Origin of the sequence: Geovibrio ferrireducens (genome assembly GCF_026226615.1) — a bacterium.
Classification (GTDB): domain Bacteria; phylum Chrysiogenota; class Deferribacteres; order Deferribacterales; family Geovibrionaceae; genus Geovibrio; species Geovibrio ferrireducens.
The window spans coordinates 1-55703 of the sequence record NZ_JAJAPB010000015.1; the positions used below are offsets into that span (position 1 = coordinate 1).

General features: G+C 48.8%; 62 protein-coding genes and 4 tRNA genes (1 of these 66 running past the window's edge). 27 read left to right on the forward strand and 39 right to left on the reverse strand.

Translation table 11 applies throughout. The features are described from left to right. From OSQ85_RS12290 to OSQ85_RS12300, 3 genes are all read left to right on the forward strand, one after another. A partial coding sequence (locus tag OSQ85_RS12290) for a molybdopterin-dependent oxidoreductase (protein WP_265823488.1) occupies positions 1-2792 on the forward strand: 2792 nt, incomplete at its 5' end. 13 nt (positions 2793-2805) lie between these two features. Then, complete coding sequence (locus OSQ85_RS12295; protein ID WP_265823489.1) at positions 2806-3423, forward strand: 4Fe-4S dicluster domain-containing protein; 618 nt, start codon at positions 2806-2808, stop codon at positions 3421-3423. Between the two features lie 196 nt (positions 3424-3619). After that, positions 3620-4510 carry an alpha/beta hydrolase gene (locus OSQ85_RS12300; RefSeq protein ID WP_265823491.1) on the forward strand — a complete coding sequence of 297 codons (891 nt, stop codon included), beginning with the start codon at positions 3620-3622 and terminating at the stop codon, positions 4508-4510. On the opposite strand, the gene OSQ85_RS12305 is transcribed toward OSQ85_RS12300, so the two are convergent. The 5 genes from OSQ85_RS12305 to ilvA form a co-directional block, all read right to left on the reverse strand. Continuing rightward, the gene (locus tag OSQ85_RS12305; RefSeq protein WP_265823493.1) at positions 4507-5226 is read right to left on the reverse strand and encodes an SIMPL domain-containing protein; all 720 of its coding nucleotides are present in this window, start codon (positions 5224-5226) and stop codon (positions 4507-4509) included. The two genes, OSQ85_RS12300 and OSQ85_RS12305, sit on opposite strands and share 4 nt — an antisense overlap. Before the next feature lie 43 nt (positions 5227-5269). Beyond that, a complete protein-coding gene (locus OSQ85_RS12310; protein WP_265823494.1) occupies positions 5270-6112 on the reverse strand; it encodes an HAD family hydrolase in 843 nt (280 codons plus the stop codon). A 76-nt stretch (positions 6113-6188) separates the two neighbouring features. After that, a complete protein-coding gene (locus OSQ85_RS12315; protein WP_265823495.1) occupies positions 6189-7034 on the reverse strand; it encodes a DMT family transporter in 846 nt (281 codons plus the stop codon). A gap of 31 nt (positions 7035-7065) precedes the next feature. Beyond that, positions 7066-7902 carry an AraC family transcriptional regulator gene (locus OSQ85_RS12320; protein WP_265823497.1) on the reverse strand — a complete coding sequence of 279 codons (837 nt, stop codon included), beginning with the start codon at positions 7900-7902 and terminating at the stop codon, positions 7066-7068. Positions 7903-7961: 59 nt separating this feature from the next. Continuing rightward, positions 7962-9158: a threonine ammonia-lyase gene (ilvA, locus tag OSQ85_RS12325; RefSeq protein WP_265823498.1), complete on the reverse strand. Its 1197-nt coding sequence runs from the start codon at positions 9156-9158 to the stop codon at positions 7962-7964. A 227-nt stretch (positions 9159-9385) separates the two neighbouring features. On the opposite strand from ilvA, the gene OSQ85_RS12330 reads away from it, so the two are divergent. After that, the gene (locus tag OSQ85_RS12330; RefSeq protein ID WP_265823499.1) at positions 9386-9649 is read left to right on the forward strand and encodes a hypothetical protein; all 264 of its coding nucleotides are present in this window, start codon (positions 9386-9388) and stop codon (positions 9647-9649) included. Continuing rightward, complete coding sequence (locus tag OSQ85_RS12335) at positions 9649-9945, forward strand: hypothetical protein (RefSeq protein WP_265823501.1); 297 nt, start codon at positions 9649-9651, stop codon at positions 9943-9945. The genes OSQ85_RS12330 and OSQ85_RS12335 overlap by 1 nt, the downstream gene beginning before the upstream one ends. A 106-nt stretch (positions 9946-10051) precedes the next feature. Here the strand turns inward: OSQ85_RS12335 and OSQ85_RS12340 are convergent. The 7 genes from OSQ85_RS12340 to OSQ85_RS12370 form a co-directional block, all read right to left on the reverse strand. After that, positions 10052-10125: transfer RNA gene (locus tag OSQ85_RS12340), tRNA-Asp, on the reverse strand. A gap of 13 nt (positions 10126-10138) precedes the next feature. Further along, positions 10139-10211: transfer RNA gene (locus tag OSQ85_RS12345), tRNA-Val, on the reverse strand. A gap of 22 nt (positions 10212-10233) precedes the next feature. Further along, positions 10234-10308, reverse strand: a tRNA-Glu gene (locus OSQ85_RS12350). 4 nt (positions 10309-10312) lie between these two features. Then, positions 10313-10385, reverse strand: a tRNA-Lys gene (locus OSQ85_RS12355). Positions 10386-10671: 286 nt separating this feature from the next. Next, on the reverse strand, positions 10672-11958 hold the full coding sequence (locus OSQ85_RS12360; protein ID WP_265823503.1) for an adenylosuccinate synthase: 1287 nt from the start codon (positions 11956-11958) through the stop codon (positions 10672-10674). Between the two features lie 13 nt (positions 11959-11971). Continuing rightward, complete coding sequence (locus tag OSQ85_RS12365) at positions 11972-13099, reverse strand: ATP phosphoribosyltransferase regulatory subunit (protein ID WP_265823504.1); 1128 nt, start codon at positions 13097-13099, stop codon at positions 11972-11974. A 2-nt stretch (positions 13100-13101) separates the two neighbouring features. Next, complete coding sequence (locus OSQ85_RS12370; RefSeq protein WP_265823506.1) at positions 13102-14253, reverse strand: pyridoxal-phosphate-dependent aminotransferase family protein; 1152 nt, start codon at positions 14251-14253, stop codon at positions 13102-13104. A 515-nt stretch (positions 14254-14768) separates the two neighbouring features. On the opposite strand from OSQ85_RS12370, the gene OSQ85_RS12375 reads away from it, so the two are divergent. Then, positions 14769-15008: a hypothetical protein gene (locus OSQ85_RS12375; RefSeq protein WP_128465415.1), complete on the forward strand. Its 240-nt coding sequence runs from the start codon at positions 14769-14771 to the stop codon at positions 15006-15008. Between the two features lie 66 nt (positions 15009-15074). After that, on the forward strand, positions 15075-16061 hold the full coding sequence (locus OSQ85_RS12380; protein ID WP_265823507.1) for a hypothetical protein: 987 nt from the start codon (positions 15075-15077) through the stop codon (positions 16059-16061). 335 nt (positions 16062-16396) lie between these two features. Here the strand turns inward: OSQ85_RS12380 and OSQ85_RS12385 are convergent, their stop codons facing one another. From OSQ85_RS12385 to OSQ85_RS12395, 3 genes are read right to left on the reverse strand one after another with little or no spacing between them, the layout of a single operon-like run. Further along, positions 16397-16735, reverse strand: a complete 339-nt coding sequence (locus OSQ85_RS12385; protein ID WP_265823508.1) for a nucleotidyltransferase family protein — start codon at positions 16733-16735, stop codon at positions 16397-16399. Between the two features lie 7 nt (positions 16736-16742). Further along, positions 16743-18095: an NAD(P)/FAD-dependent oxidoreductase gene (locus OSQ85_RS12390; RefSeq protein ID WP_265823509.1), complete on the reverse strand. Its 1353-nt coding sequence runs from the start codon at positions 18093-18095 to the stop codon at positions 16743-16745. A gap of 4 nt (positions 18096-18099) precedes the next feature. Continuing rightward, entirely contained in the window at positions 18100-18588 is a 489-nt protein-coding gene (locus tag OSQ85_RS12395; RefSeq protein ID WP_265823510.1) for a metallophosphoesterase family protein, read from the reverse strand. 74 nt (positions 18589-18662) lie between these two features. On the opposite strand from OSQ85_RS12395, the gene OSQ85_RS12400 reads away from it, so the two are divergent. From OSQ85_RS12400 to coaE, 4 genes are read left to right on the forward strand one after another with little or no spacing between them, the layout of a single operon-like run. Next, positions 18663-19847, forward strand: coding sequence for a tRNA nucleotidyltransferase/poly(A) polymerase family protein (locus OSQ85_RS12400; protein WP_265823512.1), 1185 nt, complete (start codon positions 18663-18665; stop codon positions 19845-19847). Next, positions 19813-20571: a fumarylacetoacetate hydrolase family protein gene (locus tag OSQ85_RS12405; RefSeq protein ID WP_265823514.1), complete on the forward strand. Its 759-nt coding sequence runs from the start codon at positions 19813-19815 to the stop codon at positions 20569-20571. The genes OSQ85_RS12400 and OSQ85_RS12405 overlap by 35 nt, the downstream gene beginning before the upstream one ends. After that, complete coding sequence (locus tag OSQ85_RS12410; protein ID WP_265823515.1) at positions 20555-20806, forward strand: YkgJ family cysteine cluster protein; 252 nt, start codon at positions 20555-20557, stop codon at positions 20804-20806. Before OSQ85_RS12405 ends, OSQ85_RS12410 begins: the two co-directional genes overlap by 17 nt. Before the next feature lie 2 nt (positions 20807-20808). Next, positions 20809-21429 (forward strand): dephospho-CoA kinase, encoded by a 621-nt coding sequence (gene coaE, locus OSQ85_RS12415; protein WP_265823516.1) that lies wholly within the window; start codon positions 20809-20811, stop codon positions 21427-21429. A gap of 120 nt (positions 21430-21549) precedes the next feature. On the opposite strand, the gene OSQ85_RS12420 is transcribed toward coaE, so the two are convergent. The 10 genes from OSQ85_RS12420 to OSQ85_RS12465 all read right to left on the reverse strand — a co-directional run bounded on the left by OSQ85_RS12420 (position 21550) and on the right by OSQ85_RS12465 (position 29093). Continuing rightward, complete coding sequence (locus OSQ85_RS12420; RefSeq protein ID WP_265823518.1) at positions 21550-23175, reverse strand: LysM peptidoglycan-binding domain-containing protein; 1626 nt, start codon at positions 23173-23175, stop codon at positions 21550-21552. Positions 23176-23272: 97 nt separating this feature from the next. Then, on the reverse strand, positions 23273-24046 hold the full coding sequence (locus tag OSQ85_RS12425) for a glycosyltransferase family 2 protein (protein ID WP_265823520.1): 774 nt from the start codon (positions 24044-24046) through the stop codon (positions 23273-23275). After that, positions 24043-24498 carry an Lrp/AsnC family transcriptional regulator gene (locus OSQ85_RS12430; protein ID WP_265823521.1) on the reverse strand — a complete coding sequence of 152 codons (456 nt, stop codon included), beginning with the start codon at positions 24496-24498 and terminating at the stop codon, positions 24043-24045. The genes OSQ85_RS12425 and OSQ85_RS12430 overlap by 4 nt, the downstream gene beginning before the upstream one ends. A gap of 3 nt (positions 24499-24501) precedes the next feature. Beyond that, complete coding sequence (locus tag OSQ85_RS12435; RefSeq protein WP_265823523.1) at positions 24502-25164, reverse strand: endonuclease III domain-containing protein; 663 nt, start codon at positions 25162-25164, stop codon at positions 24502-24504. 8 nt (positions 25165-25172) lie between these two features. Next, positions 25173-25424: a hypothetical protein gene (locus tag OSQ85_RS12440; protein ID WP_265823525.1), complete on the reverse strand. Its 252-nt coding sequence runs from the start codon at positions 25422-25424 to the stop codon at positions 25173-25175. A gap of 52 nt (positions 25425-25476) precedes the next feature. After that, positions 25477-26628, reverse strand: a complete 1152-nt coding sequence (locus tag OSQ85_RS12445) for an MFS transporter (RefSeq protein WP_265823526.1) — start codon at positions 26626-26628, stop codon at positions 25477-25479. Positions 26629-26632: 4 nt separating this feature from the next. Further along, positions 26633-27784 (reverse strand): cysteine desulfurase family protein, encoded by a 1152-nt coding sequence (locus OSQ85_RS12450; protein WP_265823527.1) that lies wholly within the window; start codon positions 27782-27784, stop codon positions 26633-26635. Next, positions 27762-28199 (reverse strand): RrF2 family transcriptional regulator, encoded by a 438-nt coding sequence (locus tag OSQ85_RS12455; protein ID WP_265823528.1) that lies wholly within the window; start codon positions 28197-28199, stop codon positions 27762-27764. Before OSQ85_RS12455 ends, OSQ85_RS12450 begins: the two co-directional genes overlap by 23 nt. Further along, complete coding sequence (cysE, locus tag OSQ85_RS12460; RefSeq protein ID WP_265823529.1) at positions 28183-28851, reverse strand: serine O-acetyltransferase; 669 nt, start codon at positions 28849-28851, stop codon at positions 28183-28185. The genes OSQ85_RS12455 and cysE overlap by 17 nt, the downstream gene beginning before the upstream one ends. A gap of 74 nt (positions 28852-28925) precedes the next feature. Continuing rightward, positions 28926-29093, reverse strand: a complete 168-nt coding sequence (locus OSQ85_RS12465; RefSeq protein ID WP_265823530.1) for a DUF362 domain-containing protein — start codon at positions 29091-29093, stop codon at positions 28926-28928. A 195-nt stretch (positions 29094-29288) separates the two neighbouring features. On the opposite strand from OSQ85_RS12465, the gene OSQ85_RS12470 reads away from it, so the two are divergent. Both OSQ85_RS12470 and OSQ85_RS12475 read left to right on the forward strand, forming a co-directional pair. After that, positions 29289-29630: a hypothetical protein gene (locus OSQ85_RS12470; RefSeq protein WP_265823531.1), complete on the forward strand. Its 342-nt coding sequence runs from the start codon at positions 29289-29291 to the stop codon at positions 29628-29630. Beyond that, on the forward strand, positions 29631-30170 hold the full coding sequence (locus OSQ85_RS12475) for an NUDIX hydrolase (RefSeq protein ID WP_265823532.1): 540 nt from the start codon (positions 29631-29633) through the stop codon (positions 30168-30170). Here OSQ85_RS12475 and OSQ85_RS12480 read toward each other — a convergent pair. From OSQ85_RS12480 to pap, 7 genes are all read right to left on the reverse strand, one after another. Next, positions 30161-31177 carry an ankyrin repeat domain-containing protein gene (locus OSQ85_RS12480; RefSeq protein WP_265823534.1) on the reverse strand — a complete coding sequence of 339 codons (1017 nt, stop codon included), beginning with the start codon at positions 31175-31177 and terminating at the stop codon, positions 30161-30163. The genes OSQ85_RS12475 and OSQ85_RS12480 overlap by 10 nt on opposite strands. Then, complete coding sequence (locus OSQ85_RS12485) at positions 31174-32283, reverse strand: ankyrin repeat domain-containing protein (RefSeq protein ID WP_265823535.1); 1110 nt, start codon at positions 32281-32283, stop codon at positions 31174-31176. The genes OSQ85_RS12480 and OSQ85_RS12485 overlap by 4 nt, the downstream gene beginning before the upstream one ends. An 82-nt stretch (positions 32284-32365) precedes the next feature. Then, positions 32366-32659, reverse strand: coding sequence for a hypothetical protein (locus OSQ85_RS12490; protein WP_265823536.1), 294 nt, complete (start codon positions 32657-32659; stop codon positions 32366-32368). After that, positions 32653-33732, reverse strand: a complete 1080-nt coding sequence (hemW, locus tag OSQ85_RS12495; protein WP_265823538.1) for a radical SAM family heme chaperone HemW — start codon at positions 33730-33732, stop codon at positions 32653-32655. The genes OSQ85_RS12490 and hemW overlap by 7 nt, the downstream gene beginning before the upstream one ends. Further along, a complete protein-coding gene (locus tag OSQ85_RS12500) occupies positions 33729-34793 on the reverse strand; it encodes a glycosyltransferase (RefSeq protein ID WP_265823539.1) in 1065 nt (354 codons plus the stop codon). The genes hemW and OSQ85_RS12500 overlap by 4 nt, the downstream gene beginning before the upstream one ends. Further along, on the reverse strand, positions 34790-35617 hold the full coding sequence (locus OSQ85_RS12505) for a mechanosensitive ion channel family protein (protein ID WP_265823540.1): 828 nt from the start codon (positions 35615-35617) through the stop codon (positions 34790-34792). The genes OSQ85_RS12500 and OSQ85_RS12505 overlap by 4 nt, the downstream gene beginning before the upstream one ends. Then, a complete protein-coding gene (gene pap / locus OSQ85_RS12510; RefSeq protein ID WP_265823542.1) occupies positions 35614-37074 on the reverse strand; it encodes a polyphosphate:AMP phosphotransferase in 1461 nt (486 codons plus the stop codon). Before pap ends, OSQ85_RS12505 begins: the two co-directional genes overlap by 4 nt. An 83-nt stretch (positions 37075-37157) precedes the next feature. Here pap and OSQ85_RS12515 point away from each other — a divergent pair, with 83 nt between their 5' ends. From OSQ85_RS12515 to OSQ85_RS12525, 3 genes are read left to right on the forward strand one after another with little or no spacing between them, the layout of a single operon-like run. Beyond that, entirely contained in the window at positions 37158-37847 is a 690-nt protein-coding gene (locus OSQ85_RS12515; RefSeq protein ID WP_265823543.1) for an aspartate/glutamate racemase family protein, read from the forward strand. A gap of 58 nt (positions 37848-37905) precedes the next feature. Beyond that, entirely contained in the window at positions 37906-39036 is a 1131-nt protein-coding gene (gene tcmP / locus OSQ85_RS12520) for a three-Cys-motif partner protein TcmP (protein WP_265823544.1), read from the forward strand. A 13-nt stretch (positions 39037-39049) separates the two neighbouring features. Then, entirely contained in the window at positions 39050-39760 is a 711-nt protein-coding gene (locus tag OSQ85_RS12525) for a DUF5131 family protein (protein ID WP_265823545.1), read from the forward strand. 41 nt (positions 39761-39801) lie between these two features. Here OSQ85_RS12525 and OSQ85_RS12530 read toward each other — a convergent pair whose 3' ends face one another. The 3 genes from OSQ85_RS12530 to OSQ85_RS12540 are packed head-to-tail and all read right to left on the reverse strand — an operon-like array spanning position 39802 to position 42872. Then, positions 39802-41031, reverse strand: coding sequence for an LL-diaminopimelate aminotransferase (locus OSQ85_RS12530; protein ID WP_265823546.1), 1230 nt, complete (start codon positions 41029-41031; stop codon positions 39802-39804). 13 nt (positions 41032-41044) lie between these two features. Continuing rightward, on the reverse strand, positions 41045-41980 hold the full coding sequence (locus OSQ85_RS12535) for a cation diffusion facilitator family transporter (protein ID WP_265823547.1): 936 nt from the start codon (positions 41978-41980) through the stop codon (positions 41045-41047). A 1-nt stretch (position 41981) separates the two neighbouring features. Continuing rightward, positions 41982-42872: a DUF2232 domain-containing protein gene (locus OSQ85_RS12540; RefSeq protein ID WP_265823548.1), complete on the reverse strand. Its 891-nt coding sequence runs from the start codon at positions 42870-42872 to the stop codon at positions 41982-41984. Positions 42873-43094: 222 nt separating this feature from the next. Here OSQ85_RS12540 and OSQ85_RS12545 point away from each other — a divergent pair, with 222 nt between their 5' ends. Genes OSQ85_RS12545 through OSQ85_RS12555 form a run of 3 tightly spaced genes read left to right on the forward strand, consistent with a single transcriptional unit; the run spans position 43095 to position 47085 of the window. Then, a complete protein-coding gene (locus OSQ85_RS12545) occupies positions 43095-45290 on the forward strand; it encodes a TonB-dependent receptor plug domain-containing protein (RefSeq protein ID WP_265823549.1) in 2196 nt (731 codons plus the stop codon). Continuing rightward, on the forward strand, positions 45278-46039 hold the full coding sequence (locus OSQ85_RS12550; protein WP_265823550.1) for a class I SAM-dependent methyltransferase: 762 nt from the start codon (positions 45278-45280) through the stop codon (positions 46037-46039). The genes OSQ85_RS12545 and OSQ85_RS12550 overlap by 13 nt, the downstream gene beginning before the upstream one ends. Further along, positions 46027-47085 (forward strand): ABC transporter substrate-binding protein, encoded by a 1059-nt coding sequence (locus OSQ85_RS12555; protein WP_265823551.1) that lies wholly within the window; start codon positions 46027-46029, stop codon positions 47083-47085. The genes OSQ85_RS12550 and OSQ85_RS12555 overlap by 13 nt, the downstream gene beginning before the upstream one ends. A gap of 49 nt (positions 47086-47134) precedes the next feature. Here OSQ85_RS12555 and OSQ85_RS12560 read toward each other — a convergent pair whose 3' ends face one another. From OSQ85_RS12560 to rpsF, 4 genes are all read right to left on the reverse strand, one after another. Then, positions 47135-48271 (reverse strand): MFS transporter, encoded by a 1137-nt coding sequence (locus tag OSQ85_RS12560; RefSeq protein ID WP_265823552.1) that lies wholly within the window; start codon positions 48269-48271, stop codon positions 47135-47137. A 325-nt stretch (positions 48272-48596) separates the two neighbouring features. Further along, positions 48597-48827 (reverse strand): 30S ribosomal protein S18, encoded by a 231-nt coding sequence (gene rpsR, locus OSQ85_RS12565; RefSeq protein ID WP_265823554.1) that lies wholly within the window; start codon positions 48825-48827, stop codon positions 48597-48599. A 28-nt stretch (positions 48828-48855) separates the two neighbouring features. Beyond that, positions 48856-49242: a single-stranded DNA-binding protein gene (locus OSQ85_RS12570; RefSeq protein ID WP_407649369.1), complete on the reverse strand. Its 387-nt coding sequence runs from the start codon at positions 49240-49242 to the stop codon at positions 48856-48858. Positions 49243-49302: 60 nt separating this feature from the next. After that, a complete protein-coding gene (gene rpsF, locus OSQ85_RS12575) occupies positions 49303-49743 on the reverse strand; it encodes a 30S ribosomal protein S6 (protein WP_265823556.1) in 441 nt (146 codons plus the stop codon). Between the two features lie 203 nt (positions 49744-49946). On the opposite strand from rpsF, the gene OSQ85_RS12580 reads away from it, so the two are divergent. The 8 genes from OSQ85_RS12580 to nuoF form a co-directional block, all read left to right on the forward strand. Beyond that, entirely contained in the window at positions 49947-50675 is a 729-nt protein-coding gene (locus OSQ85_RS12580) for a dienelactone hydrolase family protein (RefSeq protein WP_265823558.1), read from the forward strand. 9 nt (positions 50676-50684) lie between these two features. Next, positions 50685-51608, forward strand: a complete 924-nt coding sequence (locus OSQ85_RS12585; protein ID WP_265823560.1) for an RluA family pseudouridine synthase — start codon at positions 50685-50687, stop codon at positions 51606-51608. A 204-nt stretch (positions 51609-51812) separates the two neighbouring features. Further along, positions 51813-52106: an NADH-quinone oxidoreductase subunit A gene (locus OSQ85_RS12590; RefSeq protein WP_407649372.1), complete on the forward strand. Its 294-nt coding sequence runs from the start codon at positions 51813-51815 to the stop codon at positions 52104-52106. Continuing rightward, the gene (locus OSQ85_RS12595) at positions 52097-52573 is read left to right on the forward strand and encodes a NuoB/complex I 20 kDa subunit family protein (protein ID WP_265823563.1); all 477 of its coding nucleotides are present in this window, start codon (positions 52097-52099) and stop codon (positions 52571-52573) included. The genes OSQ85_RS12590 and OSQ85_RS12595 overlap by 10 nt, the downstream gene beginning before the upstream one ends. Positions 52574-52582: 9 nt before the next feature. After that, on the forward strand, positions 52583-53080 hold the full coding sequence (locus tag OSQ85_RS12600; RefSeq protein ID WP_265823564.1) for an NADH-quinone oxidoreductase subunit C: 498 nt from the start codon (positions 52583-52585) through the stop codon (positions 53078-53080). A 16-nt stretch (positions 53081-53096) separates the two neighbouring features. Next, positions 53097-54284 (forward strand): NADH dehydrogenase (quinone) subunit D, encoded by a 1188-nt coding sequence (gene nuoD, locus OSQ85_RS12605; RefSeq protein WP_265823566.1) that lies wholly within the window; start codon positions 53097-53099, stop codon positions 54282-54284. 11 nt (positions 54285-54295) lie between these two features. Continuing rightward, complete coding sequence (gene nuoE / locus OSQ85_RS12610) at positions 54296-54820, forward strand: NADH-quinone oxidoreductase subunit NuoE (RefSeq protein ID WP_265823568.1); 525 nt, start codon at positions 54296-54298, stop codon at positions 54818-54820. A 9-nt stretch (positions 54821-54829) separates the two neighbouring features. Further along, positions 54830-55703, forward strand: partial view of an NADH-quinone oxidoreductase subunit NuoF gene (gene nuoF / locus OSQ85_RS12615; RefSeq protein ID WP_265823570.1) — the start only. The gene runs 917 nt beyond the window's last position; the window shows 874 of its 1791 coding nt (coding positions 1-874); it begins with the start codon at positions 54830-54832; its stop codon lies off the right edge, out of view.

Sequence of the window (55703 nt, forward strand, 5' to 3'; positions counted from 1 at the left end):
ACGGCTGCGGCGGTTCAGGAAGCGGCGGCAAAACTTATATGGAAGAGGATGAGGATAATCGTCCGACACCTCCTTCCATTACTGAAACCACAATCATGGGCGGAACTCCCCACAACTGCGGCGGCCGCTGCGTGAGCAAATACTACGTTAAAGACGGAGTAGTAAAAAGAATCACCACTGACGAAAGAGGCGACAAGGCTATCAGCGCCGGAGATACCCCCGAATACCGTTCATGCGTACGCTGCCGTTCACGTAAGCAGTGGTTCTACCGTAATGACCGTATCCTTTACCCTCTGAAACAGACAGGTGAAAGGGGCGACATCAACGGCTTCGTGAGAATCTCATGGGAACAGGCTTTCACTGAAATCGCAGCTAAAATGCAGAATGTTATTGGGAGATACGGTTCAAAAGGCATACATTCGATCTATTCTTCCGGAGACCAGACAGGCTGGGCGAGAAACTCTCTTCACAGGCTTCTGAACATTCTCGGCGGCTACACATGGTATTACGGAACATACAGCTATCCGGCTCTGCTTCATGTAGCTTCAATGGTTGAGGGCAAATCACAGGGCACTCCGCAGGGTAATGCGATTCAGGATGCTCTCAGATCTGACAGGATTGTTCTCTGGTCTGCTAATCCCCATGAAATGATCAACTTTACCAACGCGGGCTATTACTTTACCCAGATAAAAGATGCAGGCATCCCCTGCACAGTTATTGACCCCCGCGTTTCAAAATCTGCTGCTGTAATGGCTGATGACTACGTGAATATAATGCCCGGTACAGATGCGGCTCTTGTTCTTGCTATGCTTTATCACCTGCTTAAAAACCATTTAGGCTCGCTGGATATAACATTTATCAGAGATCATCTTTACGGTTTCTTTGACACGGGCAACTCATTTGTTACGGGTCGTGTGGCGAATGCTGCTTACAACGTTCCCGCTGGCGGTTCACTTTCTGCCTTCATAATGGGAGATGAAAATGATCTTGTTGTTGCAGGACTTAACAGTGCAACATCAATCTATCCAGATACTATCGGCTATGAAGTCAACTCCACTGACGAGCTTTACGGCAAAACCGTAAGCATATGGGGACAGAGAGCCAAAACCCCCGAATGGGCGGAGAAAATAACAGGTATTCCCGCAGCAAAAATACGTGAGCTTGCTGAAATGTACCTGAATGACTATGTAAACACATTCATCATCGGAGGATACCAGAGGCATACGGAATCAGAACAGGCGGTATGGATTACCCGTGTACTTTCTGTGGTGACAAAGAACTTCGGTGCAACAGGCAGAGGTCTGGGCATGCCCGTGAATAACACATCCGCAGCCGTTCCCAGCCAGCTTTTGAGCAACTCTAACGGAGTTTCTCTGACAGATCTTTACGATCTCTCTAAAGTTACATCAACAGCGTGGCTGCCCACTTCTCAGAGATATAACATGCCTGTGTTTGTGATTCCTGATGCTGTCGACAATGCCGGAACAGGGAAATCCAAATGGAACGACGGACAGGTTAAGGCAATTCATGAAGGTTTCGGTAAAATAATTTTCAACCCCGGCGGCAATATTATGGTTAACCAGTCCGGTGATGTTAATTACAACTGGGAAATATTTACTGACAAAACCAAGTGCGAAATGATTGTCAACATGGAAAACTTTATGACAGCAACCGCCTTGATTTCAGATTACATTCTGCCTGCTACAATGCAGGGAGAAAAGCCCGGAGCGCTGAGTACCAGTGACGGCGTTCTTCGTGTTAACAAGGTTCATAACATTCCCGGTGAAGTTATGGACGAGTACTCTATCATTGCCGGAATAGCCGACAAACTTGGTGTGAAGACGCAGTATCTCGACGGTTATCCCGAAGGCCAGGAAGGCATGGAAGCAAGGATAAAAGCCGGCTGGGAAGCTGCCAACCTTACCGCAACATATGGCATGACCTATGACGAATGGGTTGAACAGGGGATCGCAACACTTCAAGAACAGGTCAACTCATCAAACTACAAGATCAGTTTCTCTGCTTTCAGAACTGACCCGAACGCGAACCCTGTCGCTACCGCTTCAGGTAAATTCGAAGCATATTGCGGAAACATGATTGAGGACTACGAAGCAAGACACCACAATAACATTGACAGCGTTACAACAGATCCCGGCGGTCAGGATACACTTTACGGCACAGGTGAAATTTACACTGCAGGTCACGGAAGCAGTGATGCAAGGCGATTTGTTTATCCCATTCCCATGTATATACCCCTTGTGGAAGGCAGACATGCGGTTGATACTGTGGAACCTTCAAATGAGCTTGCTCATGATGATCCTCTCGGTCTGAATGCCAAAGGCTACGATTTTACACTTCACACATGGCACCTTATGTACAGGTCTCACTCCACACTGAACAACATCGCGTATTTGAACGAATGCTATAAACAGGATGCGGAGGGCAACGCAGCTTTCCTTGATCCGGAACGTGCATGGACAGACGGCGTGTGGGATGACAACGTATATGAACCCCTTTGGATTAACCCTGCTGATGCTGTGAAGAAAGGCATTATGCACGGTGACAGACTCCTTGTGAGCAACGACAGAGGCAAAATGTATGTTTCTGCTGTTGTTACTCAGAGAGTTCCGGAAAAGATTGCATATATCGGTCAGGGTGCATGGTTTAAGAAAAACTCATCCGGAATAGATGTCGGCGGCTGCGCAAACACAGTTGTTACTGCAAGACCGTCCAGAATATGCAAAGGCATGACTTCTGCAAATGACACTCGTGTCAAAATCGAAAAGGCGTAGGGAGGATTAAACCATGGCTAAACAGATGGCATTTTACTTTGACCAGAACAGATGCATGGGCTGCCACGCCTGCGTTGTAGCATGCAAAGACTGGAATGACGTTAAACCCGGCAAGGCAAGCTGGAGAAAACTGAATGTTAAGGAAAGCGGTGCTTTCCCTGATGTTAAGGTTTTCAACCTTGTACTTTCCTGCAACCACTGCGCAAACCCTGCATGCACGGCAGCCTGCCCCGTGGGAGCGATTTATAAAAGAAAAGAGGACGGCATAGTAATAGTAGACCGTGACAAATGCCAGAACATCCGTTCCTGCGCAGTTGCATGCCCCTACGGTGCTCCTCAGTTCGGCGATGATAAATCCGAACCTGTTAAGAAGGCAAGCTGGGCGGTTAAACACCCTGTACAGAAATGTACCTTCTGCTGGGACAGGCTTGATGACGGCCTTGCGCCTTCATGTGTTGCAGCCTGCCCTCAGAGAGCCCTTGACTTCGGCACAGTTGAAGAGATCAGCGCGAAATATCCCACAGCACAGAGAACTGCTGTAGGTATGCCCGACTCAACTAAAGACTCCAACGGTAATACTCTTACCTCCGGAGACACAGTACCCTCAATTTTCTTTAAACCGAAAAACTAGGGGGGATAGAGACTGTCATGTTCCTCCTTGACAGTACATCCGCAAGATGATTTATCCAAGTACATCTGCCGGGGCGGCTTATTTCCGCTCCGGCAGTTCTTTTGAAATTGTTTAATCTTTCCAATTAAGTATAATAGATGAAACTTTCCGAATCCCGCCATGAGGCATATCAGAGGATCTTCTGCGAGGTTTCCCTATGTTCAGATATGCTTTTCCGGCTCTGCTCCTGTTTGCTTTTTCCGCTTTTGCTGAGCCTGCTCCCTACAGCTTTGAGACTCTTAAATTCATCTCCGCGGACGGAGAAAGAAATTACCGTGTAATAGTGGGTGTCCCCTCCTCCCCTGTGCCTGATGGGGGGTATCCTGTTCTGTATGCCCTTGACGGTAATGCTGCTTATGCGGATTTCAGTGCTGATATTCAGAAGAGGCTCATAAAAGAGGGTGCGCCTGTGACGGTCTTTATCGGTTATGAAACCGAGGATCGGTTTGAGGTGGATTCCAGAGCATATGACTATACTCCGCCCCGCGGAGATGGAGAGCCCTTTCCTGATGCACTCAATCCCGGACGGAAAAACGGCGGTGCGGAACAGTTTCTGAGATTTATAGAGAACAGAGTTAAGCCCGCAGCGGAGAAACTCGCGCCTCTGAATAAATCCGGGCAGACACTTTGGGGGCATTCATACGGAGGTCTGTTTGTGCTTTATGTGCTTACCTCGTCTCCGGACAGCTTTCAGTCATACGCATCCGCCGACCCTTCGCTCTGGTGGAACAGCGGAGCCATGCTTGAGGCTTCTGCGGTCTTTGCCTCATCCAGGCATGAGTTTACGGGCGCGTCACTCCTTATGATGAAGAGCGGGCAGGAGAGCAGGGCAAGGCAGTTTGACAGTGAAAAGCGCGAAGCATACGAAGCGAGAGTCAGGGCAGTGAGTTCTGTTCCTGCGGATGCGGCAAAGACGGCGGCTTACCATTTTGCATCATTAAAAGGTATTTCTGTACAGTACAGAGAGTACCCGCAGCTTTCCCACGGGCCTCTGTTTCCTGTATCATTTTATGCCGCGCTGAGGCTTGCTCAGGGGTATGCGGATTAGTCCGAGAGGTAATACTCCACTGTGGAGACGACACGGACGCTTTTTATATGCGGGTTGTTGTTGTCGCGGGCGCTTATGCTGAACTGACCCTGAGAAGCGTTTTTGATTTTGCCCAGTCTGCTGCCCGAATCCTCGGCGAATTTCTGGGCTACTTCACGGGCTGCCTTGGTGGCTTCCTCTATCATCTGCGGCTTAACTTCGTTGAGGCGGGTGAATATGTATTCTATCTGCGAGTCATAATTATTCCCGGTGAGAACCAGACCCTCTTTACCGAGGTCGGCTGTTTTGGTCATTATTTCACGCACTTTGTCTACCTTTGATGAATAAACAGTAACCGCCTGACGGGAAGCATAGCGGAATTCCGGTCTGTCCCCTCCGCCATAGAGGTTTGCGTATGCGTCATTTATTGTCGGCACTGACACGCTGATTTCGCTTTCCTCAAGCCCGTTTGAGATGAGGAAACTGCGTATCATATCCACATTTTTTTCAAGACCTGCATAAAGGGCGGGTATGCTGTTATCTGCCATGCTGAACTGTATAGGCCATATAACTATGTCAGCAGGGTATTCCCGTTCGGAAAGCCCTTTTACATTGACTGTTCTTTCGAACGATTTGTATTTTATCGCGGCCGTGGCAAGCTGCCAGCCGAGTATGCCGAGCCCCAGCATAATGAATATACCGAGGATTAACGCACCTGAATTAATTTTTCCGTTCATGATAAATCTCCATGACAAAGTCTAGCACTGCGGCATATGCATTTCACGGTATTTTTCCCAGTGTTTTCAGGGCGGAGTCAGCAGCTATTTTATCAATCACAGCCTTGATCGCTCCTTCAATGGCTGAGCCTTCGGAGTAGTCCGCCGCGCAGGCAAAGTTAACCCTCCCCTCCGCTATAAGCTTGTCCGTTTTGGTTTTGGCTCCCTTTTTCTTGGGAGGGAAGACAGCTATGGAGTGTCCGTTCAGCTCCTTAACGAGGCGGAAGCAGGGAATATCGGTCTCTCCGTCACCCACAAAGACCATGTTTTCAAAGGGGACAGGTCGTTCATCCTGCGGCAGATATTCGTTGACCTTATGATCATCATAAACGTTCAGAACGCCTTTGTTTATGCGGAAGAGGAACTGGGTTTTCGTGGTGTAATTCACCGCCAGCGCAGGCCAGACGGCGACTCCGTTATGGTCGTAAACAAAGGAGGAGGCATATATCGCCTTAAATTCACCCGCTATGGGTGTTCCCTCAATCATCTCCTTGATGCCGGAGGAGATTATGTAATGCTCAACAGTGATGTTTCTTGATTTGCCGTAATCGTTTATCCGCCGGAACCAGTCTGTTACCCCTGCAAAAAGGCGTACAGATCTGCCGTAGGTCACAAAGTCTTCCCTCCGGACTGAAACCCGCGCCGCCTGTGCCTTGTCCAGCATCTGTTTCATGTATATGAGTATTCTGTCTGCATTGTGCTTTTCGGTTTCCGCGGAGGTTTCCTTCCAGAAATCAGCCGTGGTCATGCCCACCTTCGGAACAAAGTCATACTCCTGCATATTTCCCGGAGCGAGGGTTCCGTCAAAGTCATAGGCTATCGCCATTGTTACTGTCTTTTTCGCCATGCTGCACCGTAATGAGTTTTGCATTCAGTTTATATGATGAACGAAGGAAAGGGAAGGAGGATGACAGCTTTTGTATTTATCGCTTTTTCCCTGTCAGGATTATGGCGGCTGACACGAGAGCCAAACCTGCGAGATGCCTGAAAAAGAGCGGTTCCCCAAGAAAAAGAACACTTGTTAATACCGCGCTGACAGGCATTACAGCGGTATATGCTGACGCTGCGGATGCCTGAACATGCTTTATCCCCTCCAGCCAGAGCAAATATGCGGCAGCAGTAATGAAAATTCCGTAATACCCTATTACTGCGTACTCTTTCAGTGTGAGCGGAGCTATTTCCTTTGCGGCGGGAAATGCGAAGAAAAACATTCCTGCAATTGACAGATAAAGTGACAGGGAAACAGTGGGAATATTTGTTCTGATAAGTCGCCGCATTATCAGGAAAAGGGACTCGCAAAGCACGGCCGCAAAGACGAAGAGCAGCCCTGCTGAATCAGCCTCAAGTCTTCCCGATTCTGTATTAGCCACTATTATCCCTGCCGTTGCTGTACATGCGGCGGCGATTTTCATTTTGTCCGCTTTCTCCCTGAGCAGAACGAAGGCCAATACTGTAATCATAACAGGCGTAAAGCCGGAGATTATGCCCGAAGCAACAGCAGAAACAGTCTTAAGCCCTCTGAGAAGAAAGACATTGAATAAGACTGAGCCCAGAAGAGCCTGCAGACAAATCAGAAATACATTTTCCGCAGACAGGCTGGCGGGGCGCTCTTTTCTGAGGAGCATAAAAAGATAAAGGGCTGCGCTCCCCACTGCAAAGCGGAGAAACATAGACAGGTTTACAGGTGTGTTTACTGCAATGAATCTGCCGGCTGTGATCGAACTGCCGACAATAAACATAGCCGAAGCAAGGTAAAGATGATATTTCACGGGCACTTCTCCTTTAAGAGGAGTATCCGGTTTATTTCCCTAAACTTATAGTACGCTGTTGCTGAAATGACTTAGGAGTGATGCCGAAGAAGCGGCGGAACCTTTTTATCATGTGGCTTTGATCCGCATACCCCGCTTCGCTTGCGGCCTGAGCCGGAGTGAGCCCCTCCGTGATGAGCCTTCTTGCATGCTGTGCTTTTCTGATTGCGGAATATTCATGCGGTGTCAGTCCGGTGTCCGCTTTGAATGAGCGTATGAAATGAAACAGGCTCAGCCCTGCCGCATCCGCCAGTTCCTGTCCGGTTAAATTTTCTGATATACGGTCATTGATTAGTTCTTTTACTGTGCGAAGCCTGCTGCCCAGACGGTAGTTCATTATCCTATGGGGTTTTTTATCCGTATGGGCGATTAAGGATGCCAGAAGCATACACAGGGAAGAATCCAGCTCCAGCGCACTGCTTACCGGGTCGGCTGAGAGTTCCGTGAAATAAAGTATTTTTGAGGCAAGGTCTCTGTCCTCAATCACTCCGTTTATTATGTAGGGTGTTTTTATTAGAGATGATATGTCCTGAAAGGCGTTTCTGAATACCTGCTCGCTGAAATAAAGCATCCTGTATGACCATTCCCGGCCGTGAGCAGGGCTGCCGTCGTGAGGTTCATCAGGGTTTACCGTATTCACAAGCCCTTTTCCGGCAGTCAGGCATTCCCCTCTGTAGCTGAATGAGAGCGCACCGGAGGTGACTACACCCACTCCGAAGCCCTCGTGAAAATGCTTCGAGAAATGAGTGTTTATCATCCGGGCACTCATTATATCTATACTGCCGTAATGGCTTACTGCTTTTGTGAACAGTACGTCTGCCTTTTCCATAACTTCAGATTTTATCCCTTAACGGGTGTTTTGTCTTGTACGGAATTGCGGTTCAGATGCTAAACCAGCCTTGTAACCTCATAAAGCGAGCCGAGGCGTTCCATTATCTGTTCAATGTGTTCAAAGCCGCGCGTTTCGAGGGATATATTCACCCTGCTGCGGCTGAGGGGGATGTTGTGGTCGTTGCGGATGTGGACTATTTCGTGGATGTTCGCGCTGAGGCGGCTTATCTCCCCTGAGAGCGCGGTGAGCGCGCCGGGAACATCAGGAAGGATTATGGAGACTGTCATGAAGCGTCCGGTGGCTGTCATGCCGCGGCTTATTATGCGGTTTATCGTGGTTACGTCAATATTGCCGCCGGAGACCACAAGCACTGTCTTTTTCCCCGCAACATCAAGCTTGCCCGCCAGAAGCGCCGCCAGAGGCGCAGCACCGGCTCCCTCCACCACAAGTTTGGCTCTCTCTATGTATTCCAGCACCGCAAGGGCGATTTCGTTTTCAGATACTGTTATCATCTCATCCACACAGTTCTGACAGCAGCGGAAGGTGAGATCCCCCACCTTTTTGACCGCTATGCCTTCTGCGAATGTCAAGGATGAGGCAAGGCTAACCACACGCCCTTCGGAAAGGCTGCTGACCATTCCGGCCGCCTCCTCCGCCTGAACACCGATGATTTTTATATCCGGACGGGTATTTTTGACATATTCGGCGATTCCCGAAATCAGACCGCCGCCGCCCACAGGTACGACTATCTGGTCTATGTCGCTCTTTTCATTGAGTATTTCGTAGGCAACCGTGCCCTGCCCGGCTATTACGTCTGCATCGTCAAATGGGTGGATAAACCGGAGCTTTCTTTCCTGCGCAAGGCTGACGGCATGTTTGTATGCATCCTCAAACGAGCGGCCGTGGAGAATAACCTCCGCACCGTGTCCGCAGGTATTGTTCACCTTAACCATCGGGGTGAACTCAGGCATTACTATAACAGCTTTAAGCCCAAGGCTTTTCGCACTGAATGCCACGCCCTGCGCATGGTTTCCGGCAGAAGCGGCTATTACGCCTTCTCTGCACTTATCGATGTTTTTCAGGATACAGTTGAGCGCGCCGCGTATTTTGAATGAACCGGTACGCTGGAGATTTTCCAGCTTAAAGTAGATGTCTGCTCCCGTTATCTCAGAGAAATTGTTGGAGTAATACAGGGGCAGATGTTTGATATAGTTTTTGATTCGTCCGTAGGACTCGTTTATTTCATACAGCATAGGGGTATTTTAGTTTATACGCACTGCTTGGCAAGGGAAAAATGGGGGGATGTCAAGAGTACAAAGACTTCAGAGTCAAGAGTTGTAGATATTATACCTATTTTAGATAAATACATCAGGGAGCATAAACAGTACACCTTGTAAATAATATCCCACTAAGGCAATCTGTAGTAAATCCCACTTGATATATATTCCCACCCGAACTATTTTATGTTCAGAGGTGAAATATGGCAGCAATAAAAACTCTTAAACCTGACAGTAAGGGGCGTATTGCTCTTGGAAGTCTGCTGCATGGTGTCAGCAGCGTAAAGGTGACTGTAGATGAGAGGAACAGGATTATTCTTGAACCCTTCGTAGAAATACCGGCAGCGGAAGCATGGCTGTACCGAAATAAAGAAGCATTTTCAAAAGTGAAGAAAGGACTTGATGATTCCGCAAACGGCAGATTGCATAACCTTGGCAGTTTCGCCGGCTTTTCAGAGGATGATTGATGTTGTTCAGCTTAAAATTTACAGAGCAAGCAAAGTCAGACTATGAAATTCTTTTAAATGATTCAGGGTTGAGCAAAAGGCTGAAGGCGGTCAGAAAGACGCTTGGGTATCTTGAACTCAATCCTAAACACCCGTCTCTCAATACTCATGAATATTCATCAATCAGTGCGCCTGATGGTTCCAAGGTGTTTGAAGCTTATGCGGAAAACAATACTCCGGCTGTATACCGGATTTTTTGGCATTATGGGCCTGATAAGAACGAAATCACTCTCATTGCCATAACGCCCCATCCTTAGAGCTAGCTGTCATTTTTCTGATAGGGAGTTATATAGTAAAATGTGCCAAATACGTGCCAAAAAGAAAGCCAACCACATATGTGGTTGGCTTTCTTAGGTTTTAAAGCGGGGACGAAGGGGCTCGAACCCTCGACCTCTGGCGTGACAGGCCAGCGTTCTAACCAACTGAACTACGCCCCCATGGTTTGTGGAGTGGGCGGTGCAGGGATCGAACCTGCGACCCTCGGCTTGTAAGGCCGATGCTCTCCCAGCTGAGCTAACCGCCCTGGGAATTATAATCTATTAAAGCGTCCCTTAGGGGATTCGAACCCCTGTCGCCGCCGTGAAAGGGCGGTGTCCTAGGCCGGGCTAGACGAAAGGGACATAATGAGCCATGTTGGACTTGAACCAACGACCCACTGCTTAAAAGGCAGTTGCTCTACCGACTGAGCTAATGGCTCTCTCTGCTCGCAAGTGCGTTTCTCACAAGCGGGAATTGGTTTATAACAAAATCCCCTAATCTTTGTCAACGACTTTTTTTAAAAAAATTCAATTATTTTCGAATGATTTTCTGAACTCTCTGAAACCACCGAAGACACTGAACTTGAAGGACTAATCTACATCAAACTTATGCTTCTGTCATCAGAAAAAATGTGAAGGGTTGAAAGTTCTTTCCGCATTTGTGCAAAAAAAAGCCGCCCTCTGTTTCGGGGGCGGCCTGTCATTTTGTATTAATGGTTTGAGAGGTTAAAACACGTCCTCAAGAAGCATGGTTTCCTTCCTGTCCGTACCGACTGATACGAGGCAGTAGTTAATGCCGAGGAAGTTTTTGATGAAGTCCAGATACGTTTTAGCGTTTTTGGGGAGTTCATCATAGTTCTGGATTTTGGAGATGTCCTCATCCCAGCCGTCAAAAACTTCGTAAACAGGTTCGCATGTCTCAAGGTTTTTGATTTCAGGCGGGAAGACCGTTGTCACTTCTCCGTTTATTTTATAGCCGACGCAAATTTTCAGCTTGGGCATTCCGGTGAACACGTCAAGCTTGGTGAGGGCTATGTGGGTTATGCCGTTTACAATTACGCCGTATTTCACTGCCACAAGATCCTGCCAGCCGCATCTGCGGGGTCTGCCTGTGGTTGCGCCGTATTCGTTGCCCACTTTGCGGAGTCTTTCGCCGTCTTCATCGAAAAGCTCAGTGGGGAAGGGGCCGCCGCCCACTCTTGTGGTGTATGCCTTGAGAACGCCGACTATCCTGTTTATTTTTGCAGGTGAGAGTCCGGTTCCTGTGCATGCGCCGCCCGCAGTGGAACTGCTGGAGGTGACAAAGGGGTAAGTTCCGAAGTCAACGTCAAGGAGTGAGCCCTGAGCGCCTTCCATCATCACTTTTTTGCCTGAGTTGTACAGGTCGTTTATAAGGTATTCCGTTTCAGCTATAAAGGGGCGCATCTGCTCCGCATAGCCGAGGTACTCCTCATATATAGCGTCCACATCCAGCTTATCGGAGCTGTATTTCTGTTCAAGGAGGAAGTTGGCCTCCTTAACGTTCTGCTCCAGCTTTTCGCGGAAGACTTCTTTATCGAAAAGGTCGCAGATGCGGATGCCGTTTCTTGCGGCTTTTTCAGCGTATGTGGGGCCTATTCCCCTGCCTGTTGTGCCTATCTTTTTGCTCCCCTTGATCTCTTCCCTGAGGCGGTCAATAATGCCGTGAAAGGGGAAGATAACATGGGCTCTTTTGCTTATGTAAAAGCCTTTGCCGAAGGTGACGCCCTGTCTTTTCAGGTCGTTCATTTCGTCAAGGAGCGCCTTGGGATCTATCACAACACCGTTGCCGATGATGTTAATTTTTTCTCCGTGCATAATGCCTGAGGGGATAAGGTGAAGGACATATTTAACGCCGCCGATCACCACTGTGTGGCCTGCGTTGTGTCCGCCGGAATAGCGGGCAACCACATCCGCCTTCTCCGTGAGAATATCGACAATTTTACCTTTCCCTTCATCGCCCCACTGGGCGCCGAGAACTACAGTACAGCTCATTTCAACCTCTCAATTAAAGGATTTGTCCTATTTCGTAAAACTCAAGAAATTTATCTTTGTTTTCTTTATTTTCCACATAGAGAACCGATTTCCCCGCAGCTCTCAGTTTTTCCGCCTGAGCCTGATTATCCTTCCCGGTGACCATATAGTCAAAGGAAACCTTAACCCCGGTGGGTTTGTCAACGTTTATGATCTCTTCCACGTAGAATGCCATCCCGCAGGCGGGCACGTTGAAGCCGAATTTTCCGGCAAGGTTGTCGTACCTGCCGCCTGTGCCGATCTTGGAGCCTATGCCTCCGTGGAGGATTTCAAATGTGAGCCCCGTGTAATAATCGTACCCTTTGCATTCTGATGCGTCAAACACCAGAGCTTTTTCGGCTATGCCGAGTTCGGTGAGCTTATCGAAAAATCTTTCGATGTATTCGATTCTCCCTTTTATTTCGCCGTTGGGTGCTGTTGTGCGGAGCTCTTTCAGCACATCCTTTCCGCCGTAAGCGAACGGGATTGATTTAAGGAACTTTTTAGCAGCTTCATCCAGTGAGGATGAATCGATTATCTGCTTCATACGGTCGAGGTTTTTGGCGGAAAGAGCCTTAAGGAACTCCTCCTTGAAATCACCCGCCAGTTTCAGAAGCTCGGCGTTAAACTTCATATCGCCTATTACGTACCTGTGACCGTTGAGTTTCAGGGCTTTTATGCCGTTTTCCGCTATGAGAAGGAGCTCAATATCACCCGTCATCTCCTCAAGGCCGAAAAGCTCGCACCCGACCTGCGTTTTCTCGGACTTTATGCCCTTGTCCATATTAACGTTTCTGAACACCCTGCCCCTGTAGCCGAGGCGGAGGGGGAGCGGGTAATTGTTCATGTAGTTAGCGGCGTATCTGCACACCTGCGGGGTGAAGTCCGGCCGCAGAACAAGGGACTTGCCCGTGTTGCGGTCTATAAAGCGGATGATGTTCTCATCACTGAACCCCTGCGTGGTGGAGGAGAGCATATCATAATAGTCATATATGGGCAGGAAGATCTCAATGCACCCGTAGGAGGAGAGAACATCCCTGAGAGCCGATTCTATCTCGTTCAGCTTCTTGGAGCGCAGGGGAGCCATATTTGTAACGGCGGAAGCGAGCATGCTTTTTTTCATCATCATTTCCCGATGTAGTTTTCAAGAACGGCTTCGGCGGCTTTCACCCCGCTGCCGAGCTCTATATCCACGCCGAATTTGCGCAGACCCATCTCAAGGGCGCTTATGCCTATGATGGTGTCGAATACGTCGTGGTAGCCGAGGGTGGATATACGCATTATTCTGCCCTTAAGGTGATCCTGTCCTCCGGCGTAAGTCACGCCGACCTTCTCACGCATGAACTTGATGAACTTGCCCCCTTCAAACCCTTCAGGCAGGTAAAAGCCTGTGGCTGAATTGGCGGGCATATCCTTGGCGAGAAGCCTGAAACCGAGAGCCTGAACAGCCGCTCTGGTCGCCTGTCCGTTTATTTCATGTCTTTCATAAACATTTGCAAGCCCCTCTTCAAACATCATGTCCAGAACCTTGTCCAGCCCGATGATGAGCGATATGGCGGGGGTGTATGCCGTTGTGGAGTCCTTATGCGCCTTAAGCTCTTTTGCGAGGTTAAGGTAGTATCTGGGGTTTTTCACCTTCTGGGTTCTTGCCCACGCCTTCTGGCTGAGTGCTGTAAGCGCAAGGCCGGGGGGGAGCATGAACGCCTTCTGAGAGCCTGTGACAAGCACATCTATTCCCCATTCATCCATGCGGGTGTCATAAACGCCCACTGATGTTATTCCGTCCACTATAAAGAGCGTGTCGTCATATTTTCTTATAACTTCCGCCAGCTCCTTTATGGGGTGGCAGGCGGTTGTGGAGGTTTCGCTCCCCTGAACAAAAACGCCCTTAGTGTCGGGGTTTGCTTTGAGGAAGTCCTCAACCATTTCGGGCTTAACAGATGAACCCCACTCAAGCTCTATCTTGTGGACATCCATGCCGAAAGCCCTGCATATATCGCCCCAGCGCTGGCCGAACTTGCCCGCATCTATTATCAGAACCTTTTCGCCTGTGTTCACTGTGTTGATTATAGCCGCTTCCATGGCTGCTGTTCCGCTTCCGGCAAGCATGAGGACTTCCTCTTTTGTGCCGAATACTTCGGGAAGGCGTCTGCGTACATTATCAAAAATAGCCGAGAACTCGGATGTTCTGTGGTGAATTATGGGACGAGCCATCTCAAGCAGAACAGTTTCAGGAACTGGTGTAGGCCCCGGCGCAAGAAGATATTTTTTAAGCATGAAAACCTCGTATTTATTTTCATCAATCCGCGCGTCCTGCCGGATTGATGTACACACTCGCGGCGGGGTAAACCCACCTTCGTTTCGCACGGCGCAGCCCCGTCCATGGGGCTGTATTTATGTTATCCGGCATTAACGCCGGAAGATTCCGATAGTTTGCTTATTTTCATCAATCCGCGCGTCCTGCCGGATTGACCTCTATTTTAAAGATGTTCAACATTCTATTGTTTTTTGAAAAAACCTTTCTTTAGCGGGAAAGAAAGGTTTTCTCAAACTCTTTCCCAAGAAACCGGTTCTCTGCGTTGCAGTGTCAATGTGCGATGTAAGCCGGAGAATCCCCGAACAAACGCAAAAATATTGCCTGACTTTCCAACACCCAACCATACTACAGCATAACATAATAGTCAATCAGACGTGTCCGCAGTCAGATTCACTTGGCAAACTGCATGAGAGGGATATATATTTATCATATGCCCGTTATAATGGGGTTTGTTTTAAGACTCAGGGAGGATGCTATGCTTATCGAAATTTTCTATGACGGCGAAACCGATAAAAAAACACCCGAACTTGCGGAAGACATAAGATACCGCTACGGTGCAAAGGTAGAGGTGCGCCTGATTGACACCTCCGAAGAGCCTGTTCCGCCGAAATACGGAATAATAAATCCCCCCGTTGTGGTTCTCGGCGGAGACAGAATTATAAAAATCGAAGGACCGAATTCTCTGGAAAATATCGTGACTAAGGCGATTTTTTAGGCGTTAATGAAATATTATCTCAAGAATTAGACATTTTGGACGATTGTCCATCAGAGAGGTTCGCTGATGGACAGTTTGCGTATTGATATGTCAAATATAAATCTGACCGGGTCGAAGCCGGCAGATACTCCTGAAATTCGTATTACCGGAATTGAGCGGAAAGAGCAGAGCACTGCTGACAGAATTGATTTATCCGGTATTGCGAAAAAGCTTTCCGCAGAAATCAATGCAGTGCGTAAAAGCGACCCAGCACAGACGGTGAAGGATTCTTCCTCAGTTATTGACGCTGATTATATCAACAGCCTTATCGAACTCGGCAAGTCCGTTGACAAAAAGGATGAAAATATTGATGACCTTTCGTGGGGACTGACTGTGAAGCTCGGCATGGAGATGGGCATCAATGATGCTGACGTGCTGCGTGAGCTGAAAGTTTCCGATGTTGACGCTTATTTTTATGAAGCATCATACAAAAAAGCCGGACTTGAAGCCGGAATGAAGACCTACGGCGAAGACGGCGGGGTGAAGATTTACGATACCCCTTCTGATATTTGGAAAGATATGTTCCTTACCGATGAAAACGGCGGCTTTATCAAGGACGATGAAGGCAATGCCGTGAGGAATGAAAGCTTCACTCAGGCACGCCTGAAGGTGCAGGGATTGAATATCACCAGCCAGATCATTCAGGGAGACACGTGGGAACTAGGCGATTACAAAGGCAGGCTTGCGGACGCTCCCGCCGGACTGACCCAGAACCTGCTTCTTGCGGTTAAGAATAATGACCCGTTTATGTATCGTTATGCCCGTGAACATGCCACAGACAGAATGCCTGTATGGTCTGCGGAGACGACTGCCGGGATGAGTGACAGCGAAAAAACAGACTTTTATACCAAACAATTATCGCACTCGTACAGTCTTTTGAAGTCCTCTATGGTTAATGCCCCGTCAATTGAAAAGCAGATGGCGGAAATAGCCAACCTGCTTAAGGACGCTGTATGGGAAAATGTAAAACCTGAAAACGGGTATATAAACCATTTTGTAGGCAGCAGAGGGTGAGATTCTTCACCTAAGTTTTGTGATTTACTAGAATATATTGCGGTTTAGAGGTGATTTTCTACTGAAGTGTGAAGTTCTCTGGCTTTGCGTTTCAGTTAGGGGATGAATTTCTTGATGACACTTTCAACGATCTTAAGATCCGCGCCAATACAATCATGTGCTATAAAGTTTCTTAAATCTGTCAATAAGCTCAGGGTCGATTTTGCTTAATGTTTCCCCAACCTGATGAAGAGCCATAAGTATTGCAGGTCTGCCCTCAACTTCGTCATCAAGTGCAGACTCAGGGCTTCCGTGCCGTGTTACAATCTCTTCAATATTTGATTTTCAGTATAAACTCAGCTCTTGCCGCATCGCCCCTGGCCGACATATTTCATATCCTTCAGAATATATTTTCTGCCTACCTCATTGAGTGAAGTTATTGCGATCAGATCCACTTTGTTATTAAGCTCTTTCTCAAGCTCGGAGCGTATTTCCGCAATGCGGCTGAAAGCGCCGAATCCGCCGTTGCGGACGGCGAACTCTTTCGGATTCTCCACTTCATAAACAAGGTCAATATCACTCGCACAGGTATCGTCTCCTCTAGCGGAGCTGCCTGTAAAGCCTATTATTATGAAGCCCTCCGCCTTGTATTTTTTACGGAGAGCTTTCAGCCTGTTTAAAGTTGCGGAGTCCATCCTCCCTCTATTTTCCCAATATATCCTTGGCGGCGATAAGGCCTGATACGGATGCCTGAATTATGCCTCTGGTCAGCCCCGCGCCGTCACCCACGCAGTAAAGGTTTTCCAGATTGGCTGATCTCATTTTTCCGTCCACCTTGATCCTTACCGAATAGAACTTAACCTCCACGCCGTAAAGGAGCGTGTTGGGGTCGCTCATGCCGGGCATTACGGTGTTGAGGCGCTCTATTGTCTCCGTCAGGTCGCTTATGTAGCGGTAGGGGAGAACAAAGGAGAGGTCGCCGGGCATAGCTCCCGGAAGTGTGGGGTGGACAAAGTTTTTCTCAATGCGTTTTTTGGTTGAGCGTCTGCCCCTCGTAAGGTCGCCGTAACGCTGTACAATGATATTGTCGCCCCCTGCCAGCATGTTGGCAAGGCGTGCTATGTATTCGCCGTATTTCAGCGGTTCATCAAAGGGCTCAGTGAACTTTGTGGAAACCAGAAGGGCGAAGTTGGTGTTGTCGCTCTTGCGGTTTTTGTAGCTGTGTCCGTTCACTGTGAGCAGGTTGTCCTTGTTGCGCTCTATGGCCACAAAGCCGCCGGGGTTAACGCAGAATGTGCGCACCTCGTCCTCAAAGCCGTTGGTGTAGTATTTTATTTTAAACTCGTAAAGCTGGTTGGTGAAGTGATCCGTAACCGAGCGGGGAACCTCCACCCTTACGCCTATGTCAACCGGGTTAAGGTCATAGTTGAGGGCGTATTTACGGACTATTTCCTGCATCCAGCTGTTGCCGCTTCTGCCCACTGCGGCGATTATTTTGTCATACTCACGCTCAACGGTTTCGCCGTTTTCTATGGTGCGCAGCCCCGTAACCCTGTCGCCGTCGACTATGAGATCCACAACATCGCTGTTGCAGTGTATTTTTATATGGGGGGACTGCTCAAACATCTCGTACATTTTGCGGATGAAGAGCAGGCAGTTGTCTGTTCCGAGGTGGCGTATTTTAGCGGGGTAAAGCTTGAGGTTCTGCCTGCTGCATGAATATTCAAGATCCTTAACAGCTTCGTAGTTGCTTTTGGAATCAAGCTCAAGAACTCCGCTGACGTTTTTCCATATGTCGTCCGCTTCTTCTATGAGGACTTCCAGTTCCTTTTCGCTCATGTAGTCTGTGAGCCAGCCGCCGTATTCGGTGGTGAGGGTGAGTTTGCCGTCAGAGTATGTGCCCGCTCCGCCGAAGCCGGACATGACTTCGTTGCGCTGACGGTTATGTATGTTGTTCCCTTTTTCGTAGAGGTCTACCTGAATTCCCGTTTCTTTAAGAAAATGATAGGCGGCGGTTATGCCCGCGCTGCCTGCGCCTATTATGGCTATGCGCATTGTGTTACTCCTGAATCTGTTTTATCTCCGCCCTGAACCTGCCGTGTTCTATGAACAGGAGGGCGTATGTACCCTGCGGCTGGTATCTGTTTGCCGTGGGGCTGCCGGGGTTGAGAAAGTGGACATCGCCTATTTTGCCCCAGAAGGGTTTATGGGTGTGTCCGTATACTATTATATCCGCGCCGTCAAATTCGTAAAGGAGTCTGTTCTCAAGCCCGAAGGGGCTTCCCTCCCCGTGGGTAAGGCCTATTGTTACTTCGCCGAATCTGAGTGTTCTTTTCGCAGGGAGAAGCTCTTCCGTCACCATAGTGTCCATATTGCCCCGCACTGCATATGTGGAAGGGTTTATGCTCCGCAGTCCGGTTATGAGCCCAAGGCCGATTATATCCCCTGCGTGCAGAACCGCATCCGCCCCCTTCGCCTCGGTCAGAACCGCTGCGGGGAGTTTTTCTATTGAATCGGAGTGGGTATCGGATATAATTAAAATTCTCATACGGGGATAAGTTTATTTTACTTGTCCCCCTTTCGTCAATAAATAACGGCTCCTGCGCCGTTTGGGATGGTATTTTGCTTTTTCAGACCGATCTAAAAAGGATTCCTCATATAAATAAAATATTACAGGCCGCCGCTAATGAAGGCGTGGAGCTGTATTTCGTGGGCGGATGCGTACGGGATATGCTTCTGGGAAGAGATGTCAAGGACGTTGACATGGTTCCCTTTGGCACTGATTATGAAAAATTTGCCTTTAAGCTGGCAAAAAAGCTGAAAACAGCGGCAGTTAAGTTTAAGGAGAATGTTCGCCTTGCGGGAGGCGGGGCTGAGTTTGATGTTTCCGCTCCCAGAGGTGCGGATATTTATGAGGATCTCGCCAAAAGGGATTTCACCATAAACAACCTTGCCCTCTCTGCTGACGGTAAGGTGATAGGTGATGATGCGGACATACGTGCGGGCGTGATCCGCGCAGTCCATGACGGTGTGTTTGATGATGATCCTCTGCGTGTGCTGCGGGCTTACAGGTTTGCCGCCCAGTTGGGGTTCGGGATAGACGGGCATACGGCAGAGCTCGCTGCGAACAAAGCGCCTATGCTGCAAAACATAGCTGCGGAGCGTATTTTTGCGGAGATGCAGAAGCTCTCGGAAGGGGCGCACGCTGCGGAAGTTCTCACAAGGCTTGTTAAGGGCGGAGTTCTCCGCATTTTCGCAGATACCTCAGAAGCTGAGGAAGAACGCCTGCTGAAAGCCATAGGTTCCATGAGTGCGGATGATCTGTTTGTAAAGGTCAGTGCGTTCGTATACGGCTTCCGGAAGGGCGCGCTCAGGGTTATGGACAGGCAGTGCTATCCGGTGAAGCTCGCCAAGCGCACGGCAAATGCGGCGCAGGCTTACCTTATGCTGGAATCGTTTTCAGCTTACAGTGTGGATAACCTTATGAAATACATTTATACTTACAGAGAGGACTGGAGCCTTGCGGCGGATATGTTCACCGCCGTTAACAGCGGCAGCGGGCTTAAACCGAAACTGAAAGCCGCCTTTACACTCATGCGCTTTGAGAATGAAACACTCATAGACGGCAAGGCTCTGGCAGAAATGGGCGTACCTGCCGGAAAGCTGATGGGGGAGATTATCAGAGACACTTCCTTCCGCCTTGTGAGCGGCAGCCTGAGAGACAAAGAAGATGCTGAAAATTATATAAAAAATACTTACGGAGAGCGGATAGATGAAGCTGCTGAGATTCAGAACGGGAAAGGTTGAAAAAAAAGGGGTGCTGATTGACGGAAAAATCAGGCGCATACAGGGCTCAATGTTTGAGGATTTCGTTGTGACTACCGAAACATATGAGCTTGGCGAGGTTGAGATTCTTCCGCCTGTGCTCCCGTCCAAGATTGTCTGTGTGGCGAGAAACTATGCCGCACACGCAAAAGAACTGGGGAACGATGTCCCCACGACTCCGCTGATATTCATAAAGCCCTCCACATGTCTCACTGCGCACGAAGGGGACGTTATTTACCCGCCTTCATCAAAGCAGGTGGATTACGAAGGGGAACTTGCCGTGGTTATCGGCAAGCACTGTAAGAATGTTAAACCTGAAAAAGCGGAGGAGTTTATCCTCGGTTATACAATAATGAACGATTTCACCGCACGGGATATTCAGAAGGAAGAGAACAAATTTACCCGCGCAAAATGCTTTGACACATTCGCACCCTTGGGCCCTGTGATAGAGACTGATCTCAACTGGCGTGGAATCTTCGTGAAAACAAGGGTAAACGGTGAAACAAGGCAGGACGGAACAACGGACATGATGATATTCGACATCCCAACGCTCATATCATTTATTTCGGAAGTGATGACACTCCTCCCCGGTGATGTTATCGCCACAGGCACGCCTCCCGGAGTGGGGGCGGTTAAGCCCGGCGATGCTGTTGAGGTTGAGGTGGAGAATATAGGCGTGCTGCGTAACTATGTGCGGGAAGCCTGATAACAAAATAGAGTGTACAATGTGCGGCGCATGCTGCATCGCCTTTGATATAAGCGTACTGGGCAAAAAAGCGGGCGAGCCCTGTGCGCATCTCACGGCGGGCAGGCAATGCGGCATATATGAAAACAGACCGTGGGGATGCAAGGGCTACAGGCCGGACGAGCTCTGCATATTGTTCTCCTCCCTTTCGGAGGAGGACAGGGTGCGTCTTCTGCGGAAAATATACGGAGTTTAATTATGTATCTTGGACTTACAGGAAACATAGCCGGCGGGAAGACCACAGTCGCAAAAATGTTCGAGCGTCTGGGCTGTTACACAATCGATACAGACATTCTCAGCAGGAGAGTCATGTTCCCAGGCGGCATGGCTTACCCTATGGTGGTGGACGCTTTCGGTGTGGATATTGTGGATAGCGAAGGGAACATAGACAGAGCCGTCCTTCGGAAGATTGTTTTTAATGATGATGCCGCCCGCAAAAGGCTGGAGGAGATAGTTCATCCGGCAATACTGAAAACAGAAGCCAGGCTTGTGGGTGAAATAAAAGGGAAGGATGACAGGGCGATCATCCTCACTCAGGCTGCCCTCTGTGTGGAAACCGGGGCATACACACGGTTTGACGGGCTGATTGTTGTTTACTGTGAGCCTGAGGAACAGCTCAGGCGTTTGATGAACCGGGATAATATCACAAGGGAAGAAGCGGAGAAAATCATCCGCACTCAGATGCCCATAGATGAAAAGCTGAAATACGCTGACTTTGTGGTGAATAATTCCGGTACTCAGGAAGAGACTGAAAAAGACGTTAAGCGGGTCTTCGATCTGATTATTTTAATGAAGCAGGCAATGAGGCAGAAAAGCTGAGTAGCCCCAAGGCAGGGGCTGCACCCCTGCGGAGTTCGCAATGACAACAATACTGTCACTGCGAGGAGTGTAAGCGACGCGGCAGTCTTTATTGGAGGGGCGGAGAGAGTTTAATTTTCTCTAATCCGTAATTATCAGCACTTTGCCCGGAAGGATCTGAGAGCCGGAGAGTTTGTTGCTTTTCTTTATGGCATTTACGGTTGTTCCGTATTTCTGTGCTATAGCCCAGAGAGATTCGCCGCTTTTAACCACATGGCGTTTCTTTTTTGCTGCGGCTGCGGTGTCATATTTCTTATATTTTGTTGTCTGTGCAACGTATCTTTTGTCGCTTCTTTTGTAGTCCACTGAAACTATAAGGTTTTGTCCGGGCTGTATTTTGTTTGGTTTGATCCCTTTGTTCATTGCCATTATCTCATTAAGTCCGAGACCATACTTGCGGGCGATCGCCGAGAGATTTTCGCCTTTTTTAACAACGTGAACCTTGGGGTTGTAAGGTTTCAGAACCTTCGCGAACTCTTTGTCCAGAGAAGGATCATGGTATTTTTTAACAGGGATAAATATAGGCGTGTCGTTATAAAGCTTTGTATGCAGCAGACCGTTGGATGATTTTATATCATTAAGGCTGACGCTGTATTTTTTTGCGATATTATCAAGATGCTCGCCTCTTTTGGCATTGTAGATTCTGTACATCAGAAGCTCGTCCGAGGGCATCTGAGCAATTTGCTGGTTCAGGTTCTCCGCTGTTCCGTATGGAACTCTGATGGTATAAGAATCTGCCGGGGGGGTAATCGGTGTTTTGAGTTCCGGATTAAGTTCCTTAAGAACGTTATAGCTTGTTCCTGTGAGTCTGGCTATGACATAGAGATTCACCTGTCTGTCAACCGTGAGGCGGTCAAATATCAGCGGTGTTTCCACAGGGGTTTCAAACCCGAACTCCTGATAGTTGCAGAATATATGACGCAGTGCCAGATACTTAGGCACGTAATCCTTTGTTTCCTGCTTGAGGTAGCCGTATTTTGCGAGGGTGTAGAAGTCTCTGGATTCGTACATCCTGATTGCGCGGATGATTTTGCCCATTCCGGCGTTGTAAGCGGCAAGAGCCAGATGCCAGTCGCCCAGATCTTCATAAAGATCACGCAGATGTCTGGCTGCTGCTGTGGTGGCTTTCTCAAAATCCCTGCGTTCATCAACCCAGAAGTTATCATCAAGATTATAGCTTTTGCCTGTGCCTTTCATAAACTGCCACATGCCGCTTGCTCCGGCGTGGGAGATGGCTGTGGCGTTGAAGCCGCTTTCGGTGAAGGGGAGATAAGCAAGCTCATCCGGCACTCCTTCCCTGCGGAGAATGTCTTTAACAATGTATAAGTATTTGTTTGATCTGTTGAGCCAGTTCTGGAAAACGTTGGGGATGTCCTGCGTGAAGCGTTTCACATAGTATTCGTACCTGTCCTCCTCAACGAGAGGGATAACATCGTATACATAACGGGTCTGTATTATATCATCGAAGTGGAATTCAGGTTTGGAGGGGAGAAGCCCGTAGTTAAGCTCTCTCTTCGATATTTCGTCTTTAAGGAATACCGGAGAGAAGGCTTCAAGCTGCACAGAGTAGGCAGTTTCCTGCGTTTCCGACTCTTCCGCCGCCGAAGGCTCCTGCACCAGTGAGGAGTATTTCGGGCCTGCGGGCTGAGTGCCTGCGCATGATACAACAAAAAGAAATGCGGGTATAATTGCTAAATATTTTTTCATAAGATTTCAGTTTATATTTTGATGATAAAGTTATCGTCTTCTTTAGCTTTTTATACAGAATAAATTTAAAATAGCAAGAAATTACTTTAAAGTACGCTCATTCTTTGTTTAAGCCTGATTTAACAATCTGTTCTTTTCTCTGTATCTCCCCTAAAACAGCGGTTTGCCATTCGGGAGGTAAATCTTTGCAGTTAAGGCAGAATTTGCGGAGGGAATCAAGCCTGACCGACTCTATATGGTTTATGGAGGCGCTTAACTGATCGTTTGTGACTGATCTTTTTATGATACATTTTTTTTCGCTGTAGCTTACTTCATACAGCGCAGCGATGCGCAGGAACAGGTCATAGTCTTCACATACCCGCATGGTTTCATCAAACATTCCGGCGTGTTCAAATACCTCCTTCGCTATGATGACTGATGAATCGCTTATTCTGCATATGTCCAGAATCCGGGGGAAGATGTATCCGCCGTAGCGGGCGTGTTTTTTACTCTGGTTTATGAACTTGACCTGTCTGTACCAGAACTCGTTAGTGTGGCAGACCTTTGTGCCTTCCCTTCTGAGAATCTCCGTCTGGTGGCTTATCTTGAAAGGGAGCCATACATCATCAGAATCCAAGAATGCGATGAAATCCCCCTGAGCGGCTTTTATCCCCTCGTTTCGGGCGCGGCTCACGCCGTGGTTCCTCTCCAGCCGGATGAAGCGTATCATATTCATGTACGGTTTCAGGGGAATTGTAAGGTCTGTCTCGGAACCGTCATCAACAACGATGATCTCAATCTTCGGGTAATCCTGAAACAGAACGGATTCCACAGCGTCTTTCAGGGTTTCCGTTCTGTTGTAGACAGGTATTACGGCGCTTATTTTTATCAAAGCAGCCTTGAGCGGTCGAGTATGGTGGAGAAAACAAGGATTGTGTTGGTTTTGGTAACGCCGGGGGTGTTGCGGAGTTTTTTGATCAGTGTGCTGAGCGCTTCGGTATTTTTTACTATAACTTTGATAAGCATAGTGTATTCACCCGTCACGTGGTGGCAGCCGATTATCTCCTTGCCCAGTTTTTTAAGGTGGTGTTCAAAGTCTGCTATGTTGTCGGCATTGTCGATGAAAATGCCGATGAAAGCGAGGATGTCGTAACCGAGTTTTTTGTAGTTTATCTGTGCTGTGTAGCCGGTGATAATCCCTTCCGTCTCAAGCCACTTTATGCGCTCAATTACCGAAGGGGACTTCATGCCCACTGCTTTTGCGATGTCTGCGTAGGAAATACGGGAGTTTTCCGCCAGCAGGTTCAGGATCTGTACATCTGTTTCATCAATACGGTGCGCCACAGCTTACCTCCTTGTGGTGACGCCGACTTTAGCACAACTGTCAGAAAGCCCGCAAGCGGAACAGAAAGGGGAGATGGGGCGGCATATGTATTTGCCGTATGTCACCATCATTTCGTTCAGCTTGATCCAGTATTTCTGCGGGAGCTTTTTTCTAAGCTCAGTCTCTGTTTTGTCGGGGTCTTTGGTGCTCAGGTATCCCAGCCTGTTGAAAATCCGGTGGACGTGGATGTCCACACAGACTGCGGGTATCTGAAAACCTTCTACCAGTACGAGATTTGCGGTTTTTCTTCCTACGCCCTTGAGCCTGACCAGCTCATCAATATCGGCGGGGACACTGCCTGCGTATTTTTCTATGAGTATAGCACTTATGTCCTTTATTGTCCGGGTTTTGTTGCGGTAGAAACCTGCGGGGTAAATAAGCTTTTCCATCGCCTCCGTGTCAAGCGCCAGCACCTTTTCGGGAGTGTCGGCAGCTGCGAACAGGCGTTCAGAGGCGGCTATTGTTACCTCATCTTTTGTGCGCAGTGAGATTATAGTGCTCACCAGAACACGGAACGGGTCGCGCTTTTTCTCTGCTATTGCCGTTACCGATGGCTTCTCCAGCCGTTCGTATTCCTCTGCCAGCACATCATAAACATGGTCAATGTCCACTGCTTTTTTTCCCATTCTTTTTCCTAGTCCGCGCTTTCTATGGCTTCTCTGGCTTTTGGGCTTATATAAAGATCAGCGAGGTCAAACTTTTTGATCGCCTCCGCTATGACAGCGGTCTTATAGTGCGGATCTGCTGATTTATCAATGATTATGAGAAACTGTTCCCCTTTTTTGCAGAGTCCGCCCCTTGCCTTCGTGCGTTCATAGCGCACCTTGATGTTCAGCTTGGCTGCGACTTCCTCAAGTTCCTTAAGAAGGGTGTTTGTTTTGCTCATGCGGTATCTGCCGTCTCCTTAAAATCTCAGAATATTATAGCCTATTCCGTATTTACTGCAACTTATCTGTCTTCATAAGCATGAGCAGAGGTATGGAGAGAGCGCAGAGTGCTGCCGTGACAGTGAACACGCCTGCGCTGCCGCTTATGTCATATGCTATGCCCGAAATGAACGAACCGCCCACGGAGCCGAGCCCGAAGCCGAGGCCTGAGTATATGCTTTGTGCCTTAAGCTGTCTGTCTGCCCCGAAAACACGGCGGAAGTAAGTGAGTGCCGCCACATGAAACGAGCCGTATGTGAAGCCGTGGAGCATGTTGGCGAGAAAAAGCACGGTGAGCGAAGGGCTGAAAGCTGTGAACAGGTAGCGTATCACCGCCATTATGACGGAGAAGAGCATCACCTGCTTTGCGCTGAATTTTTTCAGCAGGCTGTCAGTGAAATAAAGAAGGACTATTTCGCACAGTACACCCGCTGCCCACATATACCCCGCCAGTGTCTGCGAGCCGCCCGCCTCACTGACTTTTATGTTGAAAAAGTTTCCGTGGAACGCATTGGAGGAGAGATACACCACAAGCATCACCGTCATGATCACTGTGTTGCGGTCAAATATTATGCTTTCCGCCTTTCTGTGGAGCCTTGTCCAGTGTTCAAGGCGGATAAGCCCCGCGGGCAAAGTGCAGAGAAGCCCCATGAGGGTAAACTGTATTATGAATGCGGAGGCTCCGAAACGGTCAATAATAAGGCCTGAAACAACAGCGGAGACAGTGAAGCCCAGCGAGCCGTAAAGCCGCATTCTGCCGTACGGCGTTCCGTTCTCCTCCGCAAAGCCCATGGCGGCGTTATCCATAACTGGGATGATGCCCACCCTGAACAGAGAGAAGAGTGCGAGACACACCAGCGCAGCGGGGAAACCGTGGAGGAAAAAGAGAGGGAGCATCGAAACTGATGAAAGAACCGCAGCCGCGCGGACGAAGAAGGTTTTATGACGGGCTCTGCTGTATGTTTCTGTCCACATGGAAGTGGCGAGAAACTTCATAACGGGGAAAACTGCAAGGAGTATGCCTATCTCTGTGCCAGAAAAATCCCGTGATTTGAAGAAATAACCCGCATAGGGGAAAATTGCCCCAAGGGTGGAAAAGTGGAGAAAGTAGAAGGAGATTAAGCCGGCACGGACTGTGCGCCGGCTTTCAGCCTTTATATTCACATTGTCAGCCCAGAGGCGACATTGCTCTGAGTTTGTTTGCGCTGGTGCAGATCATGTCCACTGCCGTTTTCACTTCCTCTTCGGTGGTGAACCTGCCGAAGCTGAAGCGGAGTGAGCCGTGCATGTCCACAGGGTCAACTTTCATCGCGTAAAGCACATGGGAAGCGTCAACACTGTCAGATGTGCATGCACTGCCTGTGGAGCAGCAGACTTCGCTGGCGTAAACCATGAGCGCCTCGCCCTCAATGTATCTGAAAGCGATGTTTGAAACACTGCATACTCTGTCAGCACCTGCGCCGTTCACATATGTATCGGGCACGCGTGAAAGCACTTCCTGCTCAAACATATCGCGGAAGGCACGGATGCGTTTAACTTCCTCTTCCCCTTCCTGCTCAAGTATTTCAATGGCTTTTGCAATGGCAGCTATATTGGCAACATTTTCCGTGCCTGCGCGCAGACCGTATTCCTGACTTCCGCCGCAGACTATGGGGATAATGAGGTCTTTTAAGTTTTCATCAATGTAGAGAACGCCTATTCCTTTGGGAGCGTTGAACTTGTGCCCGGAGAAGCTCATAAGCTGAACGCCCAGTTCGCTGACATCCGTGGAAAGTTTGCCCACAGCCTGAACAGCGTCCGTGTGGACTATGATCCCTTTCTCTCTTGCTATGGCGGCTATTTCCTTAACCGGCTGGATCGTGCCGACTTCGTTATTTACGAGCATTACGGAAACAAGGATTGTGTCCGGCCTGAGAGCGTTTCTGAAATCATCCACGGAGATAACCCCGGCTTTGCTCACCGGAAGGTAGGTTACGTCAAACCCTGACTTCTGGAGGGATTTGCATGTTTCAAGAACAGCTTTGTGTTCTATGGAAGTTGTGATGATATGCTTGCCTTTATGTTTCAGCGCCTCAGCCATGCCTTTGACGGCGAGGTTGTCTGACGAGGTTCCGCTGGCGGTGAATACGATTTCGTGTGGTTCGCATTTGATATAGGAGGCAACAACGGCTCTGGCGTTTTCAACGTCTTCCCGCACTTCTCTGCCGAGAATGTGGATGCTTGAGGGGTTGGCGTATTTTTCCGTCAGAAACGGAATCATAGCCTCATAAACCCTTCTATCCACAGGGGTCGTTGCGCTATAATCCAGATAAATGGGCATTTTTTCCTCCGAGAGCGTGCTTCTTCAAGTCATCTATAGTAATATTTTCAAGGTAATTATCAACATTTTTTTTGAGCCCCAGCCACAGCCAGTTTATGGCGCATGTGCTGAACTTGGAGCAGTCCTCCCCGTCTGTGCAGTCGACAGGGCTGATGGGGCCGTCCATCGCGACGACAACATCCTTAACAGTTATGCCTGCCGCATCTTTGGAAAGCATATAGCCGCCGCCCGCGCCTCTGGAGCCGGTGACGATATTGTACTTCTTAAGCTGGATGAAGATCTGCTCCAGATATTTTCTGGAGATGGTTTCCATCTGCGCTATCTGGGTAAGGGCAACAGGCTCACGGTCACCGCCGAGAACCACAAGGGCGTATATGGCTCTTATGGCGTATCTGCTTTTAGTCGTAATTTTCATTTTCTTTCAGCCTTTTTCTTAGCTCCTGAACCTCTTTTTCAAGCTCCACAACCCTTGAAACCACACAGCTTATGGCCTTTGCCACCGGGTCGGGCAGCTTATCGTGATCCAGTGCACTGATGTTATCATCCTTCTGCTGACCAACGGCTCTGCCGGGGACACCCACCACAGTTGCATTAGGGGGCACTTCCTTCACGACGACGGAATTTGACCCTATTTTGGCATTCTCACCAACGGTAAAGGGGCCTAAAACCTTTGAGCCTGAACCAACTATAACATTATTTTTTAAAGTAGGGTGTCTTTTTTCTTTCTTGAGGCTAACTCCGCCCAAAGTCACACCCTGATATATAGTTACGTCATCCCCGATCTCTGCTGTCTCACCTATAACCACACCCATTCCGTGGTCAATAAAGAAGCGTTTGCCGATTGTGGCGCCGGGGTGAATTTCTATCCCTGTGAAAAATCTGCCGATGTGGGATGTGAACCTGCCGAGAAAATAGAGCTTTTTGCGCCAGAACCAGTTTGCCACTCTGTAAAAGAGCATGGCGTGGAAGCCGGGGTAACAGAAAATGATTTCCGCTGCGCTTCTAACTGCCGGGTCGCGCTCATAAATTGTCTTTATTTCCTCTTTGAGATATTTAAATACGTTCATATCCTACTCCGGGTGTAGTATTCTATGTTAAAATAAAAGCCCCGGTTCGCGGGGCAATTATCAGCAAATGTTAATTAAGCTTCGATTGCGTCAACGGGGCAAACTTCAACGCATGCTCCGCAGTCTGTACAGGCGTCAGCATCGATAACTCTCGCGTCGTCGCCTTCAGAGATAGCGTTCACAGGGCATTCGTCTTCGCAAACACCGCAGTTGGTACAGGCATCAGTAATTGTATGAGCCATGTCACACCTCCAAGTAATATTTCCCGAACATATGATCTTGCCTTTAGGCTGTCAATACAAAAATGCGTGTTAGAAACGCCTTACTTTCAGGGGTTTCAGGAGAAATTTGAAAACACATTGAATTATTGTGCAAAAGCATATACTAAATAAGCAGACCGGAAACGTCAAAATAAGCTTAAAAGGTACGGTGCAGTTATGGAAAATATTAAATTTGTCAAGCTGGTAAGCGGAGATACATGCATAGGCGTAAAAGATGACGAGAACAATGTTCTCAGGGATGTGGCCGTGGTTCAGGCTGTTCCCATGGGCGGTTCAGGCATCCAGATAGCGATACTTCCCTTCGGTTTCCCCTATGAGGACGAAATCGGCGGAGAAATAGGCTGGGACAAGGTTATGTATGTTTATGCCGAGTTCCCTGAGGACATCAAAAACAAATATATCGAAGCCAAAAGCGGAATACGCATGGCGGGCGGCGGAATGGGCGGCCTCGGCGGAGCAGCACCCAAAGGCAGAAGCGACAGCGGGATTATCCTCTAAATGAAAAGCCGCTGGCGGTTTTTAAGAACAGAGAAAAAATTTGCCGACCGTGTTCTCTCTGTGGAACACAGGCATTATCATTTTGACGGTGCGGGGGCTTCCATGCCCTTCACTGTCGTAAATATCAAAAACTGGGTGATAACAGTGCCCGTCACGGCGGAGGGGAAGCTTGTGCTTGTCCGTCAGTTCCGTGTGGGGACAGACAGCGTAACCTATGAATTTCCCGGCGGTGCTGTGGATGACGGCGAAATTACGGCGGATGCCGCGCTGCGTGAGCTTGCCGAAGAAACAGGCTACAATGCCGAATCAGCCCGCAGTCTGGGGCTTATGCACCCCAACCCTGCCTTCATGACCAACTCATGCCACTGTTTTCTGGCGGAAAACTGCACAAACGGCGGAACCATGCACCACGACCTGTTTGAAGAGACCGAACCTGCGGAATTTACCAGAGCAGAGGTTCTCGCAATGGTGAAAAGCGGTGAAATAACCCACAGCATAACCATAGCCGCAATAGGCCTCTGGCTTGTGGATCAGGGGTGAGAGGTTCGGTAGTCCTCTGCGGTTTTCCCGTGAATGTCTTTCAGTAAAGGATTTGCCCCGTTTTTCAGCAATACCGCCTCAATATCGGGACGGCTGTTTTTTACCGCTGCCATAAGGGGCGTTGAAAGGTCTTTAGTGCTTCGCTGATTCGGATCTGCGCCTTTTTTAATCATTTTCAGTACATCATCCGCTTTGATTCCGGTATTTGCTGCTGCCGCTCCGAGGGGCGTTATCTCAGCCGGAGTATTGTCAAACCTTGTGCCTGTATTCAGGAAGAAATCTATTGTTTTTCTTGAGGATGAAACATTGAGCACTTCGGCGAAGATATGATTCCCCGCTTCGGTTCGTGCGTTCGGGTTTGTTATGGGAAGAATGCGCTCAACCAGCTTGAGCTTGTTGCTTTCTGAGGAGAGAGCCTGCACGAGATACCGCTCCCCTCTGTCGATGAATATTCCCAGTTCAAGGAGCCTGTCTATATCCTCATCAAAGAGATAACCTTTCTGCTCCAGAACTATCTGAACCGGGTCTTTTTCCTTTCCGTCCACGGTGATGCTTCTGCGCAGGTCTGCCCCGTGGGCGATCAGCACCTCCGCTGTGTCGAAATCCATATTTTTCAGCACAGCGGACAGATGTGTCACGCCGTTCCGGTCAGGCATGTTCAGGGCAAGGGGATTCACTCCGGATTCGAGATACGCCTTCACTGCCTTTGTATCGCCGATTGCGCAAAGGGCGGCAAGAGTATTTACACCCGCCTCCGCCTCGATCTCTCTTATTCCTTCGCGCTGGATTTCCGTGATCACCGCTTCCCATGTTCCGCCCTGTTCGGATGTTTTGATTCTTATAAATTCATCCGGTTCGCATTCCCCGGCAGACGGAATTCTGATGACCTCCCGCTGAGTCGGAGGGGTCTTGTCCTTTTCGGGTGCAGCAGGCGTACTGCCGCCCAGAAAGAAGGCAATCGAGCCGGAGGTAAAGAAAAGCAAAGCATTGATGAGGAACTCTTTCATTTGCTGTCTCCGTATTTTTTAAGAATATTCCTGAATTTTGCCTGCTCCGCTTCGGGCAGTCTGCTGAGTCTTTTCTGCACTTCCTGATTATCCTCTGCGCCGTTTTCGAGAAGAATCTCAGCTACGTCATATCTTCCGGAGGAAACAGCATAAGCCAGAGGGGTGAGACTGCTGTTGCCGACAGAGGCGTTGTTTACACTGAACCCGGCACTGATAAGCCGCCTTACTGTATCAGCCGGGATGTTGTTATTCATCACCGCAGCGTTCAGCACCGGAAAGTTAGGGTCGTCATTGCTTCCGCTCAGTCCGTTGGCGAGGAGCCATTCAGCCGCCCTGCCTGTTTGGTCATACTGAAATATTCTGCTGACAGCGGTTGTTTTGTTCTTATCCGGTGCGGAGGGGATTATGCCGCTTGTAAGATCTGTATTTTTCAGGATCGCCGGGAGAAATTCGTCCATCATTCCCCCCGTCCGCAATGAATCAAATACATAGCTGTTGCCGTCTGCAAAGTTCATTCCGTTGTCGAGGAGCCAGCGCACAATCTGCGGGGTATTCTCCGGATTGTTCTGCAATATGGCCAGATTAAGCGGGTCAAGCCTTCTGGGAGGGTTAATCTGCCTGAGTATCTCGTAACGCGCCTTGGGTTCGTAAGTCACTGCCGAAAAAATGTCCGCTCCGTTTTCATAAAGGAGCCTGATGGTTTCAAGATCATGAAACTTTGCCGCATAGCCTACGGGGGTCATGCCTGTTATATCTTTTTTGTTGATGTCCGCACGGGTTCTGCGGAGGTAGGTTTTAGCGTTTGTTATGTCTCCTGTCATGGAAAGGATTTGGAAATAGTTGACCCCCATTTTTCTCTCAAACTCTTCCAGATAGCCTACTTTAACCGCTTCGGCAAATGAATCCCAGTTACTTTCGTTAATGACGGCAAAACCGTATTTTCCGGCCGCTTCCGTGATCTCATTTTTGGGACATGCGGTATCTGTTTGCAGGAACACTTCTGCGGCCTCAGCCTGAACGAAGGGTTGTTCGGAAGGTTGGGGAGATCTGTATTTTTCTGCGGTAAGAAAGCCCAGAGAAGAACCGGCAAGGCACACCAAAAGCATAATGAGATAACGGGAAGTTGTTTTCATGCATTTTTATAGCATAGATGAAGAATGTTTTGCAAACTTAACTTAAGGGGCGCTTCTACCTGTTCAGGATATTAGCTGAAACCTTATGACATTCGGAACATTTATCAAGGGGGGCGTGCCAGCCGTTGGCAGGCCACTGATTGTGGCAGTCAAAGCAGCGTGTGCCGCAGCCGTCTGCCGAGGCAACGGGGAGGAAGGTTTTCTTTTCTGAGGGTTCGTGACACTGGATACAGGTTTTGAGCGCCTGATGTTCCTTGCTGTTTGCGAGGTTCTGGTGGCAGGTCATGCAGTCCCCGGCGCAGCCCGCATCGGCTTCTTTAACGGGGATCAGCGCTGTGAGGGCTACCATAAAAATTCCGATACAGATTCCGCAAGCAATTCCCCTTTTTCTGTCAGCGCGATTTTTCCTGTTTTCCATTCCAAAAGACCCTCGCCGATGAGTCGGCTTATTTTTTCATCCAGTTCAGAATCCCTTCGGTTATAAAATGCTGAAAGGGCGCTGATGTCAACCCCTTCTGTCATCCTCAGGCCGAAAACCATGGACTCTTTAAGAAGTTCTGTCTGCTCCGTCACTGATATTTCATCATAGGATGACGGATCAGCAAGGTAAATGTTCACATCTTTCGTTTTGCCTCTGTGGATTCGCTTGTCCGGGTGATTCTCAAGAGACCATGCAGAAGCGCCTATGCCTGTGAAGTCACCGAGCTTCCAGTAATTTATGTTGTGCCTGCTCTCATGTCCTTTGTGAGCGAAGTTGGATATTTCGTACTTGGCATAGCCTTTTGAGCCCAGATAATGCTTCACCTCAAGGAACATGCTGTCCGCTGTTTCCCCTTCTTCCGCCAGATAACCTGTGTCAAAGGAATAGGAGTATGCGGAGATGTGCTCCGGCTGGAGGGCGCATATCTCCTCCATGCTTCTGCGTGCAGCTTCCGGCGGTGCTTTGGGTATGTCGAATATCAGGTCAAGATTTATGTCAGCGTCCGGCAGGTGCTTTCCGGCAAGATCGTAGGCGGAGAAAACAGCATCACGGTCATGCAGCCTGCCCAGAAGCCTCAGCACATTGTCATCGGTGCTCTGGCAGCCCATGCTGAGCCTGCCTGCGCCGTAAGCACGGATTGTTCTGAGAAAATCAGCGGACAGTGATTCCGGGTTAGCCTCAACGGTGAACTCGCCCTGAACACTGACATTTTTAAACAGTTCCGCGAGAAAGTAATCCAGCATAAGAGGCGGAACGGCGCTCGGTGTGCCGCCGCCTATGTACAGGGTATCAAAGGCGGTTTTGCCAGTATGCGCCAGGTCGGCAAGGAGTGCGTCAAAATACCTGCGGATCAGCGCTTCATCGTATACGTCAAGAGACATGAACCCGCAGTAGAGGCACTTTCTGCGGCAGAAGGGAAGATGTATGTAAAGTCCGCTCATTTCAGGAGGTTTTTGTACAGGTCTATATATGAGAGAACCATTTTCTCCGCAGAAAAGTCATAAGCCCGTCTGAGAGAGTTTTCAGCCATGGTGCTTCGCAGGGCTTCATCATCCAGAAGTCTGCCGTATGCCGCAGCCAGCGCCGCATCATCCCCAACATCGCAGAGAAAGCCCGTTTCCCCGTCACTCACAAGCTCAGGTATGCCGCCCGCCCTTGTTGCCACAGTGGGCAGGGATGCGTTCATGGCATCAATTATGGATGTGCAGAGCCCTTCCGTCTTTGAGGTCATGGTGAAAATGTCCATCAGGGAGAGTATCTCCGGTATGTTCGCACAGAAGCCTGTGAAGACTATGTTTTCCCTGCATTTCAGCGTATCTGCGTATGCTTTTATTTCCCCGAACATGGGGCCGTCCCCAACGGGAAGGAGGATTACATCCTGTCTTTGTGCGTATAGTCCGTCAAAAGCTCTGAGGAGCGTGGGATAGTCCTTGTGATCTGAAAAGTTTGCCACGGTTCCGATTACCGTCTTTCCCTGAGGATTCAGCCTTGCCCGAAGCTCCGCAGCAAGCACAGTGTCCACCGCATTCGGCTTGTCCGAGCCGCTGTAGATCAGGCTGATTTTTTCTTTCGGTATGCCGCTTGAAGCCATAATGCTCTGTATTGCCCTGCTTATGGCAACAAGGTTTACCCGGCTGCTTCTGTACTTATTAAAAAGTTTCTTTTTCAGCGGGAAATCCACCCTGCGGGTATGGACAAGCTTAAAGGAGCTGTTCAGCCATGATGCGGCAATGCAGGGGGTCAGCGAATGACTGTCGTGGGAGTGTACAATATCCGGCCGGAAACGCTTTATGACAGAGAGCAGACGGAGAATATATGCCGGGTCTGCCTCGCTGCGGAAAGAGAGCGGTTCAGTGTTCTCCGCCCGTTTTATCAGCTCCCCTTCGGGGCTGCATACCATGAGGCTTTCGTGTCCGTGTGCAGTCAGTCCGTTATGGAGGAAGAGCGCCTGTCTCTGGCCTCCCCTCCACTCTTTTCCTGTATCTACATGCAGTATTCTCAAGCTTCTTCTTCCGTTTTATGAATATAAACGTCCATCTGCGGAAAGGGTATTTCCACGCCGCCGTTTGTGAGATTGACCTTGATGTTTTCCAGCAGATCGGCCTTTGTCGCCCACCAGTCGCCAGTTTCAACCCATGAACGGGCAAAGAGGTTGACAGAACTGTCCGCCAGTTCAAGGACACCCGCTGTCGGTTCTGGGTCTTTGAGCACCTTTTCGTGGCTCCTCATGGTCTCAAGCATTATATCCTTGGCTTTTTTGATGTCGCTGCCGTAGCTTATGCCTATTATAAGAGGGATCATCCTTGTGCCCTGAAGCGAGAAGTTTGTTATGGTTCCGTTCATCACGCTTGAGTTGGGGATCATTATGGTGAGGTTGTCAAAGGTTTTGAGTATGGTCTGAAAAACCTGAATAGTCAGCACAGTGCCTGTCTGTCCGGCGAGTGTTACCGTATCGCCCACCTTGAACGGCCGGAGCATGACAATGAGCACTCCCGCGCCGAAGTTCGCCACCTGATCCTTGAGAGACAGACCTATGGCGAGACCGGCTGCACCCATTACGGCAACGAGGGAGGTTGTCTGCACTCCCAGTGAGTTGAGGGAGGCTATCACCACCACAGCAAAGAGCATGGCATATATAACATTACGCAGAAATCCCGCAAGGGTTTCGTCTATGTTGGTTTTCTTCATTGCCCTGTGGGCAACCCTTGAGAGAAATTTTGCAATGTATTTTCCGAAATAGAATATAAGAACGGCAGCCAGCAGCCTTAAGGAATAGTCCGCCGCGTGCGCCATAATCTGTTCCAGCAATTTTTCGTAATTTATCAAAGTTTTTCCTCCATAGCTCTGCACATGGTCTCAAGTATTTTAAGCCGTGCGTATTTTTTGTCGTTTCCGGCTATCAGGTTCCATGGTGCATGTCCTGTGCTTGTGCGGGCGATCATCTCGTTTGCCGCCTGCTCATACATATCCCATTTTTCTCTGTTGCGCCAGTCCTCATCGGTTATTTTATACTGTTTCCACGGCAGGTTTTCCCGCTCTTTGAAGCGCTTAAGCTGCTCCTCCATATTTATATGCACCCAGAATTTGACAAGGATTATTCCGCTCTCCGTGAGGTGCTCCTCGAAATCGTTTATCTCCTCAAAGGAGCGTGACCACTCGTTCTCAGAGGCAAACTTCTCCACACGCTCCACAAGCACACGGCCGTACCATGAGCGGTCATACACGGTGATAAACCCTGCGGAGGGGATGTGCCGCCAGAAGCGCCAGAGGTAATGGTGCGCCTTCTCCTCGTCAGTGGGCGCTGCGACTGAGATTACGCTGGCGAGGCGTATGTCCGTGCCCTGAACTATCCTGCGGATTGCGCTCCCTTTTCCTGCCGCATCCCAGCCTTCAAAAACGGCGATGGCAGAGCGTTTTTTGCTGTAAGCCTTCCACGCGAGGGAGTTAAGCTTTTCCTGCATTTCCGGCATACGTTTTTTATATTCCTCATACTCGGCAGTCAGCGACAGATCCACCTTGGAGAGAACAGGGGGAGCGAGGCTCACTGTTTTTTTATCAGCCTTCTGTTTTGCGCCTATGGAGGCCACGGCTGCTTCGAGGGTTTCAACTATTATTCGCAGGGATTTCAGGGTTCTGTGGCGTTTATCATCCGCTTCGATGAGATGCCAGCGTGCTTTGGCGTGGTCGGTGAGGCGTATTCCCCGTTCGGCGGACTTTACTATGGCATCGTACTTTTCCCTGTGCCACATGGCGCGCTCAACAATTTCCCCTTTGCCGTATTTCTTTTTCAGGTCGTCCGTTTTCTTTTTCGCTGTCTTTTTGCTGAGGTGAAACCAGAACTTTACAAATACCGCTCCGTCATCCGCCAGCATGGATTCAAAAGTGGCAGCGCGCTTCATGCGCCTTTCGTATTCAGCGGTTTCGGTGTTCCCTTTGGCGGCTTCAAGCATTTCCCCGGCGTACCATGCGCCGAAAAAGAAACCGATATGCCCCCTGTAGGGGAGGCTCATCCAGTAGCGCCAGTAGAAGGGTTTTGATTTTTCCGATTCATTCTCCTGCCAGAAGGTTTTTATTATCACGTTGCGCAGATCCATCAGCCCGCCGAGGTAGTTCATCAGCTCGCCCTTGCCTGCGCCGTCCATTCCGTTTAGTATTATGATGAGCGGGCCCGGATATTTCGCAAAAGCTGTCTGAGCCTGTATCAGCCTTGTGCGCAGGTCGGGAAGCGCCGCCTCAAATTCATCTTTGTCCACCTTCTGTCCCAGTTCCACAGCTTCAAACATCTGAAACCCCCTTTTTCTGAGTATAATCTAAAAAGTTTCTGCTATTATTTAAAAATGAAGATTTTGTTAAGGTTTGGTGAGTTATGAAGACAGCGGGTCTTATAGGCGGCATGAGCTGGGAATCCACAGCTCTTTACTACAAGTATATTAACGAGGGCGTGAAGAAAGCTCTGGGCGGGCTGCATTCCGCCAGAGTGATCATCAACAGTGTGGATTTTGAGGAGGTGGCTCAGCTTCAGTCAAAGGGCGAATGGGCAAAAGGTGCGCAGATGATGACTGATGAGGCGCACAAGCTCCAGAGAGCAGGGGCGGACTTCATAATGATCTGCACAAACACCATGCATATTTCGGCGGATGAGGTGGAAAATGCGCTGGATGTCCCCCTTCTGCGGATTACGGATTCCGCTGCGGAGGCTGCTCTTTCTGCCGGGGTGAAAAAGGCGGGGCTTCTGGGCACTGCCTTCACCATGGAGCGTGATTTTTACAAAGGGCGTATGGAAAGGCTCGGACTTGAGATAATTGTGCCTGATGCGGCGGACAGGAAATTTGTGCATGATGTTATATATAATGAGCTCTGCCTCGGTGATTTCAGGGATTCCTCAAGAAATAGATTCACAGAGATAATAGAAAAACTCGGTGCAAACGGCGCGCAGGGGGTAATACTCGGCTGCACGGAGATTCCCCTCCTCGTGGGGCAGAAGGACAGCCCGCTCAGGCTTTTTGACACAACAAGGCTCCACGCCGAAGCGGCTGTGAGGATGATGCTGGAATGAAAATTTAACATTTTGAGTTAATGTTCGATAAGAAGTGAAAAAAACCATGGGGGGTCGAGTGGGTAACGAGGGTTTCTTTGAAGAACAGTCAGCTAACTCAAGGCTTAAAACAAAACTAGTTACTGAATATTTTAAAACATGGGTTTCCATAATGACAATGAATGCAAGAAATAAAGGTCTGACAAGGTTGCATTATGTTGATCTTTATGCGGGCAAGGGTGTTTATAAAGATGGTACTCCTTCAACCCCGATACAGATATTAGATATTTTATTAAATGATAATAATATTAATCAATTTATAAACTTGACTTTTAATGAAGGGAACCCAAAATTTTATAATGATTTAAAAGAAAATATTGAGAGACATCCTGTCTATGAGAAGTTAAAATCGCGTATTCAAGTATATAATAAGGAAGTTGATAGCAATTTTCTTGAAACTTTTAAATTTAGCAATGAACCCAAGTTCTTATTTTTAGATCCGTTTGGTTATAAAGGTATAGATGTAAGAACTGTTGGGCGGGCGTTAAAGGACTTCGGCTCAGATGGGATTATTTTTTTCAATTACAACAGGATCAATCGTGATATAGCAAATAAAAACGTTTCGCCTCTCATAAATTCAATTTTTGGTTCAGAGAAAGCTGAGGAGATCAGGTGTGAAATGCAGCAGTGCACAGTTGAAAGTCGTGAACAGTATGTTGTTGACAGTTTTGCTGAATCCTTACAACAGCAAGGGTTGAAATATTTGGTACGGTTTAGGTTTATGCGAGCAGACAAAAATAGTCCTTCGCATTATTTAATTTTTGCATCAAAACATGAAAAAGGTTATGAGGAAATTAAAGAGGTAATTGTAAAAAACACTTGTGATGAGGATGGCTTTGGTCATTTTGAGTTTAATCCAAAGTTAGGCTCATGCGGTGTCAGCATATATGAAAGATTGACTGAGAGCAACGAACAACTCGCGGATGAACTACTTGATAGATTTAAAGGAAGAACTATTTCTGTAAAAAAGATATATCAGGAGCATCATGTGGGGACAAATTTCGTGTTGAAAAACTACAGAAAGATATTGAGAATGTTAGAGCTTAATGGAAAGGTGAAAGTTTCTGATATTAATGTGCTAAAAAAAACCAGAAAGGCCCATCACTTAAAAAGCGGACTTTTGTCTGAGAATGATTTAATAACTTTTTAGATAGGATACTGTTATGGCAACAAAAATAGAATGGACGGAAACAACATGGAATCCTGTAACTGGATGTTCAAAAATTAGTGATGGCTGTGCAAATTGCTACGCAGAAAAAATGGCTCGTCGTTTATGTTTAATGGGACAGGAAAAATATAAAAACGGTTTTCAGCTTACACTACACAGAGATATATTAGCTGAACCAATTGGGTGGAAAAAAGGGCGTATGGTTTTTGTGTGCTCAATGAGTGATTTGTTTCATAAAGATGTCCCCTATGAATTTACACGTGAAGTTTTTTCTGTAATGCGTATTGCTAATCAACATATTTTTCAAGTTCTTACAAAAAGAAGTGATCGTTTGGCAGAGTTTGCATCACTAATAAAGTGGCCTTCAAATGTTTGGGCGGGGGTTACTGTAGAAAATCATAGAGTCATAAACCGGATTGATGATTTAAAAAAGGTTGATGCTCCCGTAAAGTTTCTTTCTGTAGAACCGCTTATAGGAGCTTTGGGTTCTATCAATTTAAATGGTATTGATTGGGTTATAGTTGGCGGTGAATCAGGCCATGGGGCAAGACCAATGAAGAAAGAGTGGGTTGATGAGATTAAAGAGCAGTGCTTTAAGACTAATACTCCGTTTTTCTTTAAACAGTGGGGCGGAGTTGATAAGAAAAAGGCCGGTCGACAGCTTGACTCCAGGACTTATGATGAGATGCCTTTAGTGTTTGCATGAGACAGGGAGGGAGGGTACGTACCCCCCCTGTGTCACCCCGCCTAGAAGACGAATTTATCTTCGCCTAAGCGTCTGTCGATTTCGTTTATTATCCTTGTTTCCTCTTCCAGCGTATCGGCTATGAAGGTGACTGTGAAACGGAGGAAGTTGCCAGCGTCATCCCAGGGTACTGAGCTGATGTATTTTTCCCTGATCATGTAATCGCAGAACTGCTCGCCGCTTTCGAACTTTTTGCCTGAGGCTGTTCCCTTGGGGATCTCGAAATAGAGGTAGAAGGTTCCCTTGGGCTCGTTCACGAAGAAGCCGTGTTTGCGCAGAACAGCGGCAAGCGCCTTAAGCCTGCGGGCGTATTTCTCGGTGATTCTTTCGATGAGTGCGGTGTTTTCCAGAGCGTAGGCGGCTGCCTTCTGAATCGGGATAAACTGGCCTGAGTCATTGTTGTCCTTAACGGTGGCGAATGCTTTTACAAGGTGCTCGTTTCCGCATACGAAAGCCATTCTCCAGCCTGTCATGTTGTAAGACTTGCTGAGTGAGTGTATCTCGATACCAACCTCTTTTGCTCCGGGAACGCTGAGGAAGGAGGGCTGTTTTTCGCCGTAGGTGAGTTCGATGTATGCGGCATCGGAGATGACCGCTACATCGTTTTTCTTAGCGAACTCAACAACCTTTTCATAGAAGGACAGGGGCGCGAGTGCTCCCGTGGGGTTGTTGGGGTAGTTCATATAAAGGAACTTCGCCCTTTTCAGTATATCCGCGGGGATAGAGTCCAGATCGGGGAGGAAGTTGTTTTCCTTTGTGAGTTTGAGGTTGTAAACCTCACCGTCGAGGTACTTTGTGATTGTTCCGGAAACAGGGTAGCCGGGAACAGTCATCAGCGCAACATCGCCGGGGTTGATCAGGCAGAAGGGAACGAAGGCAAGGGCAGGTTTGGAGCCTATGCTGTGGTTAACTTCCGTGTTCGGGTCTATGTCAACGCCGAAGCGTTTTTTCATATATTTCGCAGCGGCATCCTTGAACTCCTGAATACCGTTGTCGGAGTAGAATCTGTTTTCCCTTTTTTTCGCTTCAAGGCAAAGGGTTTCAACAACGGATGCATCCGCCATTTCGTCCGGCTCGCCCACGCCCATGTCGATAAGCTCGATGTTGGGGTTGGCTTCCATAGCCGCTCTTTTCGCTCTTTTGATCTTCTCAAATTTGTAGATGGTGGTGTCCTTGCCGAACATCTTTCCGCCAAGGCGCTCTGCAATCATGTTTTCCATGAAAATACTCATTAATACCCCCTGATTATTTGCTTTTAAGCCTGTTTATTTCATTTCTGATTTCTGTGTCGCAAAGAGTACATGCCTTATGGGCGCATTCACCTTCGCACGGCTCAATGTGTATCTGAACATCTGCGCCGCCCAAAGTTTCCGCTATATCTTTTTCAATCATGTCCGCTATGGTGTGCGCATCCTCAATTGTCAGGTGTCTGTTGACCTGCACGTGAAGATCCGCGAACTTCTCTGTCCCGGCCTTGCGGGTGCGGAGCTTATGCCAGCCGACTATAACACAATTATACTGATTTAGTACACCGTGGATTTTCTTTAAGTCATCCTCATCCAGAGCCTTATCCACAAGGTCTTCGGAGACCTCCTTGCCGAGGACCAGGGCGGAGTAGACAGTCTTTAATGCTATCAGAACAGATATGAACGGGTCAATGGCATTTATACCTGTAACTTTAACAAGCACCAGCCCGGCGAGAACGCCGCCGCCAGTGAGAAGGTCGATTTCATAATGGAGTGATTCGGTTTTCAGTATGGACGAATTTTCCTTCTTAGCTACCTTCCGCAGGAAGATTACCAGAAAAAATGTCACCGCGAGGGAGAACAGCATGACCCATATGCCCCCCTCTATGCTTTTCACTGCTTTTCCGCTTTCAAACCGTGCGTAGGCCTCGTACAGAATATAAAGTCCGGAGAGTGTTATCACCCCTGCCTGAATAAGCGAGGCCAGAGACTCAAACTTTGCGTGGCCGTAACGGTGATCATTGTCCGGCGGCTGCTCGGACTGCTTAATGGCGAAGTAGTTCACAGTGGAGGAGCCTATATCCAGTATGGAGTCCACAGCAGAAGCAAGGACAGACACCGAGCCTGTCAAAACACCGCCGATGAGTTTGACAACGGCAAGCATGAAGGCTGTGTTTACGGAAATCAGGGTGGCAATTTTTTTACCGGGGAGCATGTCAGTTCTCCGTGGTCTCCTGTTTCGGTTTACCGAAGAAGTTGAACCAGATGCTGAACAGGCCTACAAAGGCAAGTGCCAGCATAAGGGGCGGCTCAGAAAAAATGATTATGTAAATTATGGCCTTGAATATTCCCGCAAGTTTGAACCTGTGCACCCAGTGGCGCAGAACCTCAAACCCCTGAATAAGGTAAAGACCGCCGAAGATAAGCAGAGTGTTGAACGCCACGGAGCGCATGTAAAGGTCATTGGTGAAGAAGAAGGCAAGCCCCGCCAGCATTACCCAGACAAGGTTGTCCGGCAGACGGAATATCTCATGTTCCGACTTCTTTATTTTATAGAAGAATGTCTTGGTGAAATAAGCAACAAGCACGGAGGTGAGAAATATCATACCCGGAAATATCAAAACAAGAGAGAGGGCAGCCATGTCCATATTTTTTTCAACAATGGCCGCATATGCTGCGGCTCCGGTTTCGGGGGCTTTCTTTGCCGCATCCACCAGAATCTTAAGCACCTCGGTCACGTTGCTGATGAGGGATGTGCGTACTCCTTCCGCAAAAAATACAAGAACAGAGGAGAGAACGAATGCCGGTACGGGTGCAGCGGCAACGGGAATCCAGTTTGATTCCGGCCTGTTCTGCCAGCGGTAAATCATAAATGCGGTGAATATAACCGTGAGCACGTAATACATGCTTATGAACGGTTCGAATGCCGCGCATGCGCCCACCAGCACCAGAAAGAGAATATCCGAACTTTTCTCCCTCGCCTGGTCTGCAAGATAAAGAAGCAGAAGCAGAGGGGAGAAAGGGATGAACAGCCCGCCTATTCTCGGAAAGAACAGAACGGCAGCGAAAAGGACTATGCTTGCGACGGGAAGATAAAAAACTCTCATATATTTAATGCTCTTTATGTTTATTATTGTCCGCCTAATGTTAGCCGTAAAAATGTTTAATGTCCATTAAATGATCCTTTTTATCTCTCCGGACTGACATTTCTATGTGTTACGAATTGTATCTTATGTGTTACTTGGTGTTGATTTGATTTTGATTTGGTGTTATGAGTTTCATTAATCGTGTTATAGGTGAGATTAAGGTTACATATCATGGAGGAAGTTTTGAGAAGATTTATTATCGGCGTGTGTGCAGCACTTTATTTGGCATGTCCGGCTATGGCGGATGAAAGCCTTATGAGGACAACAATTTACCTGGATGAAGTTTCAGTAACTGCCGAATCCGCAGCAGATTCAGACTTGAATGTCAGTGAGCAGAAGGTGGCTGAAAAGAACAGAAGCGGCAATATAGCCGACTTTCTTGTAAAAGATCCGGAGATTTCCTTCAAGCGCAAGACTGCCTTCGGTGACAGCGGCGACATCATCTCCATCAGAGGGATGGAAAGCAAAAGGATCATGCTTAACCTTGATGGCAGAAACATCAGCTCAACAGGGAACGTCGGGGGCAACTATATAGATTTCGGCACTATTCCCCTTGATAATATTGAGAGAATTGAGGTTATAAAGGGCGGCAGCAGTGCGGAATACGGCAACAACGCGCTGGGCGGCGTGATTAATGCCTATACCAAACGCCCCTCCAAAGAGGCATCCGCATCAATATATGCCACAATGGGCGGCTGGGATAATGCGGGTGACTATCATAACATACGGGGCAGCTTTGCAAAAAGCTTCGGCGCATTCGGGGTGAGTCTGGGGATGAGCCATCAGGAGGCGGACGCATACCTGAGAAACAATGACTATGAATCACTGCATATCAATCCGAAGTTCTATCTGAGTCTGCCTTGGCAGGGGGAGCTTGTTCTTGGGTATAAGTACAGCAAAACCACAAGAGGGCTCATCCGCTCAAACAGGGATGACGGCAAGCCGTCGTCTGACTCGGATCCGTCTGTTCCGGGCTTTGATACGCCCATAGACAGCAATTATCCCACAGCCAGCGGTGAATATTTCGCAGGCGGCTCACCCACCCCCTCAATGAGCGTAATAGGTGACGGAGCATACTGGGATAAGATAAGGCATATGCTGGATGTTACATACACTCAGCCCATAGGCGACAGGGCCTACATTGAGGCCATGGCTTATAAAAACTATGAAGACCGCTATGAGAAAAACTATGCCGATGTTGCCGCAAGGCTCCAGATACTGACTGCGAACCCGAACGATTTTAATCAGGCACTCACGTCTGACGGCGACCTTGTGCTGGATAGAAAAATCAAGGTGGACAGGAGCTATGGCTACAAGCTGAAAACCGTTGCGGAACTTGAGAAGCATACCCTCACCGCGGGAGCGGAATCAAAGGCTATGAGATCCGGCGGCATAGAGGTGCGTTATGTGGACACCAACTACAATAAGGCCGGAGCTAACCAGTGGACAGGAACCATGGCGGGAAGCAGCGGCTCAGAGGCTGATGTTTACGGCTTTTTCATTTCCGACAGTTTCAGAGTAACCGACAGGCTCACTGCTGATTTCGGCATGCGCTACGACACATACGATGCCAAAAGCGGCGACAACAGCTATGAGGACGGCAAAGCAACGCCGAAGGCAGGGCTCACATATGCTCTGACACCGAATGACAAGTTATCGCTGTTTGTTTATCAGAACTACAGAACCCCCACTCTGCCTGAACTGTGGTGGAACTCTCAGGCCAGTTCGGGCGACAGCACGGTAAATGTGCCCTATCTCATAGGGAAAAAGCTCAAACCCGAATCCGCCACAGGTATAGATGCCGCCTATGCCCACACTTTTCCCGGCAAAGGCAGGGTTAAGCTTTCCGCTTTCTATTATGATATAGAGGACTATATACTGCACAAGGCGGTTTATGTGAACCGTCCGCAGAGTTATCAGGCATGGGCGGCGTATAATACGGATGCTGAATTCTACGGAACAACGCTGGACGGTTCCTACGATGTAACACGCACGCTCAGCGCACGCCTCAGCGGAACATATCAGAAAACAAAGAAAAAGAACGACCCCTCAGACCCGGACAATACTCTTGAGGAAGTGGACTACATCCCCGATGTAAAGGCCTCTGCAGGATTTAGCTGGGATATAACAAAAAAAATCAGTCTGGATATGGGGCTCAACTATACCGGCAGACGTTTTTACACCGTAAACACAGCCACTCTGACAAAAGGGGAGCTTGGCGGCTACACCACTGTTGATGCGAGCCTCCGCTACAGGCTTGATAAGCGTACAGTGCTTGAGATATACGGTGAAAACCTGACGGATAAGGAATATGAAGAGACATGGGGCTATCCCGCCATGGGGATCAATATGGGAGCAAGCGTAAAATGGACACTGTAGCAGCGAGAGCACAGCAGGAAAAATTCTGGAATAACAAAGCAAAAAACTTCCCCCGTTATGAAGCGGGGGAAGATAATTATGAGTCACGCATGCTGAACATCGCCCGCAGTCACGGGGTGGTTTTCAAGGATGCGGATATTCTTGATGTCGGCTGCGGAAGCGGCATGTACACCATCCGCCTTGCGAAAGAGGCAAAGCATGTCACCGCTGCTGATATATCAAGCGAGATGCTGCGCATACTGAAAGATGACGCGGAGGCGCAGGGTATAAATAATATCGTGACATACCTCGGCGACTGGCTTGAATTTAAATCCGACAGGAAGTTCGATGTTGTTTTCTGTTCCATGACACCGGCTGTGCAGTCTGAGGAAGGCAGGCTTAAGGTTCTGGAGCATGCAAAAGGCTGGGTTGTATATATGGGTTTTGCCGGAAGGATGGAGTCATGCATGCTTTCCGGCCTTTATGAGCATTACGGTATTATACCCAAAAAGTTCAACGATGCCCCCGCCATGCGTGAGTGGCTTCAGAACAGAAGAGCGGAGTACACGGCATATCCTGTCGAGGGTGAATGGATTGTGCCCAGAACCTATGAGGAGGCAGCTTCAAACTGCCGTGACATGCTTTCAATATACGGCGTGACACCGGAGGATGACTTGCTGGAAAAACATATCAGGCCTCATCTGGATGAAAGCGGAAAGTACATCGAGCGCACCTCATACAGCATAGAGATGATAATATGGCACGTCTGATTATATGTCTTTTCGCCCTTCTGCTTGCTCCTGCCGCATGGGCGAAGGCTATTACCGATGTTTTCGGCCGCACAGTCAATGTGCCTGATAGGGTCGAAAGGGTGATTTCCATCGGCAGCAGCATGGCATTTGTTACCTATCTCAGGGCACAGAATCTGGCTGTCGGTGTTGAGGATGTGGAGAAAGCTGCGGATTACACCAAGCCGTATATTCAGGCTAATTTTGAGACGGTGAAGGATCTCCCCGTGATAGGCAAAGCGGGCGCGGTGCGCATGCCGAACTATGAGAGGATTATAAGCCTCAAGCCTGATGTGGTTTTTATAGTATCAACGGACAGGGGCGAGCCGGATCTTGTTCAGCGTAAACTGAATATCCCGGTTGTTGCTGTGGGCTACGGTCTGCCGAACTTTGATCAGGATGTTTTCTTCCGTTCGATCAGGATTACTGCCGAGGTTCTCAGCAGGAAGGAGAGAGCAGAGGAACTCATATCATACATAAAAAGCCTGACAGTTAAGCTGAACCGTGCACCGGAGAAGAAGGCCGAGGCTTATCTGGGCGCTATTTCCTATAAAGGGCATCAGGGGCTGAACAGCACTGCGGCGGATTTTCTTCCCATGCAGCTTGCAGGGATAAAAAACACTGCTGACGGAGAGCGGAAAAGCGGCCAGTTCTTCGTGAACCGTGAGTATGTTCTGGCGAAGAATCCGGAAATAATTTTCATCGACGGAAACGGTTTGCCGCTTATTGCTGATGACGCGCGGAAGCACCCTGAGTTTTACTCAAGGCTCAGGGCGTTCAGAAACGGGAAGGTCTTTCTGCTTCTCCCCCATACAACCTACTTTACTAACCCAGAGATGCTTTATGTAAATGCTTTTCTTATGGCGAAGTCGGCATATCCTGAAATATACGGCGACATAGATCCGGCCGCAGTGGCGGATGAGATTGTATCTGCATTCACAGGCAAGGGAATATACGGTTTTCTTAAGAAGACAACTGGCGGCTACGGTGTTCTGGAGCTGACCTCTGACGGCATAAAAATCAAATAAAAAAGGGAGCCTCCTGCGGGGGCTCCCTGAAAGTTTAAGCTGACACGGCTTAACTTTTCATGGTCTTCACCAGCAGGGCGGCGGCAGCAAAAAGCATTACCGCCTGCAGCAGAAGAATACTGCTGATAAGCTCCGCAGACCCGAACACTCCTGTTATAAACGGCACAGTGAAATACCCAATGCCCCAGAACATGAAGTAAACTCCGGACGAGGCTCCCGCATGGGAGGAATCCGCCTTAACCTGAAGATACAGCATGGAAGCTATGCTGAATATTCCGAGCCCTGATGTAAGGAGCAGCAACCCTGCGAAAAGCAGAATCCCGCTGTTGTGTATGATTACCAGCAAGCCTGCCCCCATGGACAGCACTCCTGTCGTAAGTGCCTGTCTGAGGTTCTGTATTTTTACAATCCTCCCTGAGACGATCTGAATTATCCCCAGAGTAAAAAAGCTGAGAGAAAAGGCGATGTTTGCAAGACCGTGATCCATATTTTTCACCGACAGCACAAATGCCGGGATAACGCTGACAATCAGCCCGTATGATGCCCCGTACATAACTATTCCCGCCAGAACAGATTTGTTGAGCAGTCTGATGATGCTCATCATTCCGGCTTTGGCTTCGATTTTCCTATCTGTCCGGTATTTCGGTGCAGCCAGTGCCAGTATTATGAATCCTCCGGTCACGGATGCGGCGGAAAAGCCGAGGAATGTGGACTGGGCTCCGAAGACATCCGCAATATATGTGCCCGCCAGAGGGCCAGCGGTGAGTCCGAAGTGGAAGGAAGCCGTGTACCAGCCCATTACCTGTGCCTTATTCTCAGGGTAAAGAAGCGCCAGCAGTACGGGCGAAAGCGACCAGAGCGGTGCTTCCCCCACTCCCTGAATAACCCTGCCGATGATTAGCCACTGAACCGAATCAGCCGAATAATAAACCATGCCGGACACTCCGCACAGAAGAAAGCCTGCTATGATGACCGGTCTGAAACCGAAACGGTCCGCAATTTTTCCGAGCGGGTACTGGGAAAGGATATAGGCCAGACCGAAAGCCGAGGCGAGAAAACCGCTCATGGCGGCGGAACCTGACAGCTTTGTCATTTTATCCGGCAGGTAGGTAAAACACACTCCGAGACCGAACATAATGACGAATATACTGCTGTTGACAGCAGCCATATAACGTATTGATGACATAATAATAACTCCTTGGATAAACGGACAAAATCTCAGGAGTACGCTTTAGGTTGCGGTGTTGGTTTAAAACGGACTCCGAATGCCGGTTAAAGAATCAGGCAGCCGGAGGAGGAGGGGTAAGACCGAAAAGTTTGTGGAAATCTGAGGCAGACATTTTTAATTCCCCTGTTTTTTTGTGAGTATTACTGCGGCCGGGCGCATTGTCAACATATATATTATATGTGATGTCCGTTGAGGATACCCGCTGACGGGCACTGCGGGATAAAAAAAGGGAGCCTCTTGCGGGGCTCCCTGTCTGTTGTTTTAATTGCGGTTCAGCCTGATATTATCTGTCAAGGCTGAAGGGGAGAAGGATGATGGTACGTGCGGTTTTAACAGCAGAAGCGAGTGCTCTCTGGTGTCTTGCGCATGTGCCTGTAAGCCTTCTGGGCATTATTTTACCTCTTTCGGTTACGAAACCTCTGAGGAGTTTAGCGTCTTTGTAGTCTATATCGATTTTTTCCGCGCAGAACCTGCACACTTTCTTTTTCTGAAATTTTCTTCTTAAAACAGCCATTTTATATAGTCCTCCGTTTGCTCAGCGCCTAAAACGGTATGTCGTCTTCGCTGAAATCGTCGCTGCTGCCGCCTGAAGAGAAGCCGCCGTCACTGCCTGAATAGTCTCCGCCTTTGTCCCCTTTTCTTGATGAGACAAGCTGGATATTTTCGGCGATCACTTCATGCTTGCTGCGTTTCTGTCCTTCCTGCTCCCACACATTCTGGGAGAGGCGTCCTTCCACCAGTACAGGGCTGCCTTTCGTGAGGTATTCCCCGCAGATTTCGCCGAGTTTGCCGAAAGCCACTATGTCGATGAACATTGTCTCTTCCTTGTCCTTGCTTCTTCTGCTGTTTACAGCGAGGCCGAACTTGGCCACTGCGAGATCCCTTCCGGGAACATATCTTACTTCGGGGTTGCGGGTACAGTTACCCAACAGTACTACCTTGTTGAAAAAGCCCATGGTAAATTCCTTATCCGGCGGATATTTATATTGTTATTCGGAAATCTCTTCCGAGTCAGTCTCTGCAGCCGAGTCATCGCCGTCCTCAAAGGGAGCTCTGTCCTCTCTGGGTTTTCTGGGGTTGACTTTCTTGCCCTTTCTGTCAGGTCTGGGAGCGGGGTCTTTTCTGGGTTTCAGTTTGAATTTCTTATCGTCGATTTTGACGATGCAGAACCTGAGAACGTCCTCGCTGTAGCGGTAGCGTTTTTCAAGCTCTTCGTTGTAGTTGCCGCCGGCGTTGTACTGAATAAGGAAGTAGTAGCCTTCGCGGTAGTCTTCAACTTCGTAAGCGAAAGAAAGTTTGCCCCAGGGCTCAACTTTAAGAATTTCGCCGCCGTTCTGCTCAATGTTCCCCTTGAAAAACTCAAGGTTTGCGTCAATCTCTTCCTGCGTAAGGTCGGGACGGACGATGAAAATAGTTTCGTAAGTAACCAATTTGTCCTCCTTTTGGTTAAAGCCGCAGATTCATCAGCTCTGCAGCAAGGCAGAAGATCTTTTTATCAATACCTATGCGGTAAGTCAACCGAAAAGATCCTTTTTTATGGTGGATTCCGGGCATCAGCCCAATATTGTTTGTTACTATTATATACGGATGTGTGCTTAAGAGGCAGGGAAGAATTTTTTTCAGGAGGTTTATCATGAAGTACGTGCTGGCTGTGATTATGTTTCTGATGACCGTTTCGGTTTATGCGGGGGAATCTGTTGTGTATAAGTCCGGCAACGCCGAATACGAAGGTTTTTACTCGCCCGTTTCAGCAAAGGCTCCTCTGGTTCTCATAGTGCATGACTGGGACGGCCTGGACGGATATGAGATTAAAAGAGTCGAAATGCTTAACAAATTGGGTTATTCTGCATTTGCAGTTGATATGTTCGGAAAAGGTGTCCGCCCTGCGGAGATTTCAGAGAGGAGACGGCTCACAGGTGAGCTTTACGCTGACAGGGAAAAGATGAGGAGAATCCTTCAGGCAGGTTTCGACAAGGCTGAATCCCTCGGCGCGAACACGGGCAACGCAGTGATTATCGGCTACTGCTTCGGCGGAACTGTGGCTCTGGAATACGCAAGGAGCGGCGCGCCGCTTAAATCATTCATCTCCTTCCACGGCGGAATAGATACCCCGCAGGGGCAGGACTATTCCGGAACAAAGGGCGAAGTGGTGATTTTCCACGGAACGGCTGATGCGGCTGTGAGCATGGAGAGTTTTGCAAAGCTTGCTGTACAGCTTGAAAATGAAGGGGTAAGGCATGAGATGACCACCTACAGCGGTGCTCCCCATGCTTTCACTGTTTTCGGCTCACAGAGCTACCGCAGGGATGCGGATGAAAAATCATGGAAACGCTTCACGGAGTATCTGAAAGAAATTTTTTAAGAAGGAATAATGAGATTCACAGACGAAACAGCAGAAGTTATTGAATTTACGGCAGATGATGCAGGGGTGCGGCTTGATGTGCTGCTTGCGGCAAAATCCGGCCGGAGCCGGAGCTTCGCCGCCGAGGTTATAGAAGAAGGTCTGGTCGAGGTCAACGGGCGGATTCCCGCTAAGTCCCTCAAGGTGAAGAAGGGGGACGTCATCCGCATGGAGATCCCGGTGGAAGAGGCTCCGAGCCTTGAGCCTCAGCCCGTTGACTTTGACGTGATATTTGAGGACGAAAACATGATTGTGGTGAACAAGCCCGCAGGGGTGACTGTGCACCCCGCACCGGGGTCTCCGGACAGAACACTGGTGAACGGGCTTCTTTACCGATACCGTATAGAAGACCACAACGACTTCCGGCCGGGCATAGTCCACAGGCTGGACAGGGACACGTCAGGGCTGATTCTGGTTGCAAGGAACAGGGATGCGAGGGAAAAGCTCTCCTCCCTTTTTTTGAACCGCACCGTGGACAAACGTTATCTCGCTTTCTGCTGGGGAACCCCTAAATTTGAAACCCTTATTGTTGACGAACCCATAGGCAGACACCCCGCAGACCGCAAACGGATGGCAGTCAGGGAGGACGGGCGTTCCGCAAAGAGCCTTTTTACCGTAAAAGAACGTTATAAAAACGCCTTTCTTGCAGAGGTGCGCATATACACCGGACGCACTCACCAGATAAGGGTTCATGCTGCTCATATTGGACATCCGATACTTGACGATTCGCTTTACGGCGGAAAACATAACAGGGGTTACAAAATTGAAAGGCAGGCTTTACACTCCTGGAAACTCACTTTTAAAAGCCCTTTTGTTCAAAAAGAAATGGATTTTTGCGCCCCTTTGCCCCATGAAATGGAGCTTCTGAGGGAGAGGCTCCTGAACGCTAAATAGTATAGAGAAAACCTATACCTTCTATTAGTTTACAATACCCCGAAAACGCCAAATCCTTTGATCTGTAAAACGATGTTTCTTGTTGACAGTGATGATGCGGTATGATAGACATTGCATACTGTATACAAAATACAGAGGTGTGGTATGAATGAGTATTTGCCAGTCGCAATCCTTATGCTGATTGCAGGCGCGATAGGCGCCATCATGATGTTTATGGGCGGTCTTATACGTCCGAAAAAGTACGATAAGGTTAAAAACTCCGTTTACGAATGCGGTATGCCGGAGTTCTCGGATGCCAGAAAAAGGTACAACGTCAGGTTCTACATAGTCGCCCTGCTTTTTGTTCTCTTCGATGTAGAAATAGTGTTTCTTTATCCGTGGGCTGTCGCTTTCGGAGATATAGGGCTTTACGGGCTTGTCGCTATGTTCATGTTCCTGATAATTCTTGTCATCGGATTTCTGTATGAGTGGAAAAAAGGAGCTCTGGAATGGGTGTAATGACGAATAAGCTGCCGGACAATGTTATCACCACAACGGTGGACAGTGTCATCAACTGGGGAAGAAAATCTTCCCTCTGGCCTGTGACTTTCGGCCTTGCCTGTTGTGCCATTGAGATGATGGCGACAGGCGCCGCCAAACACGACCTTGACAGGCTCGGTATCATCTTCCGTGCCACACCCCGTCAGGCAGACGTGATGATAGTCGCAGGAACCGTTACCCGCAAGATGGCTCCCATCGTGCGCAAAGTGTGGGATCAGATGCCTGAGCCCAAATGGTGTATTGCAATGGGAAGCTGCGCAACAAGCGGCGGTATTTATGATACATACTCCACGGTTCAGGGTGTCGATGAGATTCTCCCCGTGGATTTTTACGTTCCCGGATGCCCTCCCAGACCTGAGGCTCTGCTTGATGCTATTGTTGAGCTTCAGAAAAAAATCATGACAGAAAAAGTGGTAAGGAAATAGGGGGCGGCAATGAATTTTACCGAATTAACCACACAGCTTGAGCAGCTTTTCCCCGGCAAGCTGAACTGTTACACGCAGTTCGGCTGTAATTTTGTCAGGGTTAAGGATGATGCGGTTTATAAAAGCGTTCTCCGCGCGCTGAAAGAGAAGTTTTCCTTCAGGTACATGGTGGACGTTATCGCCACCCACTGGCCTAAAAAAGCAGACAAGTTTGAGGTCACAAACAACCTCTACTCAATCGAGAACAAACTCAGGGTGTTTGTGAAGCTTTCAAGACCCGATCACGTCTTCCCCACGATTACTGATATATGGAAAGGCGCAGACCTTATGGAGAGGGAAGAGTACGACCTTATGGGAATCGTATTCGAAGGTCACCCCGATCTGAGAAGAGTTCTTCTCCCCGACTTCTTCGAGGGGCACCCGCTCAGGAAAGACTTCCCTCTGAAAGAGAGGAAGTGGTTCAACAAGACTGACGAGCAGCGTCTCGGTATCAAGTTCACCAAATAAGGGGTTGGAGACGGTTATGCAGAACATTAACAATAACGTAGCCGAAGTGGTTACCGTCAACATGGGACCCCAGCACCCCAGTACTCACGGGGTTCTGAGGCTTGTTGTCGATCTTGACGGCGAAACAATAGTAAACGTAACCCCTGATGTGGGTTATCTTCACAGGGGAACTGAAAAGCTTGCGGAAAACAGGACTTACCATCAGTTTATCCCCCTTACGGACAGGCTGGACTACCTTTCCCCCCTGTCCAACAACCTTGCGTACTGCCTTGCTGTAGAGAAGTTTTTCGGAGTGAAAATCCCCGAAAGAGCAGACTACATGAGGGTTATGTACGCCGAACTCGCGCGTATAGCCAGCCACCTTGTGTGGATAGCAACCCACGCTCTTGACATAGGCGCGATGACTGTTTTCCTCTATGCCTTCCGCGAAAGGGAGCGTGTGCTTGATATGTTCGAGTGCGCCACAGGCCAGAGGATGACAAGCTCATGGATCAGAATCGGCGGCATTCGTGAAGATGCTCCTGAGGAGTTCTTCAAGCTTGCCAAATCCTTCGTTGATGAGTTTGACGGTTTCGTTGACCTTTATGAAAACCTCCTTACCAACAACAGGATATGGAAAATGAGAACCATAGGCATCGGCGTTCTCAACGCTGACGATGCTCAGGACTACGGCACAAGCGGCCCCCTTATGAGAGGCGCAGGTCTTGACTTTGACCTCAGACGTGACGAGCCGTACTGCTGTTATGACAAATTCAAGTTCGAAGTTCCCACTCAGCCGGAGGGGGATACTTACGCACGTTATAAAGTGAGAATGAAGGAGCTTCGTGAGGCAAACAAAATTGTTGCCCAGACTCTTGCATCTCTCCCCGAAGGACCCGTTATGACTGACGACCCCAGAGTGGCAATGCCCTCACATGAGGACGTTTATGAAAGAATGGAGTCCCTCATCAGAAGGTTCTACCTGATCTCCAAAGGCTTCCGTCCTCCCAAGGGCGAGACGTATCAGGGAATCGAAGCTCCCAAAGGCGAGCTTGGCTTCTACATCGTCAGCGAAGGAGAGGAAAGACCCTACAGGCTTAAAATCCGTGCTCCTTCCTATGTGAACCTCGGCGTGCTTAACCACATGGCCAAAGGTCACATGCTTGCCGACCTTGTTGCGATCATCGGTACAAACGATGTTGTTCTCGGCGAGATAGACAGGTAAGGGGGCGCGATATGGCGGAAGTTAAAGCGGTTGTGGAAGAGGTTCAGGAAAGAACCCCCGAAGAACTTGACTGGACTAAGTGCGATGCGATATGCGCCCAGTACGCAGGTGCAAAAGGCGCTACAATCCCCGTGCTCCAGAAGGTTCAGGATGCCTACGGCTATCTTTATAAAGAAGTTGTGGAGAGAGTGGCTGAAAACCTCAACATCTCCTCACACACCCTGTACGGCGTAATCACCTTTTACGCGCAGTTCTACACCAAACCCAGAGGCAAATATGTCATCAGGGTTTGCAGAGGTACGGCTTGCCACGTTAAGGGTTCCGGAAGGATCTCCGAAGTTGTTTTCGAGGAATTCGGAATCAGAAACGGAGAAACCGATGAAGCCAAACTCTTCACCCTTGAAGAAGTTTCATGCATCGGAGCCTGCGGAATGGCTCCTGTTATTATGATAAACGATAAAACTCACGGTAACCTCACGCCGGAGGAATCCAGGAAGATATTCAGGGATTATGCCTCCGGTAAGATGGAAGCGTAGGGACAGGCTATGAGCGAGTATAAAGTCGAACAGATAGAAGTACACGTGTGTATGGGAACCGCAGGAGTCGCCTCCGGCGGTGATGCCGTTATGGCAGCCCTTAACAGTGAGTTTGAAAAACGCGGCCTGGTAAACACCGATGTCAAGGAGCGCAACTGCAAAGCCAAACAGACAGGCTGCAGGGGTCTCTGTGCCAGAGATGTTCTTATCGACGTGTATATCCCCGGAAAGGGGCCTATAACTTACGAACACGTGACGGCGGAAATGGTTCCCACAATAATCGAGGAGCACATCATAGGCGGTGAAGTTGTCACCAAATGGGCTGCCAAGAAGGACTATTTCGAATTTTACGATAAACAGAAGCGCTATGTTCTCAATGACTGCGGAAAAGTTGACCCCGACAGCCTTGAGGACTATATAGCCCACGGCGGTTATGACGCTCTTAAAAAATCTCTGAAAATGACCTCCGAAGAGGTTATTGACGAAGTTAAAAAGTCCGGCCTCAGAGGCAGGGGGGGCGGCGGTTTCCCCACAGGGCTTAAATGGACATTCTGCCGCAATTCTCCGGGAGATCTCAAATATCTTATCTGCAATGCGGATGAGGGTGACCCCGGCGCGTTCATGGACAGATCAATCATTGAGGGCAACCCCCACGCTGTTATAGAGGGCATGCTGATAGCAGCTTATGCGATAGGCTGCACAGAAGGCTACATCTACTGCCGCGCGGAATACCCCCTTGCGATCAAAAGGGTTAAAAAAGCCCTCATAGATGCGGAAAAAGCAGGCTACCTCGGCGACAACGTTCTCGGAAGCGGCTTTGAGTTTCACCTCAAGCTGAAAGAGGGAGCGGGCGCATTCGTCTGCGGTGAGGAAACGGCTCTCA

Coding starts and splice junctions, on each gene's coding strand:
- OSQ85_RS12320 (WP_265823497.1), bottom strand. CDS start 7,902: ATGGAAAAGGCAGACGTACTGTTCACAAAAGCAGTAAGCCATTACGGC.
- OSQ85_RS12380 (WP_265823507.1), top strand. CDS start 15,075: ATGGACAGTTTGCGTATTGATATGTCAAATATAAATCTGACCGGGTCG.
- OSQ85_RS12450 (WP_265823527.1), bottom strand. CDS start 27,784: ATGCCCATTTATCTGGATTATAGCGCAACGACCCCTGTGGATAGAAGG.
- OSQ85_RS12490 (WP_265823536.1), bottom strand. CDS start 32,659: ATGGTAGCCCTCACAGCGCTGATCCCCGTTAAAGAAGCCGATGCGGGC.
- OSQ85_RS12370 (WP_265823506.1), bottom strand. CDS start 14,253: ATGCTTAAAAAATATCTTCTTGCGCCGGGGCCTACACCAGTTCCTGAA.
- OSQ85_RS12375 (WP_128465415.1), top strand. CDS start 14,769: ATGCTTATCGAAATTTTCTATGACGGCGAAACCGATAAAAAAACACCC.
- OSQ85_RS12455 (WP_265823528.1), bottom strand. CDS start 28,199: ATGAAAATTACGACTAAAAGCAGATACGCCATAAGAGCCATATACGCC.
- OSQ85_RS12590 (WP_407649372.1), top strand. CDS start 51,813: ATGATGTTTATGGGCGGTCTTATACGTCCGAAAAAGTACGATAAGGTT.
- OSQ85_RS12305 (WP_265823493.1), bottom strand. CDS start 5,226: ATGAACGGAAAAATTAATTCAGGTGCGTTAATCCTCGGTATATTCATT.
- OSQ85_RS12410 (WP_265823515.1), top strand. CDS start 20,555: ATGTGCGGGAAGCCTGATAACAAAATAGAGTGTACAATGTGCGGCGCA.
- nuoD (WP_265823566.1), top strand. CDS start 53,097: ATGCAGAACATTAACAATAACGTAGCCGAAGTGGTTACCGTCAACATG.
- OSQ85_RS12470 (WP_265823531.1), top strand. CDS start 29,289: ATGGAAAATATTAAATTTGTCAAGCTGGTAAGCGGAGATACATGCATA.
- OSQ85_RS12420 (WP_265823518.1), bottom strand. CDS start 23,175: ATGAAAAAATATTTAGCAATTATACCCGCATTTCTTTTTGTTGTATCA.
- OSQ85_RS12365 (WP_265823504.1), bottom strand. CDS start 13,099: ATGAAAAAAAGCATGCTCGCTTCCGCCGTTACAAATATGGCTCCCCTG.
- OSQ85_RS12330 (WP_265823499.1), top strand. CDS start 9,386: ATGGCAGCAATAAAAACTCTTAAACCTGACAGTAAGGGGCGTATTGCT.
- OSQ85_RS12435 (WP_265823523.1), bottom strand. CDS start 25,164: ATGGGAAAAAAAGCAGTGGACATTGACCATGTTTATGATGTGCTGGCA.
- OSQ85_RS12300 (WP_265823491.1), top strand. CDS start 3,620: ATGTTCAGATATGCTTTTCCGGCTCTGCTCCTGTTTGCTTTTTCCGCT.
- OSQ85_RS12360 (WP_265823503.1), bottom strand. CDS start 11,958: ATGAGCTGTACTGTAGTTCTCGGCGCCCAGTGGGGCGATGAAGGGAAA.
- OSQ85_RS12405 (WP_265823514.1), top strand. CDS start 19,813: ATGAAGCTGCTGAGATTCAGAACGGGAAAGGTTGAAAAAAAAGGGGTG.
- OSQ85_RS12530 (WP_265823546.1), bottom strand. CDS start 41,031: ATGAGTATTTTCATGGAAAACATGATTGCAGAGCGCCTTGGCGGAAAG.
- pap (WP_265823542.1), bottom strand. CDS start 37,074: ATGTTTGAAGCTGTGGAACTGGGACAGAAGGTGGACAAAGATGAATTT.
- OSQ85_RS12385 (WP_265823508.1), bottom strand. CDS start 16,735: ATGGACTCCGCAACTTTAAACAGGCTGAAAGCTCTCCGTAAAAAATAC.
- OSQ85_RS12475 (WP_265823532.1), top strand. CDS start 29,631: ATGAAAAGCCGCTGGCGGTTTTTAAGAACAGAGAAAAAATTTGCCGAC.
- OSQ85_RS12580 (WP_265823558.1), top strand. CDS start 49,947: ATGAAGTACGTGCTGGCTGTGATTATGTTTCTGATGACCGTTTCGGTT.
- OSQ85_RS12295 (WP_265823489.1), top strand. CDS start 2,806: ATGGCTAAACAGATGGCATTTTACTTTGACCAGAACAGATGCATGGGC.
- cysE (WP_265823529.1), bottom strand. CDS start 28,851: ATGAACGTATTTAAATATCTCAAAGAGGAAATAAAGACAATTTATGAG.
- OSQ85_RS12560 (WP_265823552.1), bottom strand. CDS start 48,271: ATGTCATCAATACGTTATATGGCTGCTGTCAACAGCAGTATATTCGTC.
- rpsR (WP_265823554.1), bottom strand. CDS start 48,827: ATGGCTGTTTTAAGAAGAAAATTTCAGAAAAAGAAAGTGTGCAGGTTC.
- coaE (WP_265823516.1), top strand. CDS start 20,809: ATGTATCTTGGACTTACAGGAAACATAGCCGGCGGGAAGACCACAGTC.
- OSQ85_RS12395 (WP_265823510.1), bottom strand. CDS start 18,588: ATGAGAATTTTAATTATATCCGATACCCACTCCGATTCAATAGAAAAA.
- OSQ85_RS12465 (WP_265823530.1), bottom strand. CDS start 29,093: ATGGCTCATACAATTACTGATGCCTGTACCAACTGCGGTGTTTGCGAA.
- OSQ85_RS12535 (WP_265823547.1), bottom strand. CDS start 41,980: ATGCTCCCCGGTAAAAAAATTGCCACCCTGATTTCCGTAAACACAGCC.
- OSQ85_RS12515 (WP_265823543.1), top strand. CDS start 37,158: ATGAAGACAGCGGGTCTTATAGGCGGCATGAGCTGGGAATCCACAGCT.
- OSQ85_RS12600 (WP_265823564.1), top strand. CDS start 52,583: ATGAATTTTACCGAATTAACCACACAGCTTGAGCAGCTTTTCCCCGGC.
- nuoE (WP_265823568.1), top strand. CDS start 54,296: ATGGCGGAAGTTAAAGCGGTTGTGGAAGAGGTTCAGGAAAGAACCCCC.
- OSQ85_RS12585 (WP_265823560.1), top strand. CDS start 50,685: ATGAGATTCACAGACGAAACAGCAGAAGTTATTGAATTTACGGCAGAT.
- OSQ85_RS12595 (WP_265823563.1), top strand. CDS start 52,097: ATGGGTGTAATGACGAATAAGCTGCCGGACAATGTTATCACCACAACG.
- OSQ85_RS12310 (WP_265823494.1), bottom strand. CDS start 6,112: ATGGCGAAAAAGACAGTAACAATGGCGATAGCCTATGACTTTGACGGA.
- ilvA (WP_265823498.1), bottom strand. CDS start 9,158: ATGCTGTATGAAATAAACGAGTCCTACGGACGAATCAAAAACTATATC.
- OSQ85_RS12480 (WP_265823534.1), bottom strand. CDS start 31,177: ATGAAAGAGTTCCTCATCAATGCTTTGCTTTTCTTTACCTCCGGCTCG.
- OSQ85_RS12440 (WP_265823525.1), bottom strand. CDS start 25,424: ATGAGCAAAACAAACACCCTTCTTAAGGAACTTGAGGAAGTCGCAGCC.
- OSQ85_RS12485 (WP_265823535.1), bottom strand. CDS start 32,283: ATGCTTTTGGTGTGCCTTGCCGGTTCTTCTCTGGGCTTTCTTACCGCA.
- hemW (WP_265823538.1), bottom strand. CDS start 33,732: ATGAGCGGACTTTACATACATCTTCCCTTCTGCCGCAGAAAGTGCCTC.
- OSQ85_RS12390 (WP_265823509.1), bottom strand. CDS start 18,095: ATGCGCATAGCCATAATAGGCGCAGGCAGCGCGGGCATAACCGCCGCC.
- OSQ85_RS12540 (WP_265823548.1), bottom strand. CDS start 42,872: ATGAGAGTTTTTTATCTTCCCGTCGCAAGCATAGTCCTTTTCGCTGCC.
- OSQ85_RS12555 (WP_265823551.1), top strand. CDS start 46,027: ATGGCACGTCTGATTATATGTCTTTTCGCCCTTCTGCTTGCTCCTGCC.
- OSQ85_RS12335 (WP_265823501.1), top strand. CDS start 9,649: ATGTTGTTCAGCTTAAAATTTACAGAGCAAGCAAAGTCAGACTATGAA.
- OSQ85_RS12550 (WP_265823550.1), top strand. CDS start 45,278: ATGGACACTGTAGCAGCGAGAGCACAGCAGGAAAAATTCTGGAATAAC.
- OSQ85_RS12525 (WP_265823545.1), top strand. CDS start 39,050: ATGGCAACAAAAATAGAATGGACGGAAACAACATGGAATCCTGTAACT.